General features: G+C 65.5%; 54 protein-coding genes (1 of these 54 running past the window's edge). 38 read left to right on the top strand and 16 right to left on the bottom strand.

Features of this window, described 5'->3' with window-relative positions; translation table 11 throughout:
- Positions 1-362: the 5' end (the start) of a molecular chaperone DnaK gene (dnaK, locus tag LU671_RS19485; protein ID WP_102683185.1), read on the bottom strand. It extends 1,564 nt beyond the left edge of the window; only the first 362 of its 1,926 coding nucleotides appear in the window; its start codon is at positions 360-362; its stop codon lies beyond the left edge, outside the window.
- Positions 363-463: 101 nt separating this feature from the next.
- Complete coding sequence (gene grpE / locus LU671_RS19480; protein WP_203648098.1) at positions 464-1,018, bottom strand: nucleotide exchange factor GrpE; 555 nt, start codon at positions 1,016-1,018, stop codon at positions 464-466.
- Positions 1,019-1,200: 182 nt separating this feature from the next.
- Between grpE and recN the strand changes: the two genes are divergently transcribed.
- Complete coding sequence (gene recN, locus LU671_RS19475) at positions 1,201-2,874, top strand: DNA repair protein RecN (RefSeq protein ID WP_203648099.1); 1,674 nt, start codon at positions 1,201-1,203, stop codon at positions 2,872-2,874.
- Positions 2,875-3,137: 263 nt separating this feature from the next.
- On the opposite strand, the gene fur is transcribed toward recN, so the two are convergent.
- The gene (gene fur, locus LU671_RS19470) at positions 3,138-3,542 is read right to left on the bottom strand and encodes a ferric iron uptake transcriptional regulator (RefSeq protein WP_028691268.1); all 405 of its coding nucleotides are present in this window, start codon (positions 3,540-3,542) and stop codon (positions 3,138-3,140) included.
- Positions 3,543-3,639: 97 nt separating this feature from the next.
- Between fur and LU671_RS19465 the strand changes: the two genes are divergently transcribed.
- Positions 3,640-4,158, top strand: a complete 519-nt coding sequence (locus LU671_RS19465; RefSeq protein WP_203648100.1) for an outer membrane protein assembly factor BamE — start codon at positions 3,640-3,642, stop codon at positions 4,156-4,158.
- Between the two features lie 85 nt (positions 4,159-4,243).
- Here the strand turns inward: LU671_RS19465 and LU671_RS19460 are convergent, their stop codons facing one another.
- Complete coding sequence (locus LU671_RS19460; protein WP_203648101.1) at positions 4,244-4,678, bottom strand: type II toxin-antitoxin system RatA family toxin; 435 nt, start codon at positions 4,676-4,678, stop codon at positions 4,244-4,246.
- Positions 4,679-4,839: 161 nt separating this feature from the next.
- Here LU671_RS19460 and smpB point away from each other — a divergent pair, with 161 nt between their 5' ends.
- On the top strand, positions 4,840-5,322 hold the full coding sequence (gene smpB / locus LU671_RS19455) for an SsrA-binding protein SmpB (protein WP_023629355.1): 483 nt from the start codon (positions 4,840-4,842) through the stop codon (positions 5,320-5,322).
- Positions 5,323-5,477: 155 nt separating this feature from the next.
- Here the strand turns inward: smpB and LU671_RS19450 are convergent, their stop codons facing one another.
- Complete coding sequence (locus tag LU671_RS19450) at positions 5,478-6,245, bottom strand: FCD domain-containing protein (protein WP_050707001.1); 768 nt, start codon at positions 6,243-6,245, stop codon at positions 5,478-5,480.
- 345 nt (positions 6,246-6,590) lie between these two features.
- Here LU671_RS19450 and LU671_RS19445 point away from each other — a divergent pair, with 345 nt between their 5' ends.
- From LU671_RS19445 to LU671_RS19395, 11 genes are all read left to right on the top strand, one after another.
- Positions 6,591-8,261 (top strand): lactate permease LctP family transporter, encoded by a 1,671-nt coding sequence (locus LU671_RS19445; RefSeq protein ID WP_203648102.1) that lies wholly within the window; start codon positions 6,591-6,593, stop codon positions 8,259-8,261.
- A gap of 63 nt (positions 8,262-8,324) precedes the next feature.
- Positions 8,325-9,470: an FMN-dependent L-lactate dehydrogenase LldD gene (gene lldD / locus LU671_RS19440; RefSeq protein WP_203648103.1), complete on the top strand. Its 1,146-nt coding sequence runs from the start codon at positions 8,325-8,327 to the stop codon at positions 9,468-9,470.
- 71 nt (positions 9,471-9,541) lie between these two features.
- Positions 9,542-12,352 (top strand): FAD-binding and (Fe-S)-binding domain-containing protein, encoded by a 2,811-nt coding sequence (locus tag LU671_RS19435; RefSeq protein WP_232856601.1) that lies wholly within the window; start codon positions 9,542-9,544, stop codon positions 12,350-12,352.
- A 159-nt stretch (positions 12,353-12,511) separates the two neighbouring features.
- Complete coding sequence (prmA, locus tag LU671_RS19430; RefSeq protein ID WP_232856600.1) at positions 12,512-13,390, top strand: 50S ribosomal protein L11 methyltransferase; 879 nt, start codon at positions 12,512-12,514, stop codon at positions 13,388-13,390.
- Between the two features lie 43 nt (positions 13,391-13,433).
- Positions 13,434-14,762 (top strand): DUF3426 domain-containing protein, encoded by a 1,329-nt coding sequence (locus tag LU671_RS19425; RefSeq protein ID WP_232856599.1) that lies wholly within the window; start codon positions 13,434-13,436, stop codon positions 14,760-14,762.
- Positions 14,763-14,989: 227 nt separating this feature from the next.
- Positions 14,990-16,003 (top strand): tRNA dihydrouridine synthase DusB, encoded by a 1,014-nt coding sequence (dusB, locus tag LU671_RS19420; protein ID WP_050707006.1) that lies wholly within the window; start codon positions 14,990-14,992, stop codon positions 16,001-16,003.
- Entirely contained in the window at positions 16,000-16,320 is a 321-nt protein-coding gene (fis, locus tag LU671_RS19415) for a DNA-binding transcriptional regulator Fis (protein ID WP_011535876.1), read from the top strand. The genes dusB and fis overlap by 4 nt, the downstream gene beginning before the upstream one ends.
- Before the next feature lie 79 nt (positions 16,321-16,399).
- On the top strand, positions 16,400-18,007 hold the full coding sequence (gene purH, locus LU671_RS19410) for a bifunctional phosphoribosylaminoimidazolecarboxamide formyltransferase/IMP cyclohydrolase (protein WP_232856598.1): 1,608 nt from the start codon (positions 16,400-16,402) through the stop codon (positions 18,005-18,007).
- Between the two features lie 182 nt (positions 18,008-18,189).
- Positions 18,190-19,485: a phosphoribosylamine--glycine ligase gene (gene purD / locus LU671_RS19405; protein ID WP_203648108.1), complete on the top strand. Its 1,296-nt coding sequence runs from the start codon at positions 18,190-18,192 to the stop codon at positions 19,483-19,485.
- A gap of 136 nt (positions 19,486-19,621) precedes the next feature.
- Positions 19,622-22,387 (top strand): hybrid sensor histidine kinase/response regulator, encoded by a 2,766-nt coding sequence (locus LU671_RS19400; protein WP_232856597.1) that lies wholly within the window; start codon positions 19,622-19,624, stop codon positions 22,385-22,387.
- A 187-nt stretch (positions 22,388-22,574) separates the two neighbouring features.
- Positions 22,575-23,171, top strand: coding sequence for a MarC family protein (locus tag LU671_RS19395; RefSeq protein WP_028691281.1), 597 nt, complete (start codon positions 22,575-22,577; stop codon positions 23,169-23,171).
- Between the two features lie 12 nt (positions 23,172-23,183).
- On the opposite strand, the gene cobJ is transcribed toward LU671_RS19395, so the two are convergent.
- Genes cobJ through cobG form a run of 4 tightly spaced genes read right to left on the bottom strand, consistent with a single transcriptional unit; the run spans position 23,184 to position 27,547 of the window.
- Positions 23,184-24,884 (bottom strand): precorrin-3B C(17)-methyltransferase, encoded by a 1,701-nt coding sequence (gene cobJ, locus LU671_RS19390; protein ID WP_232856596.1) that lies wholly within the window; start codon positions 24,882-24,884, stop codon positions 23,184-23,186.
- Positions 24,872-25,606, bottom strand: a complete 735-nt coding sequence (locus tag LU671_RS19385; protein ID WP_177330861.1) for a precorrin-2 C(20)-methyltransferase — start codon at positions 25,604-25,606, stop codon at positions 24,872-24,874. Before LU671_RS19385 ends, cobJ begins: the two co-directional genes overlap by 13 nt.
- A complete protein-coding gene (locus LU671_RS19380) occupies positions 25,603-26,229 on the bottom strand; it encodes a precorrin-8X methylmutase (RefSeq protein ID WP_203648111.1) in 627 nt (208 codons plus the stop codon). Before LU671_RS19380 ends, LU671_RS19385 begins: the two co-directional genes overlap by 4 nt.
- Positions 26,222-27,547, bottom strand: a complete 1,326-nt coding sequence (gene cobG, locus LU671_RS19375) for a precorrin-3B synthase (protein WP_232856595.1) — start codon at positions 27,545-27,547, stop codon at positions 26,222-26,224. The genes LU671_RS19380 and cobG overlap by 8 nt, the downstream gene beginning before the upstream one ends.
- A gap of 215 nt (positions 27,548-27,762) precedes the next feature.
- Here cobG and cbiE point away from each other — a divergent pair, with 215 nt between their 5' ends.
- The 13 genes from cbiE (at position 27,763) to cycA (ending at position 39,678) form a co-directional block, all read left to right on the top strand.
- On the top strand, positions 27,763-28,974 hold the full coding sequence (cbiE, locus tag LU671_RS19370) for a precorrin-6y C5,15-methyltransferase (decarboxylating) subunit CbiE (protein ID WP_232856594.1): 1,212 nt from the start codon (positions 27,763-27,765) through the stop codon (positions 28,972-28,974).
- Positions 28,967-30,061 carry a cobalt-precorrin-5B (C(1))-methyltransferase gene (locus tag LU671_RS19365; protein ID WP_232856593.1) on the top strand — a complete coding sequence of 365 codons (1,095 nt, stop codon included), beginning with the start codon at positions 28,967-28,969 and terminating at the stop codon, positions 30,059-30,061. The genes cbiE and LU671_RS19365 overlap by 8 nt, the downstream gene beginning before the upstream one ends.
- Positions 30,058-30,786: a cobalt-precorrin-6A reductase gene (locus LU671_RS19360; protein ID WP_232856592.1), complete on the top strand. Its 729-nt coding sequence runs from the start codon at positions 30,058-30,060 to the stop codon at positions 30,784-30,786. Before LU671_RS19365 ends, LU671_RS19360 begins: the two co-directional genes overlap by 4 nt.
- A gap of 82 nt (positions 30,787-30,868) precedes the next feature.
- Positions 30,869-31,099, top strand: coding sequence for a type II toxin-antitoxin system VapB family antitoxin (gene vapB, locus LU671_RS19355; RefSeq protein ID WP_011535889.1), 231 nt, complete (start codon positions 30,869-30,871; stop codon positions 31,097-31,099).
- Entirely contained in the window at positions 31,099-31,509 is a 411-nt protein-coding gene (gene vapC / locus LU671_RS19350; protein ID WP_203648116.1) for a type II toxin-antitoxin system tRNA(fMet)-specific endonuclease VapC, read from the top strand. The genes vapB and vapC overlap by 1 nt, the downstream gene beginning before the upstream one ends.
- A gap of 72 nt (positions 31,510-31,581) precedes the next feature.
- Positions 31,582-32,019 (top strand): NfeD family protein, encoded by a 438-nt coding sequence (locus tag LU671_RS19345; RefSeq protein ID WP_232856591.1) that lies wholly within the window; start codon positions 31,582-31,584, stop codon positions 32,017-32,019.
- Positions 32,020-32,046: 27 nt separating this feature from the next.
- Complete coding sequence (locus tag LU671_RS19340; RefSeq protein WP_232856590.1) at positions 32,047-32,901, top strand: SPFH domain-containing protein; 855 nt, start codon at positions 32,047-32,049, stop codon at positions 32,899-32,901.
- A gap of 196 nt (positions 32,902-33,097) precedes the next feature.
- The gene (locus tag LU671_RS19335; RefSeq protein ID WP_232856589.1) at positions 33,098-33,487 is read left to right on the top strand and encodes a DUF2946 domain-containing protein; all 390 of its coding nucleotides are present in this window, start codon (positions 33,098-33,100) and stop codon (positions 33,485-33,487) included.
- A 47-nt stretch (positions 33,488-33,534) separates the two neighbouring features.
- Positions 33,535-34,017 carry a copper chaperone PCu(A)C gene (locus LU671_RS19330; protein ID WP_232856588.1) on the top strand — a complete coding sequence of 161 codons (483 nt, stop codon included), beginning with the start codon at positions 33,535-33,537 and terminating at the stop codon, positions 34,015-34,017.
- Positions 34,018-34,041: 24 nt separating this feature from the next.
- Complete coding sequence (locus LU671_RS19325; RefSeq protein ID WP_232856587.1) at positions 34,042-34,473, top strand: DUF2946 domain-containing protein; 432 nt, start codon at positions 34,042-34,044, stop codon at positions 34,471-34,473.
- Between the two features lie 69 nt (positions 34,474-34,542).
- Positions 34,543-36,609, top strand: coding sequence for a TonB-dependent copper receptor (locus tag LU671_RS19320; RefSeq protein WP_232856586.1), 2,067 nt, complete (start codon positions 34,543-34,545; stop codon positions 36,607-36,609).
- 58 nt (positions 36,610-36,667) lie between these two features.
- On the top strand, positions 36,668-38,032 hold the full coding sequence (locus tag LU671_RS19315; protein WP_232856585.1) for a PepSY-associated TM helix domain-containing protein: 1,365 nt from the start codon (positions 36,668-36,670) through the stop codon (positions 38,030-38,032).
- Between the two features lie 230 nt (positions 38,033-38,262).
- A complete protein-coding gene (gene cycA / locus LU671_RS19310; RefSeq protein ID WP_232856584.1) occupies positions 38,263-39,678 on the top strand; it encodes a D-serine/D-alanine/glycine transporter in 1,416 nt (471 codons plus the stop codon).
- A 63-nt stretch (positions 39,679-39,741) separates the two neighbouring features.
- Here the strand turns inward: cycA and LU671_RS19305 are convergent, their stop codons facing one another.
- A complete protein-coding gene (locus tag LU671_RS19305) occupies positions 39,742-40,041 on the bottom strand; it encodes a hypothetical protein (RefSeq protein WP_186713780.1) in 300 nt (99 codons plus the stop codon).
- A gap of 520 nt (positions 40,042-40,561) precedes the next feature.
- Here LU671_RS19305 and urtA point away from each other — a divergent pair.
- From urtA to LU671_RS19270, 7 genes are all read left to right on the top strand, one after another.
- A complete protein-coding gene (urtA, locus tag LU671_RS19300; protein WP_232856583.1) occupies positions 40,562-41,827 on the top strand; it encodes an urea ABC transporter substrate-binding protein in 1,266 nt (421 codons plus the stop codon).
- A 129-nt stretch (positions 41,828-41,956) separates the two neighbouring features.
- Positions 41,957-43,444 carry an urea ABC transporter permease subunit UrtB gene (gene urtB, locus LU671_RS19295; RefSeq protein WP_232856582.1) on the top strand — a complete coding sequence of 496 codons (1,488 nt, stop codon included), beginning with the start codon at positions 41,957-41,959 and terminating at the stop codon, positions 43,442-43,444.
- Positions 43,444-44,523, top strand: a complete 1,080-nt coding sequence (gene urtC / locus LU671_RS19290; protein WP_203648126.1) for an urea ABC transporter permease subunit UrtC — start codon at positions 43,444-43,446, stop codon at positions 44,521-44,523. The genes urtB and urtC overlap by 1 nt, the downstream gene beginning before the upstream one ends.
- Positions 44,520-45,377 (top strand): urea ABC transporter ATP-binding protein UrtD, encoded by an 858-nt coding sequence (urtD, locus tag LU671_RS19285; RefSeq protein WP_232856581.1) that lies wholly within the window; start codon positions 44,520-44,522, stop codon positions 45,375-45,377. The genes urtC and urtD overlap by 4 nt, the downstream gene beginning before the upstream one ends.
- A 126-nt stretch (positions 45,378-45,503) precedes the next feature.
- Positions 45,504-46,202, top strand: coding sequence for an urea ABC transporter ATP-binding subunit UrtE (urtE, locus tag LU671_RS19280; protein ID WP_232856580.1), 699 nt, complete (start codon positions 45,504-45,506; stop codon positions 46,200-46,202).
- A gap of 31 nt (positions 46,203-46,233) precedes the next feature.
- Positions 46,234-46,758, top strand: a complete 525-nt coding sequence (locus tag LU671_RS19275) for a GNAT family N-acetyltransferase (protein ID WP_232856579.1) — start codon at positions 46,234-46,236, stop codon at positions 46,756-46,758.
- 5 nt (positions 46,759-46,763) lie between these two features.
- The gene (locus tag LU671_RS19270; RefSeq protein ID WP_232856578.1) at positions 46,764-47,297 is read left to right on the top strand and encodes a GNAT family N-acetyltransferase; all 534 of its coding nucleotides are present in this window, start codon (positions 46,764-46,766) and stop codon (positions 47,295-47,297) included.
- A 110-nt stretch (positions 47,298-47,407) separates the two neighbouring features.
- Here LU671_RS19270 and LU671_RS19265 read toward each other — a convergent pair whose 3' ends face one another.
- Together LU671_RS19265 and cbpA are read right to left on the bottom strand one after the other, a co-directional pair.
- Complete coding sequence (locus LU671_RS19265; RefSeq protein ID WP_011535907.1) at positions 47,408-47,713, bottom strand: chaperone modulator CbpM; 306 nt, start codon at positions 47,711-47,713, stop codon at positions 47,408-47,410.
- 2 nt (positions 47,714-47,715) lie between these two features.
- A complete protein-coding gene (gene cbpA / locus LU671_RS19260) occupies positions 47,716-48,681 on the bottom strand; it encodes a curved DNA-binding protein (RefSeq protein ID WP_232856577.1) in 966 nt (321 codons plus the stop codon).
- A 163-nt stretch (positions 48,682-48,844) separates the two neighbouring features.
- Here cbpA and LU671_RS19255 point away from each other — a divergent pair, with 163 nt between their 5' ends.
- The gene (locus tag LU671_RS19255) at positions 48,845-50,116 is read left to right on the top strand and encodes an Hsp70 family protein (protein WP_232856576.1); all 1,272 of its coding nucleotides are present in this window, start codon (positions 48,845-48,847) and stop codon (positions 50,114-50,116) included.
- 122 nt (positions 50,117-50,238) lie between these two features.
- Here the strand turns inward: LU671_RS19255 and LU671_RS19250 are convergent, their stop codons facing one another.
- The 3 genes from LU671_RS19250 to LU671_RS19240 all read right to left on the bottom strand — a co-directional run bounded on the left by LU671_RS19250 (position 50,239) and on the right by LU671_RS19240 (position 52,454).
- Positions 50,239-51,246, bottom strand: a complete 1,008-nt coding sequence (locus LU671_RS19250; protein ID WP_110734957.1) for an AI-2E family transporter — start codon at positions 51,244-51,246, stop codon at positions 50,239-50,241.
- A gap of 70 nt (positions 51,247-51,316) precedes the next feature.
- Positions 51,317-51,601, bottom strand: a complete 285-nt coding sequence (locus tag LU671_RS19245) for a PsiF family protein (protein WP_232856575.1) — start codon at positions 51,599-51,601, stop codon at positions 51,317-51,319.
- Positions 51,602-51,665: 64 nt separating this feature from the next.
- A complete protein-coding gene (locus LU671_RS19240; protein WP_232856574.1) occupies positions 51,666-52,454 on the bottom strand; it encodes an AraC family transcriptional regulator in 789 nt (262 codons plus the stop codon).
- 128 nt (positions 52,455-52,582) lie between these two features.
- On the opposite strand from LU671_RS19240, the gene LU671_RS19235 reads away from it, so the two are divergent.
- Positions 52,583-53,455 (top strand): DMT family transporter, encoded by an 873-nt coding sequence (locus LU671_RS19235; protein ID WP_203648136.1) that lies wholly within the window; start codon positions 52,583-52,585, stop codon positions 53,453-53,455.
- A 118-nt stretch (positions 53,456-53,573) separates the two neighbouring features.
- On the opposite strand, the gene LU671_RS19230 is transcribed toward LU671_RS19235, so the two are convergent.
- Positions 53,574-54,464: a lipase family alpha/beta hydrolase gene (locus LU671_RS19230; RefSeq protein ID WP_232856573.1), complete on the bottom strand. Its 891-nt coding sequence runs from the start codon at positions 54,462-54,464 to the stop codon at positions 53,574-53,576.
- A 124-nt stretch (positions 54,465-54,588) separates the two neighbouring features.
- Between LU671_RS19230 and osmE the strand changes: the two genes are divergently transcribed.
- Both osmE and LU671_RS19220 read left to right on the top strand, forming a co-directional pair.
- Positions 54,589-54,930: an osmotically-inducible lipoprotein OsmE gene (gene osmE / locus LU671_RS19225; protein WP_028688233.1), complete on the top strand. Its 342-nt coding sequence runs from the start codon at positions 54,589-54,591 to the stop codon at positions 54,928-54,930.
- A 6-nt stretch (positions 54,931-54,936) separates the two neighbouring features.
- On the top strand, positions 54,937-55,494 hold the full coding sequence (locus tag LU671_RS19220; RefSeq protein WP_186713793.1) for a ferritin-like domain-containing protein: 558 nt from the start codon (positions 54,937-54,939) through the stop codon (positions 55,492-55,494).
- Positions 55,495-55,553 lie beyond the last annotated feature (59 nt).

Genomic DNA, 55,553 nt, shown 5'->3' with positions numbered 1-55,553 from the left:
TTCAGGACTTCGGCGCTGATCTGCGGCGGAGCCATCTGCTTGTCGGCGGCCTCGACCCAGGCGTCACCGTTGTTGGCCTTGACGATCTTGTAAGGCACCAGCTTGATGTCTTTCTGCACGACATCTTCTTCGAAACGGCGGCCGATCAGGCGCTTTACCGCGAACAGGGTGTTGTGCGGGTTGGTGACCGCCTGGCGCTTGGCCGACTGGCCGACCAGGATCTCGCCGTCGTTGGCGTAGGCGATGATCGAAGGCGTGGTGCGCGCGCCTTCGGCGTTCTCGATGACCTTGGCGGTGCCGTTTTCCAGCACGGAGACGCAGGAGTTGGTGGTCCCCAGGTCGATACCGATGATTTTACCCATGTTGATTCTCCCGAAACTTGAATTTGGTAGCAGCGACTGCTTTGGCCAACTGCACTAATACTTGAAGGCTTGACACCTAGATGGGGGTGTCCGGAAAGATTTCAAGCCTTTTCGTTGATCGAAGGCTGCGGGGCGCTCGGCGCCTTGCTGACCACCACCATGGCAGGGCGCAGCAGACGGCCGTTAAGCTGATAGCCCTTCTGGAACACTTTGAGCACGCTATTGGGCTCCACGTCGGCACTCTCCTGCATGGCCATCGCCTGATGGTGCTCGGCGTTGAATGGCTGGCCGTGCGGATCGATGGCCTCGAGGCTGTAGCGCTTGAGGGTGTCCTGGAACATCTTCAGGGTCAGCTCGATACCTTCGCGCATCGGCTTGATGGTTTCGTCGTCGGCGCTGGACAGCTCCAGGCCACGCTCCAGGCTGTCGATGATCGGCAGCAGGTCGCCGGCGAACTTCTCCAAGGCGAACTTGTGGGCCTTCTCGACATCCTGCTCGGCACGGCGGCGGATGTTCTGCAGGTCGGCGGCAGCGCGCAGGGACTGGTCCTTGGCGGCGGCCAGCTGCTCCTCGAGCTCCAGTACGCGGGCATCGGCATTCGCGGCGCCTGCTTCTTCGGAATTCAGGTTCTTCTCATCCAGCTGTTCGTCAGCCATTGGGTTTCTCCTCCACGATTTCTGTCGTGCGAGCCAGGCTCGCCATGTCTTGCCGGCTATATGGGGTCGGAAAAACCAGGTTCAAGGGGGAAGGTGCTTTTCCACATTCGTCGACCGGCTATTGGCAGACTCGCGAAAAGCACTGTATAAATATCCAGACAAGACCCTTCGGGAGCCGCCCCATGCTGGTGCACCTGTCCATTCACAACTACGCCATCGTCGAACACCTCGACCTCGAGGTCGCCCGTGGCATGTCCGTCATCACCGGCGAGACCGGGGCCGGCAAGTCGATCATGCTCGACGCCCTCGGCCTGGCCCTGGGCGATCGCGCCGATAGCGGCGTGGTGCGCCCGGGCACCGACAAGGCCGACATCCTTGCTACCTTCGACCTGGTCGACATCCCCGAGGCGCACGCCTGGCTAGCCGAGCGCGACCTGGATAGCGACGGCCCGTGCATCCTGCGCCGGGTGATCACCGCCGAGGGCCGCAGCCGTGGCTACATCAACGGCACCCCCTGCCCACTGGGCGACCTCAAGGCCCTGGGCGAGCTGCTGATCGACATCCACAGCCAGCACGAACACCAGTCGCTGTTGAAGACCGACACCCACCGCCGCCTGGTGGACGAGTACGCCGGCGCCAGCGACCTGGCCCGCCAGGTCCAGCTGGCCGCCAAGCGCTGGAACCAGACGCGCCAGGAACTGGAGCGCCTGAGCAATTCCGGCGATGAGCAACGGGCGCGTCATCAGTTGCTCAGCTATCAGCTGGAAGAACTCGACAACCTCGGCCTTGGCGAGAACGAACTGGAACAGCTGGAGCAGGAGCACAAGAACCTGACCAACGCCGAGGCGCTGTTCGGCATCTGCCGCCAGGTCATCGACCAGTGCAGCGAAAGCGACTCGGGCAACGTGCTGAGCGCCCTGACCGTCAGCCTCAACCGGCTCACCGCGGTCGTCAACGGCCCCAAGGCACTGGGCGAGGCGGTCAACCTGATCGCCAGCGCGCAGATCCAGGTGGAGGAAGCCGTCGGCGAGCTCAACCGGTTCCTCGACAACTTCGACGCCGACCCGATGCGCCTGCAGGCTCTGGAAGAGCGCCTGGATACTATCTATACCCTCGCCCGCAAGCACCGCGTACACCCCACCGAGCTGCCGAACCTGCAGCAGCGCCTGATGGTGGAGCTGGAAGGGCTAAACGCCAGCGACGAGTCGATCGAGCGCCTGGGCGAGGAGCTGGCCGCCTACGCCCAGCACTATAAAGAGAAGGCCGGCGAGCTGAGCGCGCTGCGCCAGCAGGCCGCCAAGCAGCTGGCCACCGCCGTCGAGCAGGAAATCCAGCGCCTGGGCATGCCCGGCGGACGTTTCTGCATCGAGCTCACGCCCTTCGACAACGGCGACCTCTCGCCCCATGGCCTGGAACAGATCGAACTACTGGTCAGCGCCAACCCCGGCCAGCCACTCAAAGGCCTGGCCAAGGTCGCCTCGGGCGGCGAGCTGTCGCGTATCAGCCTGGCGATCCAGGTGATCACCGCGCAGACCTCGCGCATTCCCACCCTGGTATTCGACGAAGTGGACGTGGGGATCGGCGGCCCGACCGCGGAAATCGTCGGCCAACTGCTGCGTCGTCTCGGCGAGCGCGGCCAGGTACTGACCGTGACCCACCTGCCCCAGGTGGCCGCGCAGGGCCATCACCACCTGTTCGTGCACAAGGTGCGCAACAGCGACACCACGCACACCGCCGTGGCCAGCCTGGGCAAGCGCGAGCGGGTCGAGGAAGTGGCGCGGATGCTGGGCGGGATCGACCTGACCAAGGAATCGCTGGCCCATGCGCGCAAGATGGTGGTGAGCAGCAAGGCCTGAGCCTGCGCCCCCCTGTAGGAGCGGCCTTGTGCCGCGAAAGGGCTGCGTAGCGGCCCCCTGTAGGAGCGGCCTTGGCCGCGAAAGGGCTGCGTAGCGGCCCCTGCGATTCTAAGTCATGCAGAGATCCCGGGGCCGCTGCGCGCCCCTTTCCGGCCGGTCCAACGCCTCGGCAAGGCCGCTCCTACAAGGGGATTCGCATTACAGCTCTGAAAGCACAAAGGCGACCCGGAGGTCGCCTTTGTCATCAATAACGATCTGAATCGTTACTTCTTTTTACGCACATACAGAACCAGATTGTGGTCCACCAGCTCGAAGCCATGTTCGGCAACGATCTCCTTCTGGCGTTTCTCGATTTCGGCATCGAAGAATTCAATGACTTCACCGCTGTCCACGTTGACCATGTGATCGTGGTGCTTGCCATCCGCCAGCTCGAACACCGCGTGGCCGCCATCAAAGTTGTGGCGCTCCACCAGGCCCGCCGCTTCGAATTGGGTCAGTACGCGGTACACGGTCGCCAGGCCGACATCCTCGCCAGCTTCCATCAGCGCCTTGTAGACATCCTCGGCACTCATGTGACGTTGCTCGGCCGAGTCGAGCATCTGAAGAATCTTGACTCGAGGCAGGGTTACCTTGAGGCCCGCTTTGCGCAATTCGCTATTTTCAACCATGGTCAGCTTTCTCGCCGATGCTGCTTCGCAGCTTCTCTTAATACGGGTATGATCGGGGTTTACGTTGTCCAGCCAAGATAGTGGAAGTCGCCCACCGATGCAAAACACCAAGCTCTTGCTAACCAGCCTCACCCTAGTGGGACTGCTCGCACTCGCCGGTTGCTCGTTTCCCGGGGTTTACAAAATCGACATCCAGCAGGGCAATGTCGTCACGCAGGATATGATAGACCAATTGCGCCCGGGAATGACCCGCCGACAAGTAAGGTTTATCATGGGCAACCCGCTGCTGCAGGACACTTTCCACACCAACCGCTGGGACTACCTGTACAGCCTGCAGCCCGGCGGCGGCCAGCGCCAGCAAGAGCGCATGAGCATCTTCTTCAACGAGAACGACCAACTGGTCAACCTCTCCGGCGACTTCATGCCGGGCGTCAGCCGCGACCAGGAAATCCTCGGCGGCAGCGGCGACACCACGGTCAGCCCGGACAAACAGCCGAGCCAGCCCGAGAAGCCGGCCAAGCCAGGCTCGCTGGAAGACACGCTGCAGAAAGAAATCGACAACATCGAGACCACCCCGGTCCCGACGCCAGCACCGCTGGAAACCTCGCCGCAGTAATTGCGCCGACACTAAAAAGCCCGGATCCAGTCCGGGCTTTTTATTGCGCTGTCGAAAAGCCCTTGGATCAGGCCATCAGCACTACTCAGCCATTCAGCTGCTTGGCACGCTGGCAAAACGCATCAACCATGGTATTGGCCGCCTGATTGAACAGCGGCCCCAGGGTCGCCCGCACCAGGGCGCCGGCGTAATCGAACGACAGGTCGAGGCTGATCTTGCAGGCCTTCTCGCCCAGCGGCTTGAACACCCACAGGCCATGCAGCTGGGTAAACGGCCCATCTTCCAGGTTCATTTCGATCGACTGCCCCGGCACCAGCACATTGCGCGTGGTGAACTGCTGGCTCATGCCGCCCTTGGCCACTTCCAGCTTGGCGCGCATGTGCGTGTCGCTGGCCTCGAGCACGGTGGAAGCCGAGCACCAGGGCAAGAACTCCGGGTAGCTGGCCACATCGTTGACCAGGTCGTAGAGCGCCTGGGCAGGGAACGGCAGCAGGGCGGAGCGTTGAATATGGGTAGTCATCCAGGCGTCACTTCCAATCTGGGCGGCGGCGCGTCGCAGCGCCTCGAATACGGTTCTGCACAGCAGAACGAGGCCTGTATTGTCCGGGATTCACACAACTGGCTCAAGCGCACCTAAACCCCGTAGCCGAGGACGCGGACTCTCCCTATAATGCGGCCCCTATGGCTAAGCAAAAGAAACATCCGACCGGGACCATCGCGCAGAACAAGAAGGCGCGACACGATTACTTCATCGAACACAAGTTCGAGGCCGGGCTGGTCCTGTCCGGCTGGGAAGTAAAGAGCCTGCGGGCCGGCAAGGCGCACCTGACCGACAGCTACGTGCTGCTCAAGGATGGCGAAGCCTGGCTGTTCGGCAGCCACATCACACCGCTGAACACCGCCAGCACCCACGTCATCGCCGACCCGATCCGTACCCGCAAGCTGCTGCTGAACAAGCGCGAGCTGGAGCGCCTGGAAGCGGCCGTGGCGCAGAAGGGCTACACCTGCGTGGCGATGTCGCTGTACTGGAGCAAGCACCTGATCAAGTGCGAGATCGCGCTCGGCAAGGGCAAGAAGGAGTTCGACAAGCGCGACACCGTGCGCGAGCGCGACTCCAACCGCGAGCTGCAGCGCACGATGCGCAACAAGGGCAAGGAAGAGTAACTCCTACCCTGCTTGGTCACTGTAGGAGCGGCCTCGTGCCGCGAAAGGGCTGCGAAGCAGCCCCCTACAACCTGTATGACGCATAGATTCTGAGGCCGCTGCGCGCCCTTTTCGCGGCACAAGGCCGCTCCTACAACGACCGTGCATGCCGCCTCTCAGCGCCCGCTGCGCCGCTCCGCCCGCGCCACCCGCTGGGCCTCCTGCTGCGCCTCTTGCAGCACCTCCTGCACATACAGGATGTGCCGGCTAGACACCTCCCGCGCATCGTCCGCCCGCCCCTCGACAATCGCCAGGTACAACTCGCGATGCTGACTGATCAGCATGTCGCGGGTCTCCGTGCGCTGCTGGTACATGCCGCCGATGTTGGTCACCACGTTGCGCTTGAGCAGGTCGAACAAGCCGCGGATGGTATGCAGCAGCACGGCGTTGTGACTGGCTTCGGCAATGGCCAGGTGAAAACGCGCATCGGCCGCGCCTTCCTGCGCCCGATCCACCTCACCGACACGGTTGTAGCAGTCCTGCAGCGCGTCGAACGCCGTCTTCAACCGCTCGCGATCAGGCTCGGTGGCGCGCTGGGCCGCGTAGTAGGCGCATGACGCCTCCAACGTATGACGGAACTCCAGCAGGTCGCGCTGGGCCTCCGGATTGCGCTCCAGCAGTTGCAACAGCGGATCGCTGAAGGTGGAGCCCAAGGCTTCGGCCACGTAGTTGCCGCCGCCCTGGCGACTGACCAGCAACCCCTTGGCCACCAGCTTCTGGATCGCCTCGCGCAGCGACGGACGGGACACGCCGAACTGCTCGGCCAGAACGCGTTCTGCCGGCAGGCGCTGACCCGAAGTGAGGGTACCTTCGAGAATCATCCCTTCCAACCGATCGACGATGTCGTCGGACAGGCGCCGCTGGCGGACTTGATCAAAAACCATTGCTTGCTCTCCACGTGCCCCGGCACCGATTTCGGGGGCGCTTATTCTGCGCTTATCCGCAGCGTGGCGACAGATGTTCCACCACGCGAGGGCCACCTTGCGGCCCGTTCGCGGCACGAGGCCGCTCCTACACAGGCCAAAACAGCCGCAGAAAACCCGAATGCATAGTCGCTCCGACAACACTCATCCAAACAGCCGCTCATCGGAGCTCGACCAAAGTTTTGTGTAGGACAAATTGACACACCCCTAATCAGGCTCTTAACCTAGCGCCCAGCCATTGTAAATTGGTCTTACCAATTATCCAATGCCAGTGCCTTGACCAACAACAATTAGGGGCCACCCCATATGCAAACCTGGCAACAACTCTATACCCCGCTTGGTAGCCTCGGCCTGTCCGCGCTGGCGGCGGTCATCCCCATCGTGTTCTTCTTCCTCGCCCTCGCCGTGTTCCGCCTCAAGGGCCACGTCGCCGGCAGCATCACCCTCGCGCTGTCGATACTGGTGGCAATCTTCGCCTTCCAGATGCCTGTCGACATGGCCCTGGCTGCCGCGGGCTATGGCTTCCTCTACGGCCTGTGGCCGATTGCCTGGATCATCGTCGCCGCGGTGTTCCTCTACAAACTCACGGTCAAGAGCGGCCAGTTCGAGGTGATTCGCAGCTCGGTGCTGTCGATAACCGACGACCAGCGCCTGCAAGTGCTGCTGATCGGCTTCTGCTTCGGTGCCTTCCTCGAAGGTGCGGCCGGTTTCGGCGCACCGGTGGCCATCACCGCCGCACTGCTGGTGGGCCTGGGCTTCAACCCGCTGTACGCCGCCGGCCTGTGCCTGATCGCCAACACCGCGCCGGTGGCCTTCGGCGCCCTGGGCATCCCGATCATCGTCGCCGGGCAAGTGACCGGCATCGACGCCTTCCACATCGGCGCCATGACCGGCCGCCAGCTGCCGCTGCTGTCGCTGTTCGTGCCGTTCTGGCTGGTGTTCATGATGGACGGCGTGCGCGGCGTGAAGGAGACCTGGCCTGCCGCCCTGGTTGCCGGCCTGAGTTTCGCCGTCACCCAGTACTTCACCTCCAACTTCATCGGCCCGGAGCTGCCGGACATCACCTCGGCCCTGGCCAGCCTGATCGCCCTGACCCTGTTCCTCAAGGTCTGGCAGCCCAAGCGCTCGTTCGCCGAAGCCAAGGGCAGCGTCGGCGCCGCCGTCGTGCAATCGGGCGGCAGCCAGCCTTCGCCGTACAGCTTCGGCGAGATCTTCAAGGCCTGGTCGCCGTTCCTGATCCTGACCGTGCTGGTCACCATCTGGACCCTGAAACCGTTCAAGGCGGCCTTCGCCCCAGGCGGGGCGATGTACAACTTCGTGTTCAACTTTGCCATCCCGCACCTCGACCAGCTGGTGATCAAGACCGCGCCGATCGTTACCGCGCCGACTGCCATGCCGGCGGTGTTCAAGCTCGACCCGATTTCCGCCACCGGCACGGCGATCTTCCTCTCGGCGCTGATCTCGATGTGGGTGTTGAAGATCAACTTCAAAACTGGTCTGACCACTTTTAAAGAGACCTTCTGGGAACTGCGCTGGCCTATCCTGTCGATCGGCATGGTGCTGGCCTTCGCCTTCGTCACCAACTACTCGGGCATGTCCTCGACCATGGCCCTGGTGCTGGCCGGCACGGGCGCCGCGTTCCCGTTCTTCTCGCCGTTCCTGGGCTGGCTGGGCGTATTCCTGACCGGTTCCGACACCTCGTCCAACGCCCTGTTCAGCTCGCTGCAGGCCACCACCGCGCACCAGATCGGGGTCAGCGACACCCTGCTGGTGGCGGCAAACACCAGCGGCGGCGTGACCGGCAAGATGATCTCGCCACAGTCGATCGCCGTGGCCTGCGCCGCCACCGGGCTGGTGGGCAAGGAATCCGACCTGTTCCGCTTCACCGTCAAGCACAGCCTGTTCTTCGCCACCATCGTCGGCCTGATCACCCTGGTCCAGGCCTACTGGCTCACTGGCATGCTGGTTCATCACTAAAGTGAAAGGGGCCGGGCGCCAGTCAGCGCCCGGCATCTCCTTCAACCCACGCTGCGAGAATCCATGATCATTTCCGCCTCCACCGACTATCGCGCCGCGGCCCAACGCAAGCTGCCCCCCTTCCTCTTCCACTACGCCGACGGCGGTGCCTACGCCGAGCACACCCTGCGCCACAACGTCTCGGACCTGGCCAGCATCGCCCTGCGTCAACGCGTGCTGAAGAACATGTCGGACCTGAGCCTGGAGACCCGGCTGTTCGACGAGACCCTGAGCATGCCCGTGGCCCTGGCCCCGGTCGGCCTCACCGGTATGTACGCCCGTCGCGGCGAAGTGCAGGCGGCCCGTGCGGCGGCGGCCCATGGCATCCCGTTCACCATGTCCACCGTATCGGTGTGCCCGATCGAGGAAGTGGCCCCGGCCATCGACCGACCAATGTGGTTCCAGCTGTATGTCCTCAAAGACCGCGGCTTCATGCGCAACGCTCTGGAGCGCGCAAAAGCGGCCGGCGTGAAGACCCTGGTATTCACCGTCGACATGCCGGTACCCGGCGCCCGCTACCGCGATGCCCACTCCGGCATGAGCGGCCCGAAGGCGCCGCTGCGCCGCGTGTGGCAGGCCATGACCCACCCGCAGTGGGCGCTGGATGTCGGCCTGCTCGGGCGCCCGCACGATCTTGGCAACATCTCCAAGTACCGTGGCAACCCCACGGGCCTGGCCGACTACATCGGCTGGCTGGGCAACAACTTCGACCCGTCCATCTCCTGGAAAGACCTGGAGTGGATCCGCGAATTCTGGGACGGCCCGATGATCATCAAGGGCATCCTCGACGCAGACGATGCCCGCGACGCGGTCAAGTTCGGCGCCGATGGCATCGTCGTCTCCAACCACGGCGGCCGCCAGCTCGACGGCGTGCTGTCCAGTGCCCGCGCCCTGCCGGCGATCGCCGACGCGGTGAAGGGCGACATCAAGATCCTCGCCGACTCCGGTATCCGCAGCGGCCTCGACGTAGTGCGCATGGTCGCCCTGGGCGCCGACACCGTGCTGATCGGCCGCGCCTTCCTTTATGCCCTGGCCACCCATGGCGAAGCGGGCGTGAAGAACCTGCTGGAGTTGTTCGAGAAAGAAATGCGCGTGGCCATGGTGCTGACCGGCGCCAAGTCCATCAGCGAGATCACCCGCGACTCGCTGGTCCGCGAACTGGGCGCCTGAGCCCGCCCGCCAACGCCTGATTGCCCGGGGCACGCCGCGCACAAGACGCCGCGGCCCCGCGAGGAGACTGCATGAGCCTGCCCGCCGCGTTCCTGCGTGATGCCGAGCGCCTGATCCCCGCCGAACGCCGCTTCGACGACCCGACCTCGACCCTGGCCTTCGGTACCGATGCCAGTTTCTACCGGCTGATTCCCAAGCTGGTGGTGCGGGTGGAGTCCGAGGACGAAGTGGTCGCGTTGCTGAAACTGGCCCAGCGCGAACGCGTGCCGGTGACCTTCCGCGCCGCCGGCACCAGCCTGTCGGGCCAGGCCATCAGCGACTCGGTACTGATCGTGCTCGGCGACAACTGGAATGGCCGGGAGATTCGCCGCCAGGGCGCGCAGATCCGCCTGCAACCTGGCGTGATCGGCGCCCAGGCCAATGCCTGGCTGGCCCCTTACGGGCGCAAGATCGGCCCCGACCCGGCCTCGATCAACGCCTGCAAGATCGGCGGCATCGTCGCCAACAACGCCAGCGGCATGTGCTGCGGCACCGCGCAGAACACCTACCACACCCTCGCCGGCCTGCGCCTGGTGCTGGCCGACGGCACCCGCCTGGATAGCGAAGACCCGGCCAGCATCGCCGCGTTCAGGCAAAGCCACGCCAGCCTGCTGGAGGAGCTGGCCCGCCTTGGCCGCGAGACCCGCGCCAACCTTGAGCTGGCCGACCGCATCCGGCACAAGTACCGACTGAAGAACACGACCGGGCTGTCGCTCAACGCACTGGTGGATTACGACCAGCCGCTCGACATCCTGCAGCATCTATTGGTCGGCTCCGAAGGCACCCTCGGTTTTATCAGCGCCGTCACCTACGACACCGTGCCCGACCATCCGCACAAGGCCAGCGCGCTGCTGGTGTTCCCGAGCGTCGAAAGCTGCTGCCGGGCGGTGCCCCTGCTCAAGCCGCAACCGGTGTCCGCCGTGGAGCTGCTCGACCGCCGCAGCCTGCGCTCGGTGCAAGATATGCCCGGCATGCCGGCCTGGGTGAAGGGCCTGTCGGCCAATGCCTGCGCCCTGTTGATCGAGTCCCGTGCCGCCAGCCGGAGCCTGCTGCACGAACAGCTCGACCAGGTGATGGCTGCCATCGCCGAGTTCCCGCTGGAGCAGCAGGTCGCCTTCAGCGAAGACCCGGCGGTGTACAACCAGCTGTGGAAGATCCGCAAGGACACCTTCCCCGCCGTCGGCGCCGTGCGCCAGACCGGCACCACGGTGATCATCGAAGACGTCACCTTCCCCATCGAGCAACTGGCCGAGGGCGTCAACCGCCTGATCCAGCTGTTCGACAAGCACCACTACGACGAAGCGATCATTTTCGGCCACGCCCTGGAAGGCAACCTGCACTTCGTCTTCACCCAAGGCTTCAACAGTGCCGAGGAAGTGGCGCGCTACCAGGCGTTCATGGATGACGTGGCACAACTGGTGGCGGTGGAGTTCGGCGGCTCGCTCAAGGCCGAGCACGGCACCGGGCGCAACATGGCGCCGTTCGTCGAGCTGGAATGGGGCAAGGACGCCTACCAGTTGATGTGGCAGCTCAAGCGCCTGCTCGACCCCAACGGCATCCTCAATCCTGATGTGGTGCTGAGTGAGGATCCGGACATCCACCTGAAGAACCTCAAGCCGCTGCCGGCCGCCGACGAGATCGTCGACAAGTGCATCGAGTGCGGCTTTTGCGAGCCGGTGTGCCCGTCGAAAGGGCTGACCTTGAGCCCCCGCCAGCGCATCGTCATGTGGCGCGACATCCAGGCGAAGAAACGCGCAGGCGTCGACACCCGCGAACTGCTGCGCACCTACCAGTACCAGGGCATCGACACCTGCGCCGCTACGGGCCTGTGCGCCCAGCGCTGCCCGGTGGGCATCAACACCGGCGAACTGGTGAAAAAGTTGCGCGGCCAGGCGGCCGAGCACGGCAAGGCCGCCGACTGGCTGGCCGAGCATTTCCACGCCACCCTGCGCGGCGCCCGCTTCACCCTGGCCGCCGCCAATGGCGCGCGCAGGCTGCTCGGCGCCCCACGCATGAGCCGCCTCAGCGCCAGCCTCAGCAGGGCCAGTAAAGGCCGCCTGCCGCAATGGACTCCCGCCATGCCGCAGCCGCTGCGCGCCATCGACTTCCCCACGCCAAGCCACGATGCCCGACCACGGGTCGTCTACCTGGCCGCCTGCGTGTCGCGGGTGATGGGCCCGGCCTACGCCGACCGCGAACAGAGCTCGTTGCTGGACAAGACCCGCGCCCTGCTGGAGAAGGCCGGCTACCAGGTGGTGTTCCCGGACAACGCCGACAGCCTGTGCTGCGGCCAGCCGTTCGCTTCCAAGGGCTACCCCGAGCAGGCCGAGCACAAGCGCCAGGAGCTTATCAACGCTCTGCTGCACGCCAGCCGTGGCGGCCTCGACCCGATCTACTGCGACACCAGCCCCTGCACCCTGCGCCTGGTGCAGGACCTGGGCGAGTCGCGGCTGGACCTGTACGACCCGGTGCGCTTCATCCGCACCCACCTGGTCGACAGGTTGGAGTTCACCCCCCAGGACGAGCCAGTGGCGGTGCACGTGACCTGCAGCACCCAGCACCTGGGCGAAAGCCAGGCGCTGATCGACCTGGCGCGCCGCTGCAGCCGGCAGGTGGTGATCCCCGAGGGCATCCATTGCTGCGGCTTCGCCGGCGACAAGGGCTTCACCACGCCGGAGCTCAATGCCCACTCCCTGCGCACCCTGAAGGACGCCGTGCAGTATTGCAGCGAAGGAATCTCCACCAGCCGCACCTGCGAAATCGGCCTGTCGAGCCACAGCGGTATCGACTATCACGGCCTGGTGTACCTGGTCGACCGGGTCACCCGCGCGCGCAGCCTCTGAACCGCCGAGCAGCCCCGCTCTCTCCCGTGGGAGCGGGCTAGCCCCGCGCAAAGCCAGCGGCACAACTACGTCCTGCACAAACCCTGCGCACTCAAGTAAACTGGCGGCCTTTTCGCGCAGCCTCGGGCTGCCCCTGTCGATTTACCAAAGGTGCCCGCCATGCCCTGGCTGCAAGTACGCCTGGCCATCAGCCCGGAACAAGCCGAAACCTACGAAGACGCCCTGCTCGAAGTGGGTGCCGTCTCGGTGACCTTCATGGATGCCGAAGACCAGCCGATCTTCGAACCGGACCTCAACACCACCCCGCTGTGGTCGCACACGCACCTGCTGGCGCTGTTCGAGGCCGATGCCGAGCCCGACCAGGTATTCGCCCACCTGCGCCTACTGACCGGCGCCGAGTTGCCCGAGCACCACGCCGAAGTGATCGAGGACCAGGACTGGGAACGCAGCTGGATGGACAACTTCCAACCCATGCGCTTCGGCCAGCGCCTGTGGATTGTGCCGAGCTGGCACGAAGCCCCGGAAAAGGACGCGGTGAACCTGCTGCTCGACCCGGGCCTGGCGTTCGGCACCGGCACCCACCCGACCACCGCGCTGTGCCTGGAGTGGCTCGACGGCCAACAGCTGCAAGGCACCCAGGTGCTGGACTTCGGCTGCGGCTCGGGCATCCTCGCCATCGCCGCGCTGCTGCTGGGCGCCCGCCACGCGGTAGGCACCGACATCGACGTGCAGGCTATCGAGGCCTCCCGTGACAACGCCCAGCGCAACGGCATCGCCGACGACAAGTTCGACCTGTACCTGCCCGAGCAGATGCCGGCCATGCAGGCCGACGTGCTGGTCGCCAATATCCTGGCCGGCCCGCTGGTCTCGCTGGCACCGCAACTGTCCGGCCTGGTGCGCCCCGGTGGCCTGCTGGCGCTGTCGGGCATCCTCGCCGAACAAGGCGAGGAAGTGGCCGCTGCCTATACGGCCGACTTCGACCTGGACCCGATCGTCGTGCGCGACGGCTGGGTACGTATCAGTGGTCGCCGCCGCTAAGCGCGCCTAGACTCATTTCCTGCACAGTTCCCCGGACAGCCGCATGACCGACAGTTTCGTCACCCAGTGCCCGCATTGCCAGACCAGCTTTCGCGTCACCCATCACCAGTTGAGCGTGGCCCGTGGCGTGGTGCGCTGCGGTCATTGCCTGCAGGTGTTCAACGCGGCGAAACAGTTGCTGGAGCAGAACCGCGCTACCACTGGTGAAGGCAGCGCCGAGGCACCGCCCGCCGTGGCGCAGCCGGTCGCACCCGTGGCCCCGGCAGCCGAGCCGGTGGCCGAAACCCCGGCACCGGACGAAGACAACTGGAGCGTCACGGCCGAAGAACTGGACGCCCTCGACCTCGACCAGGAACTGGCGCGCCTCGAGCGGCGCAGCCCGGGTGACCGGCGCGGCGCGACGAAGGGCCTGCTGCAGGCCCGTCGCGACGAGCAGGTCGGCGATGGACACGGCGACGAACTGTTTGGCACGGCCACCGATGATGACCTGGCGCCCACACAGGTGCGCGAGGAAGCGCCGGTACTGGTCGAGCAGGAGCCGCTCGACCTGGAGCCCGCAGCCGACGAACGCACCGAACCAACCCTCGGCAGCGCCGACCTCGAGCTGGACGACGAACCGCCGGTGCGCCACCAGACAGCGACCGACGACCTCGACGAGCCGTTGGAACGGTTGTCCGCCCACGACGAGCCAGTTCCGGAAAAGGGCCTGTCGGCGCTGGATGACGAGGTCCGCAGCGAGCCGCTTTCGGCCCGCGACGAGGAACCCAACGAACAGCCCGGGCAACGCCTGGAACCCAGCCTGGCGATCAAGCCCGAGCGCACGCGCAAGGAGCCGCTGGTCGACGTGGTCGACGATCCGTTGCAGCTGGATTGGGAAAAGCCCGCGCCGAACTGGGGCAAGCGCCTGCTGTGGGGCTTCCTGACCCTGCTGGCCGCCACCCTGCTGGCATTTCAGTACGTCTGGTTCCACTTCGATGAAATGGCCCGCCAGGACCAGTACCGCCCCTGGTTCCAGCAACTGTGCCCGGTGTTCGGCTGCCAGGTGCCGACCCGCGTGGACATCTCGCGGATCAAGAGCAGCAACCTGGTGGTGCGCAGCCACCCGGACTTCAAGGGCGCGCTGATCGTCGACGCGATCATCTACAACCGCGCCCCCTTCGCCCAACCTTTCCCCTTGCTGGAGCTGCGCTTCGCCGACCTCAACGGCCAGCTGATCGCCAGCCGCCGCTTCAAGCCCAGCGAGTACCTGTCGGGCGAGCTGGCCGGCCGCGGCGAGATGCCCAGCCAGACACCGATCCACATCGCCCTGGACATCCTCGACCCGGGGCCGAAGGCGGTGAACTACAGCCTGAGCTTCCGCTCGCCGGAATAAACGACCAGCGGCAAGCCCGCCCTACGGGCTTGCCGGTGTCGCGAACGGGCCGCAAAGCGGCCCCAGGTTCAACTGAACGGTTGAATTTCCGAGACTCGCGGCATCGGTCATAACGCCGCAACTGTTCAGATTTTATCCAGATTCATCTTTATCCGGTCATCGAGAGCGGGTATCATGCCATCCCTTTTTCGAACTCCAATGATTCGGCCCCACAACAGGGAACACCTATGTCGGCGGTACGCATCGGCCCTTACACACTGCAGAACAACCTGATCCTGGCCCCCATGGCCGGCGTCACGGACCAACCTTTCCGCACCCTGTGCAAACGCCTGGGGGCGGGCATGGTGGTCTCGGAAATGGTCTCCAGCGACATGCGCCTGTGGAACAGCCGCAAGTCGAGCCTGCGCCGCATCCACGAAGGCGATCCCGAGCCACGCTCGGTGCAGATCGCCGGCGGCGACGCGCAGATGATGGCCGAGGCGGCCCGGGCCAACGTCGAAGCCGGCGCCCAGATCATCGACATCAACATGGGCTGTCCGGCGAAAAAAGTCTGCAACAAGGCCGCAGGCTCTGCTTTATTGAGAGATGAAGCCTTGGTCACCGAGATCCTCCACGCCGTCGTCGGCGCCGTGGACGTCCCGGTGACGCTGAAGATTCGCACCGGCTGGGACCGGGCGAACAAGAACGGCCTGAATGTGGCGAAGATCGCCGAACAGGCCGGCATCCAGGCGCTGGCGGTGCATGGCCGCACACGCGCCGACCTGTACACCGGTGACGCCGAGTACGACACCATCGCCGCGATCAAGCAGGCGGTGTCGATCCCGGTATTTGCCAACGGCGACATCACCTCGCCGGAAAAGGCCCGGGCGGTGCTGCACGCCACCGGTGCCGACGGCCTGCTGATCGGCCGTGCCGCCCAGGGGCGGCCGTGGATTTTCCGCGAGATCGAGCATTTCCTGCGCACGGGCGAGCATTTGCCCGCACCGGCGCTGGATGAAGTGGAACGCATTCTGCTGGAGCACCTGGCTGCGCTGCACGCCTTCTACGGCGATGTGATGGGCGTGCGTATCGCCCGCAAGCACGTGGGCTGGTACCTGGCGACCCGACCCGGCGGCAAGGAGTTCCGCAGCCGGTTCAACGCTTTGGAAGACACACAAGCGCAGTGCGCCAACGTTCAGGCCTTTTTCGCCGAACGTCGACAGAGCCTTGGGACAGAGGACGAACAAGGGGTGGCCGCATGACGATGATGACCGAGACATTAGTGAGTGGAACAACGCCCGTGAGCGACAACGCCAACCTCAAGCAGCACCTGAACACGCCGAGCGAGGAGGGCCAGACCCTGCGCGACAGCGTCGAGAAGGCGCTGCACAACTACTTCGCCCACCTGGAAGGCGCTACCGTCACGGACGTGTACAACCTGGTGCTCTCGGAAGTCGAGGCGCCCTTGCTCGAATGCGTGATGAACTACGTCAAGGGCAACCAGACCAAGGCCAGCGAGATGCTCGGGCTCAACCGAGGCACGCTGCGCAAGAAGCTCAAGCAGTACGATCTGTTGTAAGGCCAGAACCCCAACCAGAAAAGGCGCTCATGCAAAAAGGCGCCTTTTTTGCTGACTCCACCGCGTTATGGAATCTGAAATGACCGACCAGACTACCCGCCTGCCGATCCGCCGCGCCCTGATCAGCGTCTCCGACAAGACCGGTATCCTCGAATTCGCCCGTGAGCTGCAGCAGCTCGGTGTCGAGATCCTGTCCACCGGCGGCACCTACAAGCTGCTCAAGGACAATGGCGTGAACGCGGTGGAAGTGGCCGACTACACCGGCTTCGCCGAAATGATGGACGGCCGGGTCAAGACCCTGCATCCGAAGATCCACGGCGGCATCCTCGGCCGTCGCGGCACCGACGACGCCATCATGAACGAGCACGGCATCAAGCCGATCGACCTGGTCGCGGTCAACCTGTACCCGTTCGAAGCCACCATCAGCAAGCCGGGCTGCGACCTGCCGACCGCCATCGAGAACATCGACATCGGCGGCCCGACCATGGTCCGCTCTGCGGCGAAGAACCACAAGGACGTCGCCATCGTGGTCAACGCCAGCGACTACGCCGGCATCGTCGAGGGCCTCAAGGGCGGCGGCCTGACCTACGCCCAGCGTTTCGACCTGATGCTCAAGGCCTTCGAGCACACCGCCGCCTACGACGGCATGATCGCCAACTACATGGGCACCATCGACCAGGCCAAACAGACCCTGTCGACCGAAGACCGCAGCGAGTTCCCGCGCACTTTCAACAGCCAGTTCGTCAAGGCCCAGGAAATGCGCTACGGCGAGAACCCGCACCAGAGCGCGGCGTTCTACGTCGAGGCCAAGAAAGGCGAGGCCAGCATCTCCACCGCCATCCAGCTGCAAGGCAAGGAGCTGTCGTTCAACAACGTGGCCGACACCGACGCCGCGCTGGAGTGCGTGAAGAGCTTCGTCAAGCCGGCCTGCGTCATCGTCAAGCACGCCAACCCGTGCGGCGTGGCCGTGGTGCCTGAGGACGAAGGCGGTATTCGCAAGGCCTACGACCTGGCCTACGCCACCGACACCGAATCGGCCTTCGGCGGCATCATCGCCTTCAACCGCGAGCTGGACGGCGAAACCGCCAAAGCCATCGTCGAGCGTCAGTTCGTCGAAGTGATCATCGCCCCGAAAATCTCCCAGGCCGCCCGCGAAGTCGTGGCTGCCAAGCAGAACGTGCGTCTGCTGGAGTGCGGCGAATGGCCAGCCGAGCGCGCCGCCGGTTGGGACTTCAAGCGCGTCAACGGTGGCCTGCTGGTGCAGAGCCGCGATATCGGCATGATCACTGCCGATGACCTGAAGATCGTCACCCAGCGCGCGCCGACCGAGCAGGAAGTGCACGACCTGGTGTTCGCCTGGAAAGTGGCCAAGTTCGTCAAGTCCAACGCCATCGTCTACGCCAAGAACCGCCAGACCATCGGCGTCGGCGCCGGCCAGATGAGCCGCGTCAACTCCGCGCGCATCGCCGCCATCAAGGCCGAGCATGCCGGCCTGCAGGTGCAGGGCGCGGTGATGGCATCGGATGCGTTCTTCCCGTTCCGCGACGGCATCGACAATGCGGCTAAAGTGGGTATCAGCGCCGTGATCCAGCCGGGTGGCTCGATGCGTGATGCCGAGGTGATAGCTGCCGCTGATGAAGCCGGTATCGCCATGGTGTTTACCGGTATGCGCCACTTCCGCCACTAAACAGATGCCGGGTCGATCCCGGTCCTTGTAGGAGCGGCCTTGTGCCGCGAAAGGGCTGCAAAGCAGCCCACAGGGTTTAGGGATATCCCGGAAATCCAGGGGCCGCCCTGCGGCCCTTTCGCGGCACAAGGCCGCTCCTACAGGAAGCGGGATCGCCGCTCTACAGATTTCGAGGTTTTGACATGAAAGTTTTGATCATCGGCAGCGGCGGTCGTGAACACGCCCTGGCCTGGAAAGTCGCCCAGGACCCACGCGTCGAAAAAGTCTTCGTTGCCCCGGGCAACGCCGGCACCGCCACCGAAGCCAAGTGCGAAAACGTCGCCATTGACGTCACCGCCCTGGAGCAACTGGCCGACTTCGCCGAGAAAAACGTCGACCTGACCATCGTCGGCCCGGAAGCGCCGCTGGTCATCGGCGTGGTCGACCTGTTCCGCAGCCGCGGCCTGGACTGCTTCGGTCCGACCAAGGGCGCGGCCCAGCTGGAAGGCTCCAAGGCCTTCACCAAGGACTTCCTGGCCCGTCACAAGATCCCGACCGCCGACTACCAGAACTTCACCGAGATCGAGCCGGCCCTGGCCTACCTGCGTGAGAAAGGCGCGCCGATCGTGATCAAGGCCGACGGCCTGGCCGCCGGCAAGGGCGTGATCGTCGCCATGACCCTGCAGGAAGCCGAAGACGCCGTGCGCGACATGCTCGCCGGCAACGCCTTCGGTGAAGCCGGTTCGCGGGTGGTGATCGAAGAGTTCCTCGACGGCGAGGAAGCCAGCTTCATCGTCATGGTCGACGGCCACAACGTGCTGCCCATGGCCACCAGCCAGGACCACAAGCGCGTCGGCGACCAGGACACCGGCCCGAACACCGGCGGCATGGGCGCCTACTCGCCTGCCCCGGTGGTCACCGCCGACGTGCACCAGCGCGTGATGGACCAGGTGATCTGGCCGACCGTGCGCGGCATGGCCGAGGAGGGCAACGTCTACACCGGCTTCCTCTACGCCGGCCTGATGATCGACAAGGCGGGCAACCCCAAGGTCATCGAGTTCAACTGCCGCTTCGGCGACCCGGAGACCCAGCCGGTCATGCTGCGCCTGGAGTCGAGCCTGGTGCTGCTGATCGAGGCTGCCTTCGCCAAGGCCCTGGACAAGGTCGAGGCCCAGTGGGACCCGCGTCCGAGCCTGGGCGTGGTGCTGGCCGCCGGTGGCTACCCGGGCGACTACGCCAAGGGCGCCGTGATCAGCGGCCTGGATGCCGCCGCCAAGCTTGAAGGCAAGGTGTTCCACGCCGGTACCGCGCTGAAGGACGGCCAGGTGGTCAGCGCCGGTGGCCGCGTGCTCTGCGCCACCGCCATGGGCGACACCGTCGAGGCCGCCCAGCAGCAGGCCTACCGCCTGGCCGAGCAGGTCAAGTGGGACGCCAGCTTCTACCGCACCGACATCGGCTACCGGGCCATCGCCCGCGAGCGCGGTGAGCACCAGCAGTAAAAATGCACCGAACGGTCGTGGCGCTCCGCGCGCGCGGCCTTCGGCTCGTCGTCAAGGCCCCGCCGGGGCCTTGCCTTCGCCTTGGCGCGCCGCGCATAGTTGTTATCCGGCACATTAGCTAAGAAGGGATTTCGTCGTGCGTCGGCTTCGGATTGCCATAGCCCTGATCGTCAGCCTGCTGACCCTGCTCTGCCTGCTCCCGGCACATGCCGAACAGGCCGCAGGCTGGTCGGCGCTGCTCGACGAACAGGCCAACCTGCAATTGTCCGATGTACGCTCCGAACGTTACCGCAACCAGTTCAGCCCCCTGGCCCTCGACGAACTGGATGCCGCCCTCCCCGACCAGGCGCTCTGGCTGCACTACCGCCTGGAACCGCACGACCAGGAGCAACTGGTCCGTATCTTCGCCCCCGACCTGTCGCGCCTGGACCTCTACGCCCTCGAAGGCGGCAAACTGCTGCGCCAGCTGCACCATGGCCGCCAGGGCGATGGCCTGAGCCCGACCCAGCGCGGCCGGGACCATGTGCTGCCGCTGCCACACAGCAGCCAGCCACTGGACATCTACCTGCGGCTGGTCTCCGAACACCAGTTGCGCCCGGCCATCAGCGTCGAGTCCACCGCCCACGCCGCCGCCGACCAGCGCCAGTCGCTGCTGTTCGGCCTGCTGTTCGGCGGGCTGGTGATGCTGATCCTGCACAACCTGATCCGCTTCGCCTATTCTCGCTCCAGCACCACGCTGGTCCTGGCGCTGTACCACGGCCTGATGCTGCTCAGCGCGCTGATCCTGCTCAATCTCACTGGCCCGTGGGGGCAGCTGTGGCACAGCGCACAGACCCCGGCGGCCTACCTGACCTTGGTGCTGGCGGGCCTGGCCGGGCTGTACTTCACCCTGCATTTCTTCTCTCCCTGCAGTTCGGCGCGGCTCAACCGCCTGATGCAGATGGAAATGGTAGTGGCCGCGGTCAGCGGCCTGGTGCTGCTGTTCGTCGACACGCTGCCGCTGAACCTGATGACCTACGCCCTGCTCGCCCTGGGCAGCGTGAGCATGCTGCTGGTCAGCAGCTATCACTGGTACAAGGGCTACGGCCCGGCGCGGCTGTTCAGCGTGGCGATGCTGGTGTTCAACCTCGGCGGCCTGGTACTGCTGCCGGCCCTGCTGGGCCTGACCCGCACCCCCATGCCCTGGCTGCTGTGCATCCTCATGGCGTTGACCGTGGTCAGCGGCCTGTTGCTCAACCTCGCGGTCAGCGAGCGCCTGCGCCGGATCAGCGAAGAGCGCTTCCGCGCCAGCCGCGCCCTGGCCGCCAGCGACGCCGAGATCAACGCCAAGGCCGAGTTCCTGGCCAAGATCAGCCACGAGATCCGCACCCCCATGAACGGCGTGCTGGGCATGACCGAGCTGCTGCTGGGCACGCCGCTGTCGGTCAAGCAGCGCGACTACGTGCAGACCATCCACAGCGCCGGCAACGAACTGCTCACCCTGATCAACGAGATCCTCGACATCTCCAAGCTCGAATCGCGACAGATTGAACTGGACGACGTGCAGTTCGACCTCAACGCCCTGATCGAGGACTGCCTGAACATCTTCCGGGCCAAGGCCGAGCAGCAGAACATCGAGCTGATCAGCTTCACCCAGCCCCAGGTGCCCAGGGTCGTCAGCGGCGACCCGACGCGCCTGCGCCAGGCCCTGTCGAGCCTGCTGGACAATGCCCTGAAGAACACTACCCAGGGCGAGATCCTGCTGGTGGTGGCCCTCGACCAGCGCGGCGACAGCCCGCGCCTGCGCATCGCCGTGCAGGACAGCGGCGAGCCGATGCCGCCCGCCGAGCGCGACGCCCTGCTGCAGGCCGAACTGCACAGCCGCCACTTCCTCTCCAGCAACAAGCTCGGCGGCCACCTGGGCCTGGTGATCGCCAAGCAGCTGATCGGCCTGATGCAAGGCGAGTTCGGCATCAAGACCAGCACCAGCATGGGCAACACCCTGTGGCTGACCCTGCCGCTGGATCCGCAGCGCCTGGAGCAGCCGGCCACCGACCTCGACGGCCCGTTGCGCGATGCGCGGGTGCTGGTGGTCGACGACAACGACACCTGCCGCAAGGTGCTGGTGCAGCAATGCAGCGCCTGGGGCATGAACGTCAGCGCGGTGCCGTCGGGCAAGGAAGCGCTGGCGCTGCTGCGTACCAAGGCGCACCTGCGCGACTACTTTGACGCGGTGCTGCTGGACCAGAACATGCCCGGCATGACCGGCATGCAACTGGCGGCCAAGATCAAGGAAGATCCGAGCCTGAACCACGACATCCTGGTGGTGATGCTCACCGGTATCAGCAATGCGCCGAGCAAGATCATCGCCCGCAACGCCGGGGTCAAGCGCATCCTCGCCAAGCCGGTGGCCGGCTACACGCTCAAGACTACCCTCGCCGAGGAGCTCGCCCTGCGCGGCCGCGACCAGGCCGCGCCGCCGCTGCCGGTCGGCACTCCGGTGCCGCTGGACCTGCCCGGCGACTTCCGCATCCTGGTGGCCGAGGACAACAGTATTTCGACCAAGGTCATCCGCGGCATGCTCGGCAAGCTCAATCTCGAGCCGGATACTGCCAGCAACGGCGAAGAAGCCCTGCAAGCGATGAAGACCAAGCACTACGACCTGGTGCTGATGGACTGCGAGATGCCGGTGCTCGACGGCTTCTCCGCCACCCAGCAGCTGCGCGCCTGGGAGTCCGCCAACCAGCGGCCGCGCACCCCGGTGGTGGCGCTGACCGCGCACATTCTCAACGAGCACAAGGAGCGCGCACGGCTGGCCGGCATGGATGGCCATATGGCCAAGCCCGTGGAGCTGTCGCAATTGCGCGAACTGATCCAGTTCTGGGCGGGGCAGCGTCAGGTAGTTACTGCCCCCCTCGACTGAAATGCTATTGGTGTAGGAGCGGCCTTGCCGAGGCGTCGGACCGGCCGGAATGGGCTGCACAGCAGCCCCCGGCCATTTCTGCTTTAGCTGAGATCCCGGGGCCGCGCTGCAGCCCTTTCGCGGCGCAAGGCCGCTCCTACAGGATCCGTGCTATACAGTGACATTTCACCGCCGCGGACCCGCCCCCATGCTCCATGAGTTGTTCAGCGTCTACCTGAAAATGCTCGTGCTCTACAGCCCGTTCTTCGTGCTGTCGTGTTTCATCGGCCTGACCCGCGGCCACTCCAGCAAGGAACGCAAGCAACTGGCCTGGCGCGTGGCGATCGCCACGCTGGTGGCCAGCGTGCTGCTCTATCTGTTCGGACGGGTGATCTTCGGCGTGTTCGGCATCACCGCCGACGCCTTCCGCATCGGCGCGGGCTCGGTGCTGTTCATCTCGGCGCTGGGCATGGCCCAGGGCAAGTCGGCGGTGCAGACCGACAACGTGCAGCAGGACGTGACCATCGTGCCGCTGACCATTCCGCTGACAGTCGGCCCGGGCACCATCGGTGCGCTGCTGGTGATGGGGGTGGGCCAGCCGCACTGGGACGACAAGCTGCTGGCCATCGTCAGCATCGCCCTGGCCAGCTTCACCGTCGGCCTGGTGCTGTACCTCTCGCACCGTATCGAGCGGCTGCTCGGCGACCAGGGCCTGCAGATCGTCAGCCGCCTGATGGGGCTGTTCGTCTGTGCCCTGGCGGCGCAGATCATCTTCACCGGGATCAAGGGCTACCTGCTGCCCTGACCCCGGCTGCACTCAGGGCTTGGCGGGATACCAGCGCGGCGTGTACACCCACTGGCCGCCATCGGCACGGGGGAAGGTGCAGGTGGTCGAGGAGCCGACCAGCACCATGGTACGCATGTCGACCATCTCCGGCAGCAGCTCGCCCAGGGTCACTACCCGCAGGGTCTGGCCCGGCCGGCCGATATCACGGCCCAGCACCACCGGCGTGCCTGCGTCACGATGACGGCGTACCACCTCCAGCGCCGCACCCAGCTGATGAGGCCGGGCCTTGGAGATCGGGTTGTAGAACGCCAGCACCAGATCCGCCTGGGCCGCCAGGTCGAGGCGTTTCTCGATGATCGACCAGGGCTTGAGGTTGTCCGACAGCGACATCACGCAGAAATCATGCCCCAGCGGCGCCCCCGCTTGCGCGGCGGTGGCCAGCGAGGCCGAGACGCCGGGCAGGATCTGCAACTCGACGCGCTGCCAGGCCGGGTCGCTGGACTCGTGCAACGCCTCGAGCACTGCGGCGGCCATGGCGAACACGCCCGGATCACCCGACGACACCACCACCACCGAACGCCCCTGGGCCGCCAGCTCGAAAGCATGACGAGCGCGCTGCATCTCTTCGCGGTTGTCGGTGCAGTGCAGTACCTGATCGTCGCGGAACGGGCCGGCCATGCGCACGTAGGTTTCGTAGCCGAGCACATCCTGCGCCCGCGCCAGCTCCGCCTTGACCGCCGGTACCATCAGTTCGGCGGCACCAGGGCCCAGGCCGATCACCGCCAGGCGACCACGGCGACGGCCAACGCGGGCGATGTCGACCGGTGCCGCGGCAACGGCGTGGGCGAGCCCCACGGACGAACCTACGCGCGCGTGCGGCAATGCATCAGCCAGCATCCGCTCCAGGCTCTCGGCGGCCGGGGCGAAGCGCAGGGCGACATTCAAGGCCTGTGCAGCTTCGTGCAGGGCCGACTCCGCCATCTCGGTTTCGCTCGCCAGCAGGCAGGCCAGCGCAGGCTCGGCAATGTTCGCTCGCAGCAGCTCCTCGCGCACCTGTTGCACCAGGTCAGCGCTACCGGCTGTGACCGCCACCACCACGCAACGCGCGTGGATCAGCAGTTCGTCACGACTGGCCGGACGCAGTGCGCTGCCCACGTGGATAGTGCGTTGGGCATCTTCGCTGGCGGGCAACTGCGCGTGCTCAAGCCACGGCGCGTCGCCTTCGACACGCACCGCCTCGCCCGCCAGCAGGTCGCAGACGAAGCGCTTGCCCTGTTCCAGGTCCGCCAGTGCGTAACCCTCGGGCGGATTCAGCAGGCAGGTGCCGAAGCGCAGCTCGCCACTGGTGGTGATCGCCGCGCTGACACCCAACGCTTCACCGATCTCTCGGGCCATGACGTTGACTCCGCCCAGGCCACCGAGCAGCGGAACCACGGCGCTGCCGTCCTCGGCCACCGCCAGTACCGGTGGTTCGACGCCTTTTTCGCTCAACAGCGGCGCCAGGGTGCGAATGACGATACCCGCCGCGCACAAGGCGATGATCGGCGTGTCTTGCTGATACAGCTCACGCAGGGTGTCGCCGAAGACTGCGTAGTAACGGTCGACACCCTCCACGCGCCCTTGCAGGCCATGGATCACGGCCTGTGGATAGCATTGCTGGATACGCTGCGCGGTAGCCAGGCTGCCGGGGCCGAGAATGACGATTGCCGGTGCCTTGATCATCCCTGCCATTTCTCACCCGGCACGATGATCAGCGAGAAGTACGGCGAGGACTGCGGGTCGACCTCGTCCAGCGCGACGATCTTCTGGTTGGCCATGGTGGCCCGCTCCACGTACAGCGCACGGCTATCCAGGCCCAGCTCGCCGAGCACCTGGCGCACCTTGGGGAAGTTGCGCCCCAGCTTCATGATCACTGCCGCGTCGGCAGCAGCCAGTCGCTGTTTGAGCTCTTCATGGGGCAGCACACCGGAGAGCACGGTAAGGGTCTGGTTGCGGTACACCAACGGTGCACCGAGCACCGAGGCGCCACCGAGCATCGAGCAGACGCCCGGAATCACCTGCGCCTCGTAGCGCGAGGCCAGGCGATCGTGCAGGTACATGTAGGAGCCGTAGAAGAACGGGTCCCCTTCGCAGATCACCGCCACGTCGCGGCCGGCGTCCAGGTGCGCGGCAACCTGCAGGCTGGCTTCGTCGTAGAAGTCGCTGATCACCTGCTCGTAGGAGAGCGGCGCGGGCAGCGCCTCGGTGGTCACCGGGTACACCAGCGGCAGCAGGGTCTGTTCGGCTTGCAGGTGCGCTTCGATGATACCGAAGGCATTGCCGCGCTTGCCCTTGGCCACGAAGTACGCCACCACCGGTGCCTCGCGCAGCAGGCGCAGGGCCTTGACCGTGATCAGCTCGGGATCGCCCGGGCCCACGCCCAGGCCCAGCAGTCGTCCGCGTGCGTGCATCATTCCACCTCCGTGGCCAGGGCGTTGACCGCGGCGGCGGCCATCGCGCTGCCGCCCAGGCGGCCCTGCATGATCACGAACGGCACGCCACGGCTGTCGGCGGCGAGCATCGCCTTGGACTCGGCGGCGCCGACGAAGCCGACCGGGAAGCCGAGGATCAGCGCCGGTTTCGGTGCGCCGGCATCGAGCATTTCCAGCAGATAGAACAACGCGGTCGGCGCGTTGCCGATCACCACCACGCTGCCCTCCAGGTGCGGGCGCCACAGCTCCAGGGCCACCGCCGAACGGGTATTGCCCTCGGCCTTGGCCAGGTCCGGCACGCTCGGGTCGCGCAGGGTGCAGATCACCGGGTTGTTGGCCGGCAGGCGGGCGCGGGTGATGCCTTCGGCAACCATGTGCGCGTCGCAGAGGATCGGCGCGCCCTTGGCCAGGGCTTCGCGACCGGCGCTACCGGCGCCATCGGAGAACTGCAGGCCATCGATGGCCTCGACCATGCCGCAGGCATGGATCACGCGCACGGCGAGTTTTTCGAGATCGGCGGGGATCCGTTCGAGCCGGGCCTCCTCGCGGATGATCCGGAAGGAATTGCGATAGATCTCCTGACCATCGCGGATGTAGTCAATCATCAAGGTGCTCCGTCGGCAGGTCGAGCATGGCGCCTGCTTCTTCTGGGGTAAGGTTGGCGGCGCGCAACCTGCCGAAGCCCGGCAGGCGCGCATCGCGCAAGTAAAGGTCATAGCGGCCCGGGGCGCGGGCCAGCAGGGTCGCCGGGGCGACGTGGGCCATGGCGCAGGAACGTGGGCAGGCGGACAGGTGCACGCAGCCCGGGGCGCCATGGTGCAGCAGGGCGGCCAGGGCGATGGCGTCAGCCTTGGTGTCGGCCTGGGCCTTGGCGCAACCGCTGGAGCCGGTGCAGGCGACGACCCGCGCCAGTGGATGTTCGTTGTGGCAGAGCATGCCGGATGCCGCCAGTTGCACACGGGCGTTTTCCAGCGCGGTCGGTTCGAGGGAGGTCAGCACCAGGCTCTGCCAAGGCGTCAGGCGCAAGCTGCCATCGCCCCATTGCCGGGCGATGCGCGCGGCACTACGGAGCATTACGGGCGTCAGCCGCCCGAGGGGTGGCGCGACGCCCAGGGCCACACCCTGGCGCTGGGGCAGCACGCCCAGCCACGGGCTTGTCGTCGCCGGGCGCTGCCAGGGCATCGACGGGGTGTCGATCTGGATCGCCAGCCCTTCGAGGAAGTGCTCAACCGGGCACACCTGCAGCAATTGACGCATGCGCGACTGCTCGGGCGTCGCCAGGTCGAGGAAGCGCTCCAGCACCGCGCGCACCAGCGCCGGCCCCTGCTCCATCGGTACCGCACCCAGCGCCTGGCCATTCGACAGGCTGCTCGCGAGGCCGAACCGCAACCAGATGCGTCCTTCGTGCGGCATGGCGGACAACCACAGGTCGTGGGCGTGGTCGAGCATCGCCAGCGCTTCGCCGCCATCGAGCTGCACGGCGAACTTGGCCGAGAGCTTGTGGAACCGGGGTGTGCTTTCCAGCAGGTCGAGGATCTGCCCGGCCAATGGTCGGGTGTCGAACAGCATGGTCGGATCGAGTCCGGCCAGTGGGCTGAGCATGAGGTTGCGCACATCATCGCCCGCCGCGTCACGCGGGCCGAGCCCTGCGGCCAGCAGATGCTCGACCAGGCCGCCGTGATCCTGGCCAATGCCACGGATCTGCAGGTTGGCCCGGTTGGTCGCCTCGATCACCCCGCCGGCGAAGCGCTCGGCGGCGTCGGCCACGGCATCGGCCTGGTCGGCCAGCAGCAGGCCGCCCGGCAGCTTGATCCGGCAGATGCCACCGTCGCGCGCGGCAACGATGCGCCACAACCCCGGGCAGGCCGAGGGACGGGTCGAAACTTCGGAGGGTGGGGGCTGCGTCAAGGGGGCATCCGGCAATCGTGAAAGTGCGCTTCAGTGTAGAAGGCGCGGTATTATGCCTGCTTTGTCCGGCGGCATGAAAAGCCGGTGGTCGAACGTTCAATTTCGGGGCTGCTGTGCAGCCCTTTCGCGGCACAAGGCCGCTCCTACAGGGTTTGCGCTGCACCTGTAGGAGCGGCCTTGCGCCGCGAAAGGGGCACGTAGTGCCCCCATGCGGTATCGAAGAGGACCCAATGGCCCCCTGGCTGACAGTAATAGGCATCGGCGAAGACGGTTTCAGCGGCCTGGGCAAGCAGGCCCGGCGTGCCCTGCTATCGGCCACGCGAATCATCGGGGCCCCACGCCAGCTGGCACTGCTGCCCCGCTGCGTGACCGCCGAGCAATTGCACTGGCCCAGCCCCTTCTCCCTGGCCCCGGTCATGGCCTTGCGCGGCGAGCCCGTATGCGTACTGGCCAGCGGCGACCCGATGTTCTACGGCGTCGGCGCCAGCCTGGCGCGCCAGCTGCCCGCCGAGGAATTGCAGGTGCTGTCGATGCCCTCCTCCTGCGCCCTGGCCGCCGCCCGCCTGGGCTGGCCGTTGCAGGATGTACAGGTGGTCTCGGTGGTTGCCCGCCCACTGGCCGCGCTCAATGCCCATCTGCACAGCGGCGTGCGCCTGCTGGTGCTGAGCAACGACGAGTGCAGCCCGGCGGCCATTGCCTCGCAGCTGTGCGAACGAGGCTTCGGCCCCAGCCGTCTCCAGGTGTTCGAACACCTCGGCGGCCCCCAGGAGCGAATGCTGAGCGGCACCGCCGACGACTGGCCGCACACCGACATCGCCACGCTCAACCTGGTCGCCATCGAATGCCAGGCCTCGCCCGACACCCCACGCCTGCCGCGTGTGGCCGGCCTGCCCGACAGCGCCTTCCGTCACGACGGCCAGCTGACCAAGCGCGACGTGCGAGCGATCACCCTGGCTCGCCTGGCACCACAACCCGGTGAGCTGCTGTGGGACGTAGGTGCTGGCTGCGGCTCGATCGGCATCGAATGGATGCGCGCCCACCCCAGCTGCCGTACCCTTGCGATCGAGGCCGACGAGGGCCGACAGGGCTTTATCGAATACAACCGCGACACCCTCGGCGTGCCCGGCCTGCAACTGATTCGCGGCAAGGCCCCCGAAGCGTTGGCCGGGCTGGAGCGTCCGGACGCGATCTTCATCGGCGGCGGCGTCACCCGCAAAGGCATGCTCGACCTGTGCTGGGAGCGCCTGCTGCCGGGCGGGCGCCTGGTTGCCAACGCCGTCACCCTGCAAAGCGAGGTCGCCCTGGCGCAGTTCCGCGACCAGCATGGCGGCGAGCTGACTCGCATCCACATCGCCCACACCCAGCCTCTGGGCAGTTTCGACACCTGGCGCCAGGCCCTGCCGATCACCCTGCTCGACGTGGTGAAGCCCCTCGATGCGTGAAGAAACCCGCGAACAGCCCGCGCCGCTGCGCAGCGGCCTGACCACCGGCAGCTGCGCCACCGCCACCAGCCTGGCGGCGGCGCGCCTGCTGCTGACCGGGCAACGGCACGACGCGGTGGAGATCACCCTGCCCAAGGGCAAGGTGGTGCAGATGCGCCTGGAGTTCTGCCACCTCAAGGGTGACATGGCCGAGGCCGGTACCTTGAAGGATGCCGGCGACGATCCCGATGTCACCCACGGCGCCCTGCTCTACAGCCAGGTGCGCCTGCTCGCCGAGCCCGGCGTTCGCTTCGTCGCAGGCGCGGGCGTTGGCACCGTGACCCGCCCGGGGCTGGTGCTGGCAGTCGGTGAACCGGCCATCAACCCGGTGCCGCGCAAGATGATCAGCGACCATCTGCTGCAACTGGCCGGCGATTGCGGCTACCACGGCGGTTTCGAAGTGACGGTCAATGTCCAGGGCGGCGAGCAGTTGGCCCTGAAGACCATGAACCCGCGCCTGGGCATCCTCGGCGGGCTGTCGATCCTGGGCACCAGCGGCATCGTCCGGCCGTTCTCCTGCTCGGCCTACATCGCCTCGATCCACCAGGGCATCGACGTCGCCCACACCAACGGCTACACCCACATCGCCGCCTGCACCGGCAACGCCAGCGAAGACACCATGCGCCGTGTCTACAACCTGCCGGAGATCGCCCTGATCGAGATGGGCGACTTCGTCGGCGCCGTGCTCAAGCACCTGCGCAAGGTACCCGTGCCGCGCCTCACGCTATGCGGCGGCTTCGGCAAGATCAGCAAGCTGGCGGCCGGGCACATGGACCTGCACAGCCGCCACTCCAGCATCGACCTGCCACAGCTCGCGGGCTGGGCGGCGGCGATTGGCGCGGACACCGCGCTGCAACAGGCGATCATCACCGCCAATACCAGCCAGCAGGCCCTCGCACTTGCTCATGCTGCCGGCATCGCCCTCGGTGACGAGGTGTGCCGCCACGCCCTGGTCTTCGCCCGTAGCGTGGTGCCGGCCCAGGTGCAGGTGGAAGTGTTCGCCATCGACCGCCAGGGCGGCATCGTCGGCAAGGCAGGTGTGGCATGAAGGGGCGCATCCTGCTGCTCGGCGGCGTCACCGAAGCCCTGGCCATTGCTCGCCAGCTGGGTCCTCAGCACGTCTATAGCCTCGCCGGTATCGGCCGTGTACCACAGGACCTGACGTGCCAGGTGCGGGTCGGTGGTTATGGCGGTGCCGAAGGCCTGGCCGACTACCTGCGCGAAACAGGCATCGACCTGCTGATCGACGCCACCCACCCCTACGCCGCGCAGATCAGCCGCAACGCCGCCCTCGCAGCGCGCAGCGCCGGCATTCCCTGCTGGGCCCTGCGCCGCCCGGCGTGGCAGGCGCAGGCTGGGGACGACTGGCGCGAAGTCAAGGACTGGGCCGGGCTGATCGAGGCGCTGACCCCGTTCGAGCGCCCCTTGTTCACGCTGGGTCGTGAACCCTTGCAACATCTGGACGAAATTCCACCACACCAGTTCTGGACCCTGCGCGCGCTCGAGGCGTGTCCCGCCAATGAACGCTGCGAGGTGATCGGTGCTCGCGGGCCGTTCCTCATCGACGACGAACGTGCCCTGTTCGAACGTCGGCGGATCGATGTGCTGGTCAGCAAGAACAGCGGCAGCACGGCCACCGAGCCGAAGCTGGAAGTGGCGCGGGAGCGCGGGATTCCAGTACTGGTGCTCAAGCGGCCGGTGCTGCCGGAGGCGGATCGGGCGTTTCAAGATGCAGGGTTACTGCTGGAGGCGCTCGGCCTGTCCAAGGCCTGACCTCGCTACGTATATCCCATTGACATATCCATTCCCGGAATTAAACTCCGGACATACATTTGCGCTTTCAAGGAGGCCCATCATGGAGCAAGGTGCAGTCTTCAAAAGCAACCGCAGCCAGGCTATCCGTATGCCCAAAGCCCTCGCCCTTCCAGAAGACGTCACCCGCGTGGACATCGTCGCGGTGGGCCGTTCCCGTATCATTTCGCCTGCCGGCGAAAGCTGGGACAGCTGGTTCGAGGGTGACGATGTGAGTGCGGACTTCATGGCAAGCAGGGAACAGCCAGCCGACCAGGAGCGCGAAGGATTCTGATGCTCAGGTACATGCTCGATACCAACATCTGCATTTTCACCATCAAGAACAAGCCACAGGTAGTGCGCGAGGCATTCAATCGCTACCACGGCCAACTGGCCATCAGCACGGTAACCCTGATGGAGTTGATCTACGGTGCGGAAAAATCCGCCGCGCCGGAACGTAACCTGGCCATTGTCGAGGGGTTCGCCGCACGGCTCGATGTGCTTGACTACGACATTCAGGGCGCAGCTCACACCGCGCAGCTACGTGCGGAACTGGCCAAGGCCGGCACGCCCATCGGCCCCTATGACAGAATGATTGCCGGCCACGCCCGCGCTCGTGGCCTCACGCTGGTGACCAACAACCTGCGCGAGTTCCAGCGTGTTCCGGGGTTGCGTGTGGAAGACTGGGTGTCACACCCACGCTGACGGTCACGAGATGGCCCTGTGCCTTGATCCTGCCGTAGAATCACCTCTCCCCTTCTGGAAGGCTCCACCCATATGGAAATGCAATGGTGGATCTGGCTCGTCTTCGGCGTGGCCCTGATCCTGCTGGAACTGGTGCTCCCCACCTTCTTCATCCTCTGGTTCGGCGTCGGTGCCGTGCTGGTGTCGCTCGTCTCGCTGCTCGCCCCCAGCCTGCAACTCGATATGCAGGGCCTGCTGTGGGTGGTGTTCTCATCGATCACCACCGTGCTCTGGTTCAAGGTGTTCCGCCGCAAGAAGCCGGACGTGCGCTGGACCGCCGACAGCGTGATCGGCGAGGTCGGCCTGCTGACCGCCAACGTGTCGCAGTTCCAGAAAGGCCGGGTACGCTTTCAGAAACCGATCCTCGGCAACGAGGAATGGACTTGCGTCTCGGACAATGAAATTCCCGCCGGCGAGCGCGTGCGCCTGGCCGCCATCGAAGGCAACACCGCCCGGGTCACCCGGGCCTGAATCCGCACTAAAAGGAAGTTCGCAAGCATGACCAGCCTCATCGTCGTCGGCACCCTCGCCGCATTCGTTCTTATCACCGTGTTCAAGGGGGTGCGCATCGTGCCCCAGGGCGAGGAATGGATCGTCGAGCGCCTGGGCCGCTACCACAGCACCCTCAAGCCGGGCCTGAACATCGTCATTCCGTACATGGACGTGGTCGCCTACCGCCTGCCGACCAAGGACATCATCCTCGACGTGCAACAGCAGGAGATCATCACCAAGGACAACGCGGTGATCGTCGCCAACGCCCTGTGCTTCGCCAAGGTGGTCGACCCGCAGAAGGCCTCGTACGGCGTGCAGAACTTCTCGTTCGCCGTCACCAGCCTGACCATGACCTCGCTGCGCGCCATCGTCGGCGCCATGGACCTGGACGAGGCGCTGTCCAGCCGCGAGCAGATCAAGGCGCGCCTGCGCGAAGCGATGTCCGAGCAGACCGAAGACTGGGGCGTGACCGTGCGCTCGGTGGAGATCCAGGACATCAAGCCCTCGCCGAGCATGCAGACCGCCATGGAACGCCAGGCAGCCGCCGAGCGTGAGCGTAAAGCTGATGTGACCCGCGCCGAAGGCAACAAGCAGGCCGCCATTCTGGAAGCCGAGGCGCGCCTGCAGGCGGCCAAGCTGGATGCCGAGGCCCAGGTCAACCTGGCCGAGGCATCGGCGCGGGCGATCACCCTGGTCAAGGAAGCGGTGGGCAGCGAGACCGTGCCGGCCATGTACCTGCTGGGTGAGCGGTATATCGGGGCGATGGAGAATCTGGCGAGCAGCGACAATTCGAAAGTCGTGGTGCTGCCAGCGGACCTGCAGGAGACCGTGCGCGGTTTGATGGGCCGCGGTAAAGCCTGATATCGCCGGGGGCGCTTTGCGCCCCTTTCGCGGCACAAGGCCGCTCCTACAAGGGGGGCGCGAATTCCTGTAGGAGCGGCCTTGTGCCGCGAAAGGGCTGCGCAGCAGCCCCAGGTGCGGCACTTCACCGCACCCCGGCTTTTTTACCTATACTCCGCCGTACAATAGCCATCACGATTCCTGACCGGATCTCTCCATGCCCCCACGTCGGCACATCGCCTGGATAGCCTGCTTCGCAGTGCTGTTCAACCTGCTGGCCATGCCGCTGTCCTCTGCCGCGCCCAAGGGCCCGGCCGAACAGCTGCTGTGGGGGGCTTTCTGTTCCAGCATGGCCAACAAGGCCAAGGTCGATGTCCAGGCCCTGGCCAAGATCGACCTGGGGACGCAAAGCGACGACAGCGCCAGCATGATGAACTGCTGGTGCTGCCTGGGCGCCGCGCCCTTGCTGGCCCTGCCCGGCTACCCGCCGCAGTTGCACAACCCTCCCGTGCAGCCGGCAAGCCACCTACAACACCTCGCCGACTATCAACCCACGCCGCGCCAGCTGTGGCCCGCGCTCAATCCCCGTGCCTCTCCTCTGGCCTGAGTTCACTACGCTGTCCATCAGAACCTGAACAGACTGGAGACTCACCCATGCTCAAGCAAGCCCTCGTCCTGGCCGCCCTGCTGCTGCCCGGCGCCTATGCCAACGCCCACGAATACAGCAAAGGCGATCTGCACATCGCCCACCCCTGGTCGCTGGAGCTGCCGCCGAACGCGCCCAACGTGGCGGCCTACTTTGTCGTGCACAACAACGGCAAGGCCGATGACCGCCTGCTTTCGGTGAAAAGCACCATCACCGACGACGCCCAGTTGCATGAGCATGTGATGAGCGCCGCCGGCGCCATGAAGATGCAACATGTGCCAAGCGTGTTGGTCCCGGCCGGCAAGGATGTGGTGTTCGCCCCCAGCGCCTACCACGTGATGATCATGCAACCCAAGGATCGCAGCCTGCTCAGCGACGGCAAGCGCTTCCCGCTGACCCTGCACTTCGAGAAAGCCGGTGACATCACCGTCGAGGTCGCCGTGCAGAAGCAGCCGCCCGCCGACCAGGCGCAGCACGAGCACACGCACTGATCCGATAGCTGACTGGCGCTCGCCATGAGCCTGCCGCGCTACAGCTCCGCCCGCACTACCCGCCCTGATCGCAGGCGCGTCGGTGGCGGCTGGCTGAGCCTGTTCGCCATGTGGATGATCTTCATCGGCCCGCTGGTTTCCCAGTCGATGCCGATGGAGCACCACGCCGGCATGTCCATGCCCATGGACATGTCGATGAGCATGCCCATGGCGCACGGTCACGACGAGCACCACGGCCACGGCAACGATGGCCAGCTGCATGTCATGTGGGAGAAGTGCGGCTACTGCAGCCTGCTGTTCAACTGCCCCGCCCTGCCCCAGACCCTCAGCCCGCTCAGCGCAGGCTGCGCCCCCCCACCCACCCACCTCACCATCGCCACGCGCCAGGGCCATGCCCGGCAGGCTGTATTCCCCGGCGCCCGCAGCCGCGCGCCGCCCCATTCGATCGTCGCTTGAACACAACACGCTAAACGCCCGAAGCCAGGAGGCTTCGCGCTGACTCACGACTGATCGACTGGAATCATTATGTCCGGCTGCACCCCTGTTTTTGCCCTTTCCCTGCGTGGCACCATCACCGTGCTCTGCGGCTCGCTGCTCGCGCCACTGGCCTTTGCCGCCGAAACCGGCCACGAAGGCCATGTGCACGACCCGGCCGAGCTGAGCCCGACGGTGATCACCGCCATCGCTCCGAGCTCACCGCTGACCGTGGTCACCAACCCTAAAGATCCGCGCCAGCCCGTGCCGGCCAGCGACGGCGGTGACTACCTCAAGACCATCCCCGGCTTCTCGGTGATCCGCGCCGGCGGCACCAACGGTGACCCCGTGCTGCGCGGCATGTTCGGCTCACGCCTGAACATCCTCACCAACGGCGGCATGATGCTCGGCGCCTGCCCCGGTCGCATGGACGCTCCGACCTCGTACATCTCGCCGGAAACCTACGACCGCCTCACCGTGATCAAAGGCCCACAAAGTGTGATCTGGGGCCCCGGCGGCTCCGCCGGCACCATTCTCTTCGAACGTGACCCAGAGAAATTCGGCGAGCTCGGCAGCCGGGTCAACGGCAGCGTGCTGGCCGGCTCCAACGGCCGCTTCGACAAGGTGCTCGACGCCGCGGCCGGCAACCAGCTCGGCTACGTGCGCTTCATCGGCAACCAGTCGCACTCGGACGACTTCGAGGACGGCAACGGCGACACCGTGCCTTCGCGCTGGGACAAGTGGAACGGCGACGTCAGCCTCGGCTGGACCCCGGACGCTGACACCCTGCTCGAGCTGACCGCCGGCAAGGGCGACGGCGAGGCCCGCTCCGCCGGGCGGGGCATGGACGGCTCGCAGTTCAAGCGCGAAAGCCTGGGGCTGCGCTTCGAGAAGTCCAACCTCGGCGAGGTGCTCGACAAGGTCGAGGCGCAGGTCTACTACAACTACGCCGACCACGTGATGGACAACTACACCCTACGCACCCCGTCGGGCGCCGGCATGATGGGGATGCCCATGGTCAGCAACGTCGACCGCCGCACGATGGGCGCGCGGATCAAGGCCACCTGGCGCTGGGCCGACGTGCAGTTGATCAGCGGCATCGACGCGCAGACCAACGAACACCGCCAACGCGGCGGCATGGGCGTCAACGCGCACAAGGGCAAGCCCTGGACCAAGGATGCCGACTTCCACAACTACGGCGCCTTCGGCGAGTTCACCTGGTATGCGACCGGTGAAGATCGCCTGGTCACCGGCGCCCGCCTGGACCGCGCCTCGGCCCGCGACTTCCGCAAGGGCAGCGCCACCGAAGGCGACACCCGCGCCGACACCCTGCCCAGCGGCTTCGTGCGCTACGAGCACGACCTGGCGGCGATTCCGGCCACCACCTACATCGGCCTCGGTCATACCCAGCGCTTCCCCGACTACTGGGAGCTGTTCTCGCCCAAGCGCGCCCCGGCCGGCTCGGTCAACGCCTTCGACGGTATCAAGCCGGAGAAGACCACCCAACTCGACTTCGGCATCCAGTACCGCGACGAGCGCCTGGAAGCCTGGGCTTCGGGTTATGTCGGGCAGGTCCGCGACTACATCCTGTTCGACTACCAGCGCAACATGATGGGTTCGCTCACCTCCCAGGCACAGAACATCGACGCCCGCATCATGGGCGGCGAACTGGGCGCAGCCTACAAACTGACCGAAAACTGGAAGGCCGACGCCACCCTGGCCTACGCCTGGGGCAAGAACAGCAGCGACGGCAAGGCCCTGCCACAGATGCCACCGCTGGAAAGCCGCCTGGGGCTGACCTACAGCCGCGACACCTGGAGCGTCGGCGCCCTGTGGCGCCTGGTGGCCGAGCAGAACCGCATCGCCCAGAACCAGGGCAATGTGGTCGGCAAGGACTACGACACCAGCTCAGGCTTCGGCGTGTTCTCGCTCAACGGCGCCTACAAGATCAACAACAACCTCAAGCTCAGCGCGGGCGTCGACAACCTGTTCGACAAGGCCTACGCCGAGCACCTGAACCTGGCCGGGAACGCCGGGTTCGGCTACCCGGCCAACGCCACGGACCCGGTGAACGAGCCAGGCAGGACCTTCTGGACCAAGGTCGACTTCAGCTTCTGACAACAACAAACGGGCGCGGGACCTGACCGCGCCCACTTGAGGTCTACGGGAGGCTCCCATGAGCAAACCAAACGTTTCCTTCTACAACCTTGCGTGGCGCTGGCATTTCTATGCCGGGCTGTTCGTGGCGCCGTTCATGATCCTGCTGGCGATCACCGGGATCATCTACCTGTTCAAGCCGCAGCTCGACCCGCTGATGTACCGCGAGCTGATGGTGGTCGAGGCCGGCCATCACCGACAGGGCGCCGATACGTTGCTGGCCAACGTACGCCAGGCTTATCCACAGGGTCAGGTGGGGCAGTACCTGCCCTCGGTGAGCGCCGAGCGCAGCGCACAGTTCGTCGTACATGACGGCGGGCGCGAGCTGAACGTGTTCGTCGATCCGTACAGCGGCAAGGTGCTGGGCGAACAGGACGGCAAGCAAAACCTGCAGGCCATTGCCCGTGCCCTGCATGGCGAGCTGATGGTCGGCACGGTCGGTGACCGGCTGGTGGAGCTGGCGGCCGGCTGGGGCATCGTCCTGGTCGTGTCCGGCCTGTATTTGTGGTGGCCACGCGGGCGCAACAGCGCGGGCGTGCTGTGGCCACGCCTGAACGCACGCGGCCGGGTGCTGTGGCGCGACCTGCATGCTGTTACAGGATTCTGGGGCTCAGCCCTGCTGCTGTTGATGCTGATCAGCGGCATGACCTGGACCGGGCTATGGGGCAAGCAGTATGCCGACCTATGGAACCGGTTCCCGGCGGCCATGTGGAATGATGTGCCCAAGTCCGACAAGCAGGCACGCGAACTGAATGAAGCCCACCGCCAGACCGTGCCGTGGGCCATGGAGAACACCCCGATGCCGGTGTCCGGCGCCCATGCCGAGCATGCCGGGCACCACATGATGGATCACGCCCCCGCCGCGCCCCAGGTGAGCCTGCAGCAGGTCGAGAACATCGCCAATCTGCGCGAGGTCGAGCCGGGCTACAGCATCACCCTGCCGACCAGTGCCGAAGGAGTGTTCACCATTGCGGTGTTCGCCGACGATCCGCGTAACGATGCCACCCTGCATGTGGACCAGTACACCGGACAGGTGCTAGCCGATGTGCGCTGGCAGGACTACAGCCCGGTGGCGCGTGCCACGGAGCTGGGGGTGATGCTGCACGAAGGGAAGATGTTCGGGCCGTTGAACCAGATCGTCATCCTGCTGGTGTGCCTGATGATCCTGCTGGGGTCGGTGAGTGGGCTGGTGATGTGGTGGAAGCGCAAGCCGGCTGGTGGGCTGGGGGTGCCGCCGCTGCGCCATGACCTGCCGCGCTGGAAGATGGCCGTGGGGGTGATGGTGGTGCTAGGCGTTGCCTTCCCGCTGGTGGGGATTTCGATGGTGGTGATGTGGGTGGTGGATAGTCTGGTGGTAAGGCGCCGGCTCCTGGTTCGGGCCTGATATCGCAATCGCGGGGCAAGCCCGCTCCCACGCCGTGCACGATCCATGGCGTGGGAGCGGGCTTGCCCCGCGATGAGGCCGGCACCAACAACCATTGATTCCCGTCATGTCGAGCACCGCGCCGCCCCGCCAAGATCGTGCCGATCTGCCGCACCCGCGATCGGAACGCGACGTGATAGCCTACTCGGCTTTCGCTCACAAAAAGACTGACCCTCAATGGAATGCAGCCTATGACCCGGACCTCCCAGACACCCTCCGAAGAGCAGCACCTGCAACGCAACCTGACCAACCGCCACATCCAGCTCATCGCCATCGGCGGCGCCATCGGCACCGGCCTGTTCATGGGCTCGGGCAAGACCATCAGCCTGGCCGGCCCGTCGATCATCTTCGTCTACATGATCATCGGCTTCATGCTGTTCTTCGTCATGCGCGCCATGGGCGAGCTGCTGCTGTCGAACCTCAACTACAAGTCGTTCATCGATTTCTCCGCCGACCTGCTCGGCCCCTGGGCCGGCTACTTCACCGGCTGGACCTACTGGTTCTGCTGGGTGGTCACCGGCATCGCCGACGTGGTGGCGATCGCCGCCTACACGCAATTCTGGTTCCCGGACCTTCCGCAGTGGATACCGGCGCTGAGCTGCGTGGCCCTGCTGCTGTCGCTGAACCTGGTGACGGTGAAGATGTTCGGTGAAATGGAGTTCTGGTTCGCCCTGATCAAGATCATCGCCATCATGGGCCTGGTCGCCACCGGCCTGTACATGGTCATCACCGGCTTCCAATCGCCAGCAGGCCATACCGCCACCCTGGCCAACCTGTGGAATGACGGCGGTATGTTCCCCAACGGCCTGCTCGGTTTCTTCGCCGGCTTCCAGATCGCCGTGTTCGCCTTCGTCGGCATCGAGCTGGTAGGCACCACCGCCGCCGAGGCGAAGAACCCCGAGCGCACCCTGCCGCGGGCGATCAACTCGATCCCGATCCGCATCATCGTGTTCTACGTGCTGGCGCTGATCGCCATCATGGCGGTAACCCCATGGCGCGACGTGGTGCCGGGCAAGAGCCCGTTCGTCGAGCTGTTCGTGCTGGCCGGCCTGCCGGCGGCGGCGAGCATCATCAACTTCGTGGTGCTGACCTCGGCGGCCTCGTCGGCCAACAGCGGCGTGTTCTCCACCAGCCGCATGCTGTTCGGCCTGGCCCAGGAGGGCGATGCGCCCAAGGCGTTCGAGAAACTCTCGCGCCGCGCGGTGCCGGCCAACGGCCTGTACTTCTCCTGCACCTGCCTGCTGCTGGGCGCGGTGCTGATCTACCTGGTACCCAATGTGATCGAAGCCTTCACCCTGGTGACGACGGTGTCGGCGGTGCTGTTCATGTTCGTGTGGACGCTGATCCTGCTGTCGTACCTGAGCTACCGCAAACAGCGCGCGGCGCTGCATGAGCAGTCCACCTACAAGATGCCGGGCGGGCGTTTCATGTGCTATGTGTGCCTGGTGTTCTTCGCCGGCATTCTGGTGCTGTTGAGCCTGGAAGCGGATACGCGCTCGGCGCTGGTGGTGACGCCGATCTGGTTCGTGATTCTGGCGGTGACCTATCAGTTCGTGCGCAGCAGGCGTCAGCCGCGTGCGGCGGTGCGTGAAGCCTCTAATAACTGATCCGGCCAATGGGGCCGCTGCGCGGCCCTTTCGCGGCACAAGGGCTGCAAAGCAGCCCCAGGGCTAACCCTGCTCCAACCCCTCAAGCACCGCCTCGGCCAGCGCCAAACCTTTCTCCAGCGAGTTCTCCGTCGCCGTCAGCAAACTGCGCAACGGCTCTCCCGCCTTCTCCAATGCGGCAGCATTGGTCTCATACGCCGCCTTCAACGCCGCCACGGCGCACACCAGCGCATCCTCGCTATCAACGCCAGCACGTACCGAGAGAATCGGATCATGGGCGTGATTGCAGGTGCCGAAGTGGGAACAAGCGGTGACGGGACGTGATTTGCGGGGACTGTGGTTGACCAGCGATTCCTGGTTCATGGCTGCACCTCTCGATGAAAGGTGGCGATCTCGACAAATGCGAACGGTGGATCTGGAACGATCTTCTTGAGCATGGTGCATCTCCTTGCAGCTCTCTCTTTTAGAAGCTCCGCGCCCATACGCCAGGATGGGTGAGCGAAGCCGTGCGAGGTTGGCGTGCCGGCAGAGAGAACCGGTGAGCCCGAAGGCTCCCCCACACGACTCCGCCCATAACGGGTGCAGCCATGCAGAACACCGCCGCAAGGTGCGCCAGTGCTCGATCTCTCTGAATACGGGACGCCAATCCCGAACCGCAGAAACTACTGCGGTGCGGCACGGTACTCAAGTACCGCTTATGTGTCAAAAGTGTTCATCGCCCCCGGCCCCAATCCTGTGCAGGCCCAACCTGCAAGCACCATCCTGGCCCCTCCCTACGCCCCGATTCGTCGCACAACCGCTCTATCACGCACTTTCCATCGCTCGGCACAGCCTTTGCACTCTCCGACCTGGCCAACACCCACCATCACATCGGAGTGAGCACATGAAGCGACGCAGTCTGATCAAGGCCTTCACCCTCAGCGCATCGATCGCCGCGATGGGCCTGAGCTGGAGCATCCAGGCCGCCGAGACCATCAAGGTCGGCATCCTGCATTCGCTGTCGGGGACCATGGCGATTTCCGAGACTTCGCTCAAGGACATGGCGCTGATGACCATCGACGAGATCAACGCCAAGGGCGGGGTCAACGGCAAGCAGCTTGAGGCGGTGGTGGTGGACCCGGCGTCCAACTGGCCGCTGTTCGCCGAGAAGAGCCGCCAGTTGCTGACCCAGGACAAGGTGGCGGTGGTGTTCGGCTGCTGGACCTCGGTGTCGCGCAAGTCGGTGCTGCCGGTGTTCGAGGAGCTCAACGGCCTGCTGTTCTACCCGGTGCAGTACGAGGGTGAGGAGATGTCGCCGAACGTGTTCTACACCGGCGCTGCGCCCAACCAGCAGGCGATCCCGGCGGTGGAATACCTGATGAGCGAGGACGGCGGCAGCGCCAAGCGCTTCTTCCTGCTGGGCACCGACTACGTCTACCCGCGCACCACCAACAAGATCCTGCGCGCCTTCCTGCACAGCAAGGGCGTGGCCGACAAGGACATCGAAGAGGTCTACACGCCGTTCGGTCACGCCGATTACCAGACCATCGTCGCCAACATCAAGAAGTTCTCGGCTGGCGGCAAGACGGCGGTCATTTCCACGGTCAACGGCGACTCCAACGTGCCGTTCTACAAGGAGCTGGCCAACCAGGGGCTGAAGGCCACCGACGTGCCGGTGGTGGCGTTCTCGGTGGGTGAAGAGGAGCTGCGCGGCATCGACACCAAGCCGCTGGTGGGCCACCTGGCGGCGTGGAACTACTTCGAGTCTGTGGATAACCCGGTGAACCAGAAGTTCGTCGCCAACTGGAAGGCCTACGCCAAGGCCAAGGGCCTGCCGGGGGCCGACAAGGCGGTGACCAACGACCCGATGGAAGCCACCTACGTGGGCATCCACATGTGGGCGCAGGCGGCGCAGAAGGCCGGCAGCACCGATGTGGACAAGGTGCGCGAGGCGCTGGCCGGGCAGAGCTTCAAGGCGCCGTCGGGCTTCACCCTGACCATGGACAAGAGCAACCACCACCTGCACAAGCCGGTGATGATCGGCGAGATCCAGGATGACGGGCAGTTCAGTGTGGTGTGGCAGACCGAGGAGCCGCTGCGGGCGCAGCCTTGGAGCCCGTTCATTCCGGGGAATGACAAGCGGCCGGACTATGCAGTGAAGGGCAACTGACGCTATCGCGGGGCAAGCCCGCTCCCACGCCGATCTCGTCAGCTAGCAGATCTCGTCAGCTAATGGTGGGTGGCGTGGGAGCTGGCTTGCCCCGCGATGAATCCACCGCAGATTTCCAGGATTGCCCGCATGATCAGACTCCTGCTCACACTACTGCTGCTATTGCCCCTGGCCACCCAAGCCAGCGAGGGCGAATTCTTTCTCAGCGCCAAACCCGCCGAGCAAGCCCGCCTGCTCGAAACCTGGGCCGCGCAACCTGATGCCGCCCGCCTGCCGCTGCTGGACAACCTGCGCCAGGGCCGCATCGCCGAAAACGACACCCGCAAACTGCGCCTGAACAACCGCCTGCGCGGCCTGATCAACAACGCCCTGGCCAGCCATCAACTGCTCAGCGACCAAGCCAACGTGCGCCTGGCCGCCGCCCAGCAACTGCAGAAAACCGCGCAACCCGCGCAAATGGCCTTCCTCGACCGCCGCTTCGCCAGCGAACCGGACGCCGCCGTGCACGCGGCCCTGGGCCTGGCCCTGGCCAACCTGCAACTGGGCGCCAGCGAGCCCGCGGTACGCCTGGCAGCCGTGCGTCTGCTCGGTGAAACCGGCGACCCGCTGGCCCGCACCCGCCTCGAAGCCCTTCTGCAACCCGACGCGGAAACCGACGCCGCCGTACGCACCGCCGCCGAAACCAGCCTGGCACAGGTGCAGCGCAAGCTGCTGGTCGGTGAATTGCTCGGCCAGGCCTTCAGCGGCCTGTCACTGGGCTCGATCCTGCTGCTGGCGGCGCTGGGCCTGGCGATCACTTTCGGCCTGTTGGGGGTGATCAACATGGCCCACGGCGAAATGCTGATGCTCGGCGCCTACAGCACCTACATGGTCCAGGTACTGCTGCAACGCTATGCCCCGGGCGCCATCGAGTTCTATCCGCTGATCGCCCTGCCGGTGGCCTTCTCCGTCAGCGCGGGCGTCGGCATGGCCCTGGAGCGCACCGTGATCCGCCACCTATATGGCCGGCCGCTGGAAACCCTGCTGGCGACATGGGGCATCAGCCTGATCCTGATCCAGGCCGTGCGGCTGATCTTCGGCGCGCAGAACGTCGAGGTGAGCAACCCGGCCTGGTTGTCCGGCGGCATCCAGGTGCTGCCCAACCTGGTGCTGCCGTACAACCGCCTGGTGATCATCGGCTTCGCCCTGGCGGTGGTGCTGCTCACCTGGTTGCTGCTCAACCGCACGCGGCTGGGCCTGAACGTGCGCGCCGTCACCCAGAACCGCAACATGGCGGCCTGCTGCGGGGTGTCCACCGGGCGCGTCGACATGCTCGCCTTCGGCCTCGGCTCCGGCATCGCCGGGCTTGGCGGCGTGGCCCTGAGCCAGGTCGGCAACGTGGGGCCGGACCTGGGCCAGAGCTACATCATCGACTCGTTCCTGGTGGTGGTGCTCGGCGGCGTCGGCCAACTGGCCGGCAGCCTGTGGGCGGCCTTCGGGCTGGGTATCGCCAACAAACTGCTGGAGCCGCAGATCGGTGCGGTGCTGGGCAAGATCCTCATCCTTGCGCTGATCATTCTGTTCATCCAGAAGCGCCCGCAAGGCCTGTTCGCCCTCAAGGGACGGGTAATCGACTGATGAACCAGCCATTGATTGTCACTGCCACGCGCAAGGCCGGCACCCGGGTGTCGCTGGCCGTCGGCGCCGTTGTCGTCCTGGTGCTGCTGGCCCTGCCGCTGCTGTCGCTGCTGCCCGACGGGCACTCCTTGCAGGTCTCGGCCTATACCCTGACCTTGGTCGGCAAGATCCTCTGCTACGCCATCGTCGCCCTGGCCCTGGACCTTGTGTGGGGCTATGCCGGGCTGCTGTCGCTGGGCCACGGCCTGTTCTTCGCCCTGGGCGGCTATGCCATGGGCATGTACCTGATGCGCCAGGCGGCCGGCGATGGGCTGCCGGGGTTCATGACCTTCCTGTCGTGGAGCGAGCTGCCCTGGTACTGGGCCGGCACCCAGTATTTCGCCTGGGCGCTGTGCCTGGTGGTGCTGGCGCCGGGGTTGCTGGCGCTGGTGTTCGGCTTCTTCGCCTTCCGCTCGCGGATCAAGGGCGTGTACTTCTCGATCATGACCCAAGCCCTGACCTTCGCCGGCATGCTGCTCTTCTTCCGCAACGAGACCGGTTTTGGCGGCAACAACGGCTTCACCAATTTCCGCACCATCCTAGGTTTCGACATCACCGCCCAGGGCACCCGGGCCGCGCTGTTCCTGCTCACGGTCGGCCTGCTGCTGGGCAGCCTGTTCCTGTGCTGGCGCCTGACCCAGAGCAAGTTCGGTCGCCTGCTCACCGCCGTACGCGATGCGGAAAACCGCCTGATGTTCTGCGGTTACGACCCACGCGGCTTCAAGCTGCTGGTGTGGGTGCTCAGCGCCGTGCTGTGCGGCCTGGCCGGGGCGCTGTATGTGCCGCAAGTGGGCATCATCAACCCCAGCGAAATGTCGCCGACCAACTCCATCGAGGCCGCCGTGTGGGTAGCCCTGGGAGGGCGCGGCACGCTGATCGGACCGCTGCTTGGCGCCGGCCTGGTCAATGGCATGAAGAGCTGGTTCACCGTGGCGTTCCCCGAGTACTGGCTGTTCTTCCTCGGTGCGCTGTTCATCCTCGTCACCCTGTACCTGCCCAAGGGCGTGGTCGGCCTTGTGAAGAAAAGGAGCCAGCCATGAGAAGCGTGCCCCCGGTGCATCCGGAATTCATGCTGGAACCGATATTCGACCAGATCGGCAGCGGTCGCGAGGCCATTGGCCTCGGTCGGCGCCGCGAGGCCGGGCTCGACACCCGCCACGGCACGGTGCTGAGCCTGGAGGGCATCAGCGTCAGCTTCGATGGCTTCAAGGCGCTCAACGACCTGAACCTGTACATCGGCGTCGGCGAGCTGCGCTGCATCATCGGCCCCAACGGCGCCGGCAAGACCACCATGATGGATGTGATCACCGGCAAGACTCGGCCCGACACAGGTACCGCGTTTTTCGGCGACACCCTCGACCTGACCCGCATGAGCGAGTGCCAGATAGCTCAGGCCGGCATTGGCCGCAAGTTCCAGAAGCCCACGGTGTTCGAGGCGCTGACGGTATTCGAGAACCTGGAGCTGGCGCTCAAGGCCGACAAGTCGGTGTGGGCTAGCCTGGTGGCACGGTTGTCCGGCGAACAGCGCCAGCGCATCGAGGAAGTCCTGGCCACCCTGCGCCTGCTGCCCCTGGCCCAGCGCCAGGCGGGGTTGTTGTCCCATGGGCAGAAACAGTTCCTGGAGATCGGCATGCTGCTGGTGCAGGAGCCGAGGTTGCTGCTGCTCGACGAGCCGGTGGCGGGGATGACCGATGCCGAGACCGAATTCACCGCCGAGCTGTTTCGTTCGTTGGCGGGTCGGCATTCGCTGATGGTGGTGGAGCATGACATGGGCTTCGTCGGCAGCATCGCCGACCATGTGACGGTGCTGCACCAGGGCAGCGTGCTGGCGGAAGGGTCGCTGGCGCAGGTGCAGGAGGATGAGCGGGTGGTCGAGGTGTATCTCGGTAGATAGGCCTGCGAGGGTTGCGTGGGAGCGGGCTTGCCCCGCGATGGCGCCAGCCCGGCCAACATCACTTCCAGGCCTGACGCCATCGCGGGGCAAGCCCGCTCCCACGCTCAAATCAAACAAGGGCACAACATGCTGAAAATCGACACCCTGCACCAATACTACGGCGGCAGCCACATCCTGCGCGGCCTGTCCTTCGAGGCCAAGGTCGGCGAGGTCACCTGCCTGCTGGGCCGCAACGGCGTGGGCAAGACCACCCTGCTGCGCTGCCTGATGGGCCTGCTGCCGGCCCGCGAGGGCCGCATGGAATGGGAAGGCAAACCGATCACCACGCTCAAGCCCCAGCAAAGGGTCCACGCCGGCATCGCCTACGTGCCCCAGGGCCGCGAGATCTTCCCGCGCCTGAGCGTCGAGGAAAACCTGCTGATGGGCCTGTCGCGCTTCCCCGCCCGCGAGGCACGTGAAGTGCCGGCCTTCATCTACGAACTGTTCCCGGTGCTGGAGCAGATGAAACAACGCCGTGGCGGCGACCTCTCCGGTGGCCAGCAGCAACAGCTGGCCATCGGCCGTGCCCTGGCCAGCCGCCCTCGCCTGCTGATCCTCGACGAGCCCACCGAAGGCATCCAGCCGTCGGTGATCAAGGAGATCGGCGCGGTGATCCGCAAGCTCGCCGACCGGGGCGACATGGCCATCCTGCTGGTGGAACAATTCTACGACTTCGCCGAGGAGCTGGCCGACCAGTATTTGGTCATGGCCCGCGGCGAAATCGTCCAGCGCGGCCGGGGTGAAAACATGCAGGCCGAAGGTGTGCGCGGCCTGGTTACCATTTAATCTGCAACCACTTCCCTTGCGAGACGCTGTCATGAGTTACCAGATCCGCGACGCCCTGATCAACGACGTGCCGGGCATCCTCGACATCTACAACGACGCCGTGGCCAACACCACGGCGATCTGGAACGAAACCCCGGTTGACCTGGGCAACCGCCTGACCTGGTTCGAGGCCCGCGCGCAGCAGGGCTACCCGATCCTGGTGGCGGTGGACGACAGCGGCGTGCTGGGCTATGCCTCATTTGGCGACTGGCGGCCGTTCGAGGGTTTCCGGCATACCGTCGAGCACTCGGTGTACGTGCGTGGCGACCAACGCGGCAAGGGCCTGGGCCCCGTCCTGATGGAAGCGCTGATCGAACGGGCGCGCCTTTGCGACAAACATGTGATGGTCGCTGCCATCGAGAGCGGCAATGCCGCATCGATCCGCCTGCACGAACGCCTGGGCTTCAGCATCACCGGGCAGATGCCGCAGGTGGGGGTGAAGTTTGGGCGCTGGCTGGACCTGACCTTCATGCAGCTTTACCTGGATGGCAACACCCTTCCCCCTTCAAGGAACTGAAGCCCATGAATACAGCCCAGCTGCACCGCGTCACCCACGAAGGCCTGGCGTACTACCGCGACGGGCTGGTGGCCCTTTTACTCGATGCGGTGCGACAGGGCGCGTCGGTGGGGTTTCTGGCCGATATCAACGAGCAGCAGGCCAAGGCCTACTTCGATGAGGTGAAGGCAAAGCTGGTCGGTGGCGAGCAACTGCTCTGGGTCATTGCCCAGGGGCAGGAAGTGCTGGGTAGTGTGCAGCTGGGGTTGTGCCTGAAGCCCAATGGGCTGAACCGGGGCGAAGTGCAGAAGTTGCTGGTGCACAGCGATGCAAGGCGGCGTGGGTTGGGGCAGCAGTTGATGGGGGTGCTGGAGGCTGATGCGCGGCGGATCGGGCGGGGGATGTTGTTTCTCGATACCGAGGCGGGGTCTGGGGCGGAGGCGTTCTATCGAGCGCTGGGGTACAGCAAGGCGGGGGAGATTCCGGATTATGCCTGCGGGCCGGAGGGGGTTTACCGGGCGACAGCGCTGTACTTCAAAGTGATTGCGAAAGCTTCGTGAAGTTGGGGGCGCTCTGCGCCCCTTTCGCGGCACAAGGCCGCTCCTACAGGCGAGCGCGATCCCTTGTAGGAGCGGCCTTGTGCCGCGAAAGGGCTGCGCAGCAGCCCCAGCTACATTTGGGTAAACCTGCCCAACCGCTGCTTCAACATGCTGTTCTCGCTACGCAACTGCTGCACCTCTTCCAGCAATTCCAGCGCCAGCGCCACCCCTTCCCACTCCAACTCAAGCTCCTGATGCAGCTTCACCGCGCGCTTCAACGTCACCGGCGCGCGGTCATCGAACACCCACTCTTCGGGCGTTCGCCCCGACGGTTCGACAATGCCGTGCTCGACGATCTCGATCACCCAGTCGGCCGACACATCGGCTTCCTGGCACAGGGTACGCATGTCCAGTTGAACGATCAGGGTGCTGCTCATGATCACTTACTCCATTGAGTCCTCGGATTGAACGCGGCTTTCTCGGAGAGCTGGGTCCACAATGCGCGAGCTGCGTCATCGGACTGGGCGGGCATGACCACCTTGAGCTGGGCGTACAGGTCGCCGCGCTCGCCCTGCTTGTTCAAAAGGCCCATGCCCTTGACCCGCAAGCGCTGGCCGCTCTGGCTGTCGGGGCGGATGGTCAGGTTGATCTTGCCGGTCAGGGTCGGCACGGCCACCTTGGCGCCGAGCGCCGCTTCCCACGGTGCCAGCGGCACGGTGATGATCAGGTCATGGCCTTCGACATCGAACAGCGGGTGCGGTGCCATGCGGATGGTCAGGAACAGGTCGCCATTGGCGCCACCGCCCACGCCCGGCGCGCCCTGGCCCTTGAGCCGGATGCGCTCGCCGTCGGTCACCCCGGCAGGGATCTTCACGTTCAGCGTTTTCGTGGTGAAGCCGGTGCGCTGCCCGGCGCCGTTGGTCTGCGGCACCTGGAAGCTGATCTGCTTGGATTCCTTGTTCAGGGTCTCTTCGAGGAACACTGCAAGTTCAAGCTCCACGTCCTGCCCTCGCCTGCCGGCACTGCGTTGTTGCCGGCCACCGCCGCCACCGAAGGGGTTGCCGCCCCGGGCGCCGAAGATCGAGCTGAAGAAATCGGAGAAATCACCACCCTCGAAGCCACCGCCGCCGCCATTGCCGCCACGGGACTGCCAGCCGGGCGGTGCCTGGAACGGCCGACCATGCTGGCCGCCATACTTGCGAATTTCGTCGTACTCGGCGCGCTTGTCCTTGTCGCCAAGCACTTCGTAGGCCTCGTTGGCCTCCTTGAACTTGTCCTCGGCGTCACGCTCCTTGCTGACGTCGGGGTGATACTTGCGCGCGAGCTTGCGGTACGCGGCCTTGATCGCCTTCTCGTCCGCGCTCGTCTCGACGCCGAGTATCTTGTAATAGTCTTTGAAGTCCATCTATGGATCACCGATGTGAATGTACGTATTGCTACTGAAGATTGGGGTCAAGCATAGCCTTTCAAGGTTGATCCGGGGTTGCGCTATCGCAGACGACCGGTCTTGATTTAGCCGCAGACTGGCATAAACTGCGCGGCCGTTTTGCCTCCGGAAGCTCTCCCCCATGTCTGACGTATCCCCGGCCCGCGCCCTTGGCATCGACTTCGGCACCTCCAACTCCACGGTTGGCTGGCACCGCCCGGGCGTCGAATCGCTGATCGCCCTGGAAGACGGCAAGATCACCCTGCCGTCGGTGGTCTTCTTCAACATCGAGGAGCGTCGCCCGGTGTACGGTCGCCTGGCCCTGCACGAGTACCTGGAAGGCTACGAAGGCCGCCTGATGCGCTCGCTCAAGAGCCTGCTGGGCTCCAAGCTGATCAAGCACGACACCAGCGTGCTGGGCAGCGCCCTGCCGTTCAAGGACCTGCTGGGCATGTACATCGGCGAGCTGAAAAAGCGCGCCGAAGCCGATGCCGGCCGCGAGTTCGACCAGGTGGTGCTGGGCCGCCCGGTGTTCTTCGTCGACGAAGACCCGGCCGCCGACCAGGAGGCCGAGGACACCCTGGCGGAGGTTGCGCGCAAGATCGGCTTCAAGGATGTGTCGTTCCAGTACGAGCCCATCGCCGCGGCGTTCGACTACGAGTCGGGCATCAGCCGTGAAGAGCTGGTACTGATTGTCGATATCGGCGGTGGTACCTCGGACTTTACCCTGATCCGCCTGTCACCGGAGCGCCACCAGGTGGCCGAGCGCCAGGACGACATCCTCGCCACCGGCGGCGTGCACATCGGCGGTACCGACTTCGACAAGCAGCTGAGCCTGCAGGGCGTGATGCCGCTGTTCGGCTACGGCAGCCGGATGAAGAGCGGTGCGCTGATGCCCACCAGCTACCACCTCAACCTGGCCACCTGGCACACCATCAACGCCCTGTACTCGCAGAAATCGCAGCTGGCCCTGGGCAACATGCGCTACGACATCGAGGACACCCTCGGCATCGACCGCCTGTTCAACCTGATCGAACAGCGCGCCGGGCACTGGCTGGCGATGGAAGTGGAGGCCAGCAAGATCGAGCTGACCGACCGTGACAGCCGCTGCATCGACTTTGGCCGCATCGAGCCGGAGCTGTCGGCCGAGTTGACCCGGGCGCTGTTCGAAGACGCCATCGGCGGGCTGCTGGAGCGGGTGCGCGGCAGCGTGAGCGAATTGCTGGCCAAGGCCGGCGTCAGCGAGGGGCAGGTGGACACGGTGTTCTTCACCGGTGGTTCCAGCGGCATTCCGGCGCTGCGCAACAGCGTGGCGGCGATGCTGCCCAATGCGCGGCATGTGGAAGGCAATATCTTCGGCAGCATCGGTAGCGGCTTGGCAATCGAGGCACGCAAGCGTTACGGCGCGGCCTGAGCCATCCTGGGGCCGCGTTGCGCGCCCTTTCGCGGCACAAGGCCGCTCCTACAGGGGGACGCGCTCTTCTGTAGGAGCGGCCTTGTGCCGCGAAAGGGCTGCAACGCAGCCCCAGCAATTTGTCAAACCAACTCCGCCCGCTTCAACTCACTCTTCAGGTAGGCGTAATAAATCGGCCCCGCCACCACCCCCGGCAGCCCGAACGCCGCCTCGAACACCAGCATCGCCAGCAGCAGCTCCCAGGCCTTGGCACTGATCTGCCCGCCGACGATCCGCGCGTTGAGGAAGTACTCGACCTTGTGGATCACGATCAGGTACCCCAGCGCCGCCATCGCCACCCAGATCGACAGCGACAACCCGACGATGGTGATCAGGGTGTTGGACATCAGGTTGCCGATCACCGGCAGCAGCCCGAGCAGGAAGGTGAGCACGATCAGCGTCTTGGTCAACGGCAGGTGCACGCCGAACAGCGGCAGCACCACGGCCAGGAAGATGCCGGTGAAGACGGTGTTGAGCAGCGAGATCTTGATCTGCGCGAAAACGATGTTGCGAAACGCCTGCACCAGAAGGCTCAGGCGTTCGAACAGCGCCGCCGCCAGGGGCTTGCGCCGGGAGATGTCGGGGATGCGCTGCAGGGCGACGATGGCGCCGAGGATCATGCCGATCAGCAGGGTCACGAACATGTGCGCCATGCCCTTGCCCACCAGTTGCAGGTCGCTCAGGTGGCTCTTGATCCAGTCGCCGATGGCCACCTTGAACTCGGCGGCGCTGGCCGGCAGGTAGGCTTCGATGAACGGCGGCAACTGGCCACGGGCGCGCTCGACCAGGCCCATGAACTTGTCCAGCGAGGCGCCGGGATTCTCGGCCTCGTGCAGCAGGAAACTGAAGGCGCCGGCGATCAGCAACGTCAGCGTGCTCACCACCAGGGTGCCGAGCAGCGCCACCGCCAGCCAGCGTGCGCGCTGCCCGGCGATCAGCGGTTGCAGGCGCGGGGTGAGCATGTTGACCAGCTCGTAGACCAGCAGGCCGGCCAGCAGGCTCGGCAGCAGCTTCAGCGGCAGCGCCAGCAACAGGCCCGCCATGACGATGATCCAGCTGGCCAGGGTGACCTGGCGGGGAGTGAAAGTCATACAGCCTCAACGGCAGACAGCGGAAAGTCCCGCAGTCTGCCAGCCTTCACGGCAGAGGCATAGGCGCAGGTCATTTCTTCTTCAGGCAGTCACTCATGAAGGTCTTGCGTTCATCGCCCTTGAGCGCCTTGGTGCTGGCGTCGGCGTTGCAGGTCTTCATCTTCTCCTGCTGGGTCTGCGGCACATCCTTTTTCAGGCAGGTGCTCATGAACGCCTTGCGCTCATCGCCCTTGAGCGCCTTGGTGGTGGCGTCGGCATTGCAGGTCTTCATCTTTTCCTGTTGCGCGGTGGCGGCGAACCCTTGGCCCGCGATCAACAGGCCCAATACCAGCAGGGGTACGTGCAGCAGCTTCATGGAGTGGTCTCCTTGCCTGCGCGCCGGATGCGCGCTCGTCGCAGCTGAGTGTAGACAAGAATTCTTACATCTCTGTCCGCGCCCGCCGCCGGTACTGCTCCGGGGTGCAATTGGCCTGGCGCTGGAACATGGCGATGAAGGCCGAAGCGCTGCTGTAGCCGAGGTCGAAGGCGATGGCCTGGATCGGCGTGCCCGCCTCGAGCGCCTCGATGGCCCGCAGAAAGCGCAGGCGCAAGCGCCATTCGCCGAAGCTCATGCCCAGCTCGCGCAGGAACTGCCGGGCCAGGGTGCGCTCGCTGACATGCACCTGCCCGGCCCAATGGCCGAGCGGACGGTTGTCGCCAGGCTCCGCGTGCAACGCCTCGAGCACCTGGCGCAGGCTGTCGCCGCGGGCGAACGGCAGGTAGCAGGTCTGCGTCGGTGCCAGGTGCAACTGGTCGATCAATACCTGGATCAGGCGCTGGTCGCGCTCGTCCTGGGCGATGTGCAAGTCGCGGCGGGCGAAGTCGCCGAGGATCGCCTTGAGGATATCGCTGATCACCAGGCTGCAGGGCTGGTCCGGCAACTCGGCACACAGGCTGCGCTCCAGGTAGACCGAGCGGTAGATGATGGCCTGGGGGTTGTAGCAGCCGTGCTCGGTGTCCGGCGGCACCCAGACGGCGTAGTGCGGGGGCGAGATGAAGCGCTGGCCCTCGACGTCCAGGTGCATCAGGCCATGGGAGGCGTAGTTGAGCTGGCCCCAGGGGTGACGGTGCGGCGGGCTGTGGGTATCGGCGCCGAATTCGTCGTAGCGGAAGTACACCGGGGCGGGGAGCCGGTCGAATTGCGGAATGTCGAGGTACTTGCGGGTCATGCTGTCTGCTTCGCGGGGCGAGTTGTCTGGATGGAAGTATAGGCATTTGAACAGACAAGCGATAATGGCCGCCACGTGGGAGCGGGCTTGCCTCGCTCCCACGGGTCAACCGCAACTCGAGAATCATCATGAACTACCTCTTCCCCCTCATCGCCATCCTCATCTGGGCCGGCAACACCGTGGTCACCAAGATGTCCGCCGGGGCCATCTTCCCCGCCGAGATCGGCTTCTACCGCTGGCTGCTGGCCGGCCTGCTGTTCACCCCTTTCCTGCTGCCGCAAGTCTGGCGCAACCGCGCGGCCATCCGCCCGCACCTGGGCAAGATCTTCGTGCTGGGCGTGCTGGGCATGGCCATCTACCAGAGCCTGGCGTACTTCGCCGCCGCCATTACCAGCGCCACCAACATGGGCATCATCCTCTCGTTGATGCCGTTGATGTCGCTGGCCCTTTCCATCGCCTGGCTCGGCCAGCGTCTGACCTACGGCGCGCTACTGGGCGCGCTGGTGTCGTTCTTCGGCGTGCTGGAGGTGGTCTCAGCCGGGCAACCCGGCGTGCTGCTGCACCAGGGGCTGAACGCTGGCGACCTGATGATGCTGGTGGCCACCCTCGCCTATGCGCTGTACAGCTTCCTGCTGAAGAAATGGCAACTGCGCCTGCCGCCGCTGCAACTGCTGTACCTGCAGGTGCTGGTGGCGATCCTGGTGTTGCTGCCGCTGTTCCTGCTGTCGCCCAAGACCGGGTTGAACGGCCACAACATTGGCCTGGTGCTGTATGCCGGCCTGTTGGCCTCGATGGTCGCGCCGCGGGTGTGGATGCAGGCGGTGCATCGCCTGGGGCCGAGCCGGACCACGCTGTTCTTCAACCTGCTGCCGGTGGTGACGGCGGTGATCGCGGCAGTGGTGCTGAATGAGCAGTTGGCCAGTTATCACCTGGTTGGCGGTGTGCTGACATTAGTCGGCGTGCTGTTGGCCGAGCGTTGGACCACGCCTGTGCGGCGTTGACAGATGGGAGCGCTTTGCGCTCCTTTCGCGGCACAAGGCCGCTCCTACAGGGGGATTGCGTTCGTCTGTAGGAGCGGCCTTGTGCCGCGAAAGGGCTGCGAGGCAGCCCCCGGGTTCGTCACAACCCAGCAGCCTTGAGCCGGGCGGCATGCTCGGTAAACAGTCGCACCGGCTCGGCACCCTTGCCCACCGCGCCCAGCGACTGGTTGACGATATCCAGGTGATCAAGCGGATAGTCGTCACCGATCACCTGCCCCAGGTGCGAGCTGAAGCGCCCGACCATGCCGTCGCATTGCCCCTTCTCCCGGACGAAACTGCGGGCGAACAGCCGGCAAAATCGGTTGCTGCCGTCAAAACGGTTCAGGCCCTGGTCGGTACGCCCAGGCTGCAGGGTTCCGGACCATGAGTAATAGCGCACGCCGTTCACTTGCGGCGCCCCCTCGCCGCCCCAGACCTCGGGCAGCCCCTGTGGATAAGCCTGGTTGAACAGCGCCACCCCGGCACTGGTCAGCGACTGGTGCGAAGCATGCACGTCGATCGGCAGCGGATCGCGGCGCCAACCGGTCTCCAGCCAACCCAGCATCACAGCGAAGCCATGCAGCACGGCCTTGAGGATGCGCCCCCGGACAGAGTCACCAGGTGCCGTGCGTTCGAGATGGTCGGCCAGCTCCGAGCCCTGGTTGGGGCCGGCCACCGATGTCACCGAAGCCACCCGGTCAGGCCGCTTCGCCGCCGCATAACGGGCACTGAGCGCGCCCTGGCTATGGCCGATCAGGTTGACCTTGTCGGCCCCCGTGCGCTGGCAGACCTCCTCGATGATGCCGAGCAACTGCTCGCCCCGCACCTCGCTGGAATGCAGCGGCGACACCTGCACCGGGAACACCTGCGCGCCACCCCGACGCAATGCCGGCACGATGCCGAACCAGTAGGGATAGACCAGCGCCCGCACGAAGCCGAGCATGCCCGGCACCAGCACCAGTGGAAAACGCGTGGCCAGCTCCTGACTCATCACCCTTGCCCTCATCCGTGAACAGACCGGCCCACCCTACAGCGCCATCGGAGACAAGCGCAATCGAACTCCCGGCGCGCCGCGCGGTTCCAAGCAGAACAGACCCTGAGCAAGGAGCGGGACCATGTACAAGCGAACCCTGGCCATCCTTCTGGCAAGCGCGACCCTCGCCGCCTGCGGCAGCCGTCCGGAAAACCCGGTGGACTACGTCACCTACCGCGACGAGCCGCTGGTCAAGCAGGTCGAGCACGGCATGACCATGCAGAAGGTCATCGCCATCGGCGGCAGCCCGTCGAATGTCATCGACCTGCCCCACGGCGGCACCTGCAACGACTACATCCTCAACCGCGATGGCCACCAGCAACCCTACTACGTGCGCTTCGACGCCACCGGCCATGTCGACGCCAAGGGTTTCAAGACCTGCAAGCAACGCCAACAAGACAGCGACGCCGTGCACGGCGCATGACACCCCATGACCACCCTGATGCTTTCGGAGATGAACATGAGCGTTGAACTGACCGATGTGAAAACCCTGCGCGAACGTGCCCGCCAGCATGTCGAGCAAGGCGCGGTGACCGAGGGTTACCACGCCGATCGCGAGAAGATCCTGCGCCTGCTCAACGAGTCGCTGGCCACCGAGCTGGTCTGCGTCCTGCGCTACAAGCGTCACTACTTCATGGCCAGCGGCATCAAGGCCAGCGTCGCCGCCGCGGAGTTCCTCGAGCACGCCAACCAGGAAGCCGAGCACGCCGACAAGCTGGCCGAGCGCATCGTGCAGCTGGGCGGCGAGCCGGACTTCAATCCGGACAACCTGACGAAGAATTCCCACGCCCAGTACGTGGCGGGCAGTTCGTTGAAGGAGATGGTGCTGGAGGATCTGGTGGCCGAGCGCATCGCCATCGATAGCTACCGCGAGATCATCCAGTACATCGGCGACAAGGATCCGACCACCCGGCGCATCTTCGAGGACATCCTGGCGCAGGAGGAAGAGCACGCGGACGATATGTCCGATCTGTTGAAAGGCCTCTGATCCCAAGGTTTACGTGGGAGCGGGCTTGCCCCGCGATGGCGTTGATGCCATCGCGGGGC

Source organism: Pseudomonas sp. NMI760_13 (assembly GCF_021283245.1).
Classification (GTDB): Bacteria; Pseudomonadota; Gammaproteobacteria; order Pseudomonadales; family Pseudomonadaceae; genus Aquipseudomonas; species Aquipseudomonas peradeniyensis.
This window is presented reverse-complemented; position numbering and strand designations above follow the sequence as displayed.

What these genes read in the sequence shown, in the direction of transcription:
- LU671_RS19465 (WP_203648100.1), top strand. Translation starts at nt 3,640, where the DNA reads ATGCAAAACACCAAGCTCTTGCTAACCAGCCTCACCCTAGTGGGACTG.
- LU671_RS19325 (WP_232856587.1), top strand. Translation starts at nt 34,042, where the DNA reads ATGAGCCTGCCGCGCTACAGCTCCGCCCGCACTACCCGCCCTGATCGC.
- LU671_RS19340 (WP_232856590.1), top strand. Translation starts at nt 32,047, where the DNA reads ATGACCAGCCTCATCGTCGTCGGCACCCTCGCCGCATTCGTTCTTATC.
- LU671_RS19320 (WP_232856586.1), top strand. Translation starts at nt 34,543, where the DNA reads ATGTCCGGCTGCACCCCTGTTTTTGCCCTTTCCCTGCGTGGCACCATC.
- recN (WP_203648099.1), top strand. Translation starts at nt 1,201, where the DNA reads ATGCTGGTGCACCTGTCCATTCACAACTACGCCATCGTCGAACACCTC.
- purD (WP_203648108.1), top strand. Translation starts at nt 18,190, where the DNA reads ATGAAAGTTTTGATCATCGGCAGCGGCGGTCGTGAACACGCCCTGGCC.
- urtA (WP_232856583.1), top strand. Translation starts at nt 40,562, where the DNA reads ATGAAGCGACGCAGTCTGATCAAGGCCTTCACCCTCAGCGCATCGATC.
- LU671_RS19265 (WP_011535907.1), bottom strand. Translation starts at nt 47,713, where the DNA reads ATGAGCAGCACCCTGATCGTTCAACTGGACATGCGTACCCTGTGCCAG.
- grpE (WP_203648098.1), bottom strand. Translation starts at nt 1,018, where the DNA reads ATGGCTGACGAACAGCTGGATGAGAAGAACCTGAATTCCGAAGAAGCA.
- cbiE (WP_232856594.1), top strand. Translation starts at nt 27,763, where the DNA reads ATGGCCCCCTGGCTGACAGTAATAGGCATCGGCGAAGACGGTTTCAGC.
- LU671_RS19385 (WP_177330861.1), bottom strand. Translation starts at nt 25,606, where the DNA reads ATGATGCACGCACGCGGACGACTGCTGGGCCTGGGCGTGGGCCCGGGC.
- LU671_RS19315 (WP_232856585.1), top strand. Translation starts at nt 36,668, where the DNA reads ATGAGCAAACCAAACGTTTCCTTCTACAACCTTGCGTGGCGCTGGCAT.
- urtC (WP_203648126.1), top strand. Translation starts at nt 43,444, where the DNA reads ATGAACCAGCCATTGATTGTCACTGCCACGCGCAAGGCCGGCACCCGG.
- purH (WP_232856598.1), top strand. Translation starts at nt 16,400, where the DNA reads ATGACCGACCAGACTACCCGCCTGCCGATCCGCCGCGCCCTGATCAGC.
- urtB (WP_232856582.1), top strand. Translation starts at nt 41,957, where the DNA reads ATGATCAGACTCCTGCTCACACTACTGCTGCTATTGCCCCTGGCCACC.
- LU671_RS19380 (WP_203648111.1), bottom strand. Translation starts at nt 26,229, where the DNA reads ATGATTGACTACATCCGCGATGGTCAGGAGATCTATCGCAATTCCTTC.
- LU671_RS19360 (WP_232856592.1), top strand. Translation starts at nt 30,058, where the DNA reads ATGAAGGGGCGCATCCTGCTGCTCGGCGGCGTCACCGAAGCCCTGGCC.
- LU671_RS19330 (WP_232856588.1), top strand. Translation starts at nt 33,535, where the DNA reads ATGCTCAAGCAAGCCCTCGTCCTGGCCGCCCTGCTGCTGCCCGGCGCC.
- osmE (WP_028688233.1), top strand. Translation starts at nt 54,589, where the DNA reads ATGTACAAGCGAACCCTGGCCATCCTTCTGGCAAGCGCGACCCTCGCC.
- LU671_RS19450 (WP_050707001.1), bottom strand. Translation starts at nt 6,245, where the DNA reads ATGGTTTTTGATCAAGTCCGCCAGCGGCGCCTGTCCGACGACATCGTC.
- LU671_RS19460 (WP_203648101.1), bottom strand. Translation starts at nt 4,678, where the DNA reads ATGACTACCCATATTCAACGCTCCGCCCTGCTGCCGTTCCCTGCCCAG.
- LU671_RS19240 (WP_232856574.1), bottom strand. Translation starts at nt 52,454, where the DNA reads ATGACCCGCAAGTACCTCGACATTCCGCAATTCGACCGGCTCCCCGCC.
- cycA (WP_232856584.1), top strand. Translation starts at nt 38,263, where the DNA reads ATGACCCGGACCTCCCAGACACCCTCCGAAGAGCAGCACCTGCAACGC.
- fis (WP_011535876.1), top strand. Translation starts at nt 16,000, where the DNA reads ATGACGATGATGACCGAGACATTAGTGAGTGGAACAACGCCCGTGAGC.
- LU671_RS19305 (WP_186713780.1), bottom strand. Translation starts at nt 40,041, where the DNA reads ATGAACCAGGAATCGCTGGTCAACCACAGTCCCCGCAAATCACGTCCC.
- LU671_RS19425 (WP_232856599.1), top strand. Translation starts at nt 13,434, where the DNA reads ATGACCGACAGTTTCGTCACCCAGTGCCCGCATTGCCAGACCAGCTTT.
- LU671_RS19235 (WP_203648136.1), top strand. Translation starts at nt 52,583, where the DNA reads ATGAACTACCTCTTCCCCCTCATCGCCATCCTCATCTGGGCCGGCAAC.
- LU671_RS19365 (WP_232856593.1), top strand. Translation starts at nt 28,967, where the DNA reads ATGCGTGAAGAAACCCGCGAACAGCCCGCGCCGCTGCGCAGCGGCCTG.
- cbpA (WP_232856577.1), bottom strand. Translation starts at nt 48,681, where the DNA reads ATGGACTTCAAAGACTATTACAAGATACTCGGCGTCGAGACGAGCGCG.
- LU671_RS19435 (WP_232856601.1), top strand. Translation starts at nt 9,542, where the DNA reads ATGAGCCTGCCCGCCGCGTTCCTGCGTGATGCCGAGCGCCTGATCCCC.
- urtD (WP_232856581.1), top strand. Translation starts at nt 44,520, where the DNA reads ATGAGAAGCGTGCCCCCGGTGCATCCGGAATTCATGCTGGAACCGATA.
- LU671_RS19250 (WP_110734957.1), bottom strand. Translation starts at nt 51,246, where the DNA reads ATGACTTTCACTCCCCGCCAGGTCACCCTGGCCAGCTGGATCATCGTC.
- LU671_RS19270 (WP_232856578.1), top strand. Translation starts at nt 46,764, where the DNA reads ATGAATACAGCCCAGCTGCACCGCGTCACCCACGAAGGCCTGGCGTAC.
- urtE (WP_232856580.1), top strand. Translation starts at nt 45,504, where the DNA reads ATGCTGAAAATCGACACCCTGCACCAATACTACGGCGGCAGCCACATC.
- lldD (WP_203648103.1), top strand. Translation starts at nt 8,325, where the DNA reads ATGATCATTTCCGCCTCCACCGACTATCGCGCCGCGGCCCAACGCAAG.
- LU671_RS19445 (WP_203648102.1), top strand. Translation starts at nt 6,591, where the DNA reads ATGCAAACCTGGCAACAACTCTATACCCCGCTTGGTAGCCTCGGCCTG.
- LU671_RS19345 (WP_232856591.1), top strand. Translation starts at nt 31,582, where the DNA reads ATGGAAATGCAATGGTGGATCTGGCTCGTCTTCGGCGTGGCCCTGATC.
- LU671_RS19335 (WP_232856589.1), top strand. Translation starts at nt 33,098, where the DNA reads ATGCCCCCACGTCGGCACATCGCCTGGATAGCCTGCTTCGCAGTGCTG.
- LU671_RS19245 (WP_232856575.1), bottom strand. Translation starts at nt 51,601, where the DNA reads ATGAAGCTGCTGCACGTACCCCTGCTGGTATTGGGCCTGTTGATCGCG.
- vapC (WP_203648116.1), top strand. Translation starts at nt 31,099, where the DNA reads ATGCTCAGGTACATGCTCGATACCAACATCTGCATTTTCACCATCAAG.
- fur (WP_028691268.1), bottom strand. Translation starts at nt 3,542, where the DNA reads ATGGTTGAAAATAGCGAATTGCGCAAAGCGGGCCTCAAGGTAACCCTG.
- LU671_RS19220 (WP_186713793.1), top strand. Translation starts at nt 54,937, where the DNA reads ATGACCACCCTGATGCTTTCGGAGATGAACATGAGCGTTGAACTGACC.
- prmA (WP_232856600.1), top strand. Translation starts at nt 12,512, where the DNA reads ATGCCCTGGCTGCAAGTACGCCTGGCCATCAGCCCGGAACAAGCCGAA.
- dusB (WP_050707006.1), top strand. Translation starts at nt 14,990, where the DNA reads ATGTCGGCGGTACGCATCGGCCCTTACACACTGCAGAACAACCTGATC.
- LU671_RS19395 (WP_028691281.1), top strand. Translation starts at nt 22,575, where the DNA reads ATGCTCCATGAGTTGTTCAGCGTCTACCTGAAAATGCTCGTGCTCTAC.
- LU671_RS19230 (WP_232856573.1), bottom strand. Translation starts at nt 54,464, where the DNA reads ATGAGTCAGGAGCTGGCCACGCGTTTTCCACTGGTGCTGGTGCCGGGC.
- vapB (WP_011535889.1), top strand. Translation starts at nt 30,869, where the DNA reads ATGGAGCAAGGTGCAGTCTTCAAAAGCAACCGCAGCCAGGCTATCCGT.
- LU671_RS19275 (WP_232856579.1), top strand. Translation starts at nt 46,234, where the DNA reads ATGAGTTACCAGATCCGCGACGCCCTGATCAACGACGTGCCGGGCATC.
- cobJ (WP_232856596.1), bottom strand. Translation starts at nt 24,884, where the DNA reads ATGGCAGGGATGATCAAGGCACCGGCAATCGTCATTCTCGGCCCCGGC.
- smpB (WP_023629355.1), top strand. Translation starts at nt 4,840, where the DNA reads ATGGCTAAGCAAAAGAAACATCCGACCGGGACCATCGCGCAGAACAAG.
- LU671_RS19255 (WP_232856576.1), top strand. Translation starts at nt 48,845, where the DNA reads ATGTCTGACGTATCCCCGGCCCGCGCCCTTGGCATCGACTTCGGCACC.